The organism is Phaeobacter sp. NW0010-22 (assembly GCF_040365955.1).
Classification (GTDB): domain Bacteria; phylum Pseudomonadota; class Alphaproteobacteria; order Rhodobacterales; family Rhodobacteraceae; genus OMPR01.
Genome location: NZ_BAABWT010000003.1, coordinates 1 through 55,518, shown reverse-complemented (window position 1 = coordinate 55,518; position 55,518 = coordinate 1). Strand labels below are relative to the sequence as shown.

Below are 55,518 nucleotides of genomic sequence, written 5' to 3'. Positions count from 1 at the left end.
CGTGCGCATGATGACCTCGGGTTTTTTAGGCCCGAGGTGAGCGTTTCTTGAGTTTTTTTGGCAGAGTTCAGTGTTCTTCGCAGAATAACCGGTACAGGAGGCCAATCACTTGTTCGGTGTTCCGGTCTAGCAGCGAATAATAGATAGTCTTGCCATCTCGACGCGTTGTAACAAGCCCTTCATCGCGCAGACGCGCCAACATTTGGCTGACCGCAGCTTGGCGAATTTCAAGCAAGTTTTCCAGCTCAGTCACGGACTTCTCACCGGTGCCGAGGTGGCACAGGATCATCAACCGACCTTCATGGGCCAGTGTCTTGAGATATGCGGCCGCTTCGGCGGCGCGCGCTGCCATGTCTGTGGTGGTTTCCGGCGTGAGTGTTGGAGAGGCTTGGATCGTCACATTATTCGTCCTGAATGCGTTATTCCGTCCATAATGCCCTATTTCCCTGTCTACTTCTAGCCCTCCTTGGCGGGCGCACCACCTTGAAACGCATTCCCGTTCACGTAGTCACATGGTGCATCCTGCATTTCGAGGTGAAGCCCACTGTCCAAGTAAGGGTGAGCGCGGGCTAAATCTTCGTCGACTTCTATCCCTAAACCGGGGGCGTCTGGAGGTGTGACATAGCCATCTTCGACTTGAATGGTTCCCTTGATCAGAGCGTCATGGAAAGGTGTTTCGATGGTTTCCAAAAGCAGGATGTTCGGAATGGACGCGGCCAACTGGATGTTTGCCGCCCATTCAACCGGACCCGCATAGAGATGTGGAGCCATCTGTGCATTGAACAGTTCGGCGATGGCCGCCACTTTTTTCATTTCCCATATCCCGCCGGCACGACCCAACGCAGGCTGAAGGATTTCTGCCGCTTCGGCGCGCAGAACGGCTCCGAATTCGGTTTTGGTTGTCATACGCTCGCCAGTGGCAACGGGGATACGGACATTGCGGGCAACGCGCGCCATATCTTCGATGTTGTCTGGCGGGGTGGGTTCTTCGAACCAGAGCGGAGAATAGGGCTCCAAGGCTTGTCCCAACCGGATAGCACCGGCCGTATTGAATTGGCCGTGGGTGCCGAAAAGCAGGTCTGCCTTGTCTCCGACGGCTTCACGAATGGCTTTGCAGAAGGCCACCGACATCGAAATGTCTGACATGGCGGGCATATGGCCGCCTCGCATTGTGTAGGGCCCGGCGGGATCGAACTTCACCGCAGTATACCCACGACGCACCATCTCAGTTGCGCTCTCAGCGGCCAGCTCCGGCGATGTCCAAAAGGTATCTAGATCTTGGTGGGGCAGAGGGTACAGATACGTATAGGCCCGAATACGCTCATTCATCCGGCCGCCGATCAAGGCATGGACTGGGCGATTTCGGTCTTTGCCCAAAATATCCCAGCACGCGATTTCTAACCCGGAAAACGCACCCATGACGGTTAAATCGGGACGCTGAGTAAAGCCGCTGGAATAGGCACGCCGAAACATCAGTTCGATGTTCTCGGGGTTTTCGCCCAACATATGCCGTTCGAACACGTCGCGAATAACATGGGTCATCGTTTGGGGGCCGATGGACGAGGCATAGCATTCACCCCAACCGGTAATCCCTGTATCAGTGGTTACCTTAACGAGGATCCAGTATCGCCCGCCCCAACCGGGGGCTGGGGGAGCGGTGATAATGACATCGAGATCTTGCAGCTTCATCGACTATTCTCCGGGTGGGTAAGGGATGCCTTGGCTCCCATTAGCGATTGAACAGGATCACATTCCGTTTGGCTGAGCCAGTTTTGGTATCTGCGATCGCTTCGTTGATTTGATCCAGCTCCCATCGACCTGAAATCAACTCATCCAGTTTCAACCGCCCCTGTTCATAGAGATCAATCATCCAAGGAATATCGCGTTGAATGACAACGTCACCCATTTTGGAGCCGATCAATCCCTGTCCTACGGCCGCCATGATTACTGGCTCATAACTGGCCGTGGCGCCAGAGTGGGGCATCCCGATCATGATCGCCTTACCCCCAGGTCCTAGGTATCGAGTGGCCTGTTCATAAGCTGGGATCGCACCAACGGTGACTAACACCGCATCCGCACCGCGGCCGCCTAAAGCTTTGTATGCGGCTTTCCACGGGGCATCTAAGCTGGCCAGAACGCCGTGCGTGGCTCCGAACTCTTTGGCAACTTCCAGCTTGTCTTCGATCATGTCGACGGCAACGATGCGCCTTGCGCCCGCAATGCGCGCGCCCTGAATGGCGTTTAGGCCAACACCACCGGCCCCGATGACAACAACATCCTGTCCCGGTCGCAATTGGGCCGCGTTGACAACAGCGCCCACGCCGGTGATCACACCGCACGACAACAAAGAGGCGACATCCTTGGCCATAGTCTTGGGGATTTTGACGATCTGGCGGTGGCTCACGACAACTTTTTCAGCAAAGGCACCGCAGGCCATCCCTTGATCCAGAGGTTCCCCATCAGCAGTGCGCAATGGACCTTTGGCGGTGTTATAGGGGGTTTCGCAGATTGTAGGTGTTCCGCTAGCGCAGGACGGGCAAGATCCACAGGCGCGGATCAGGGTGACCACCACGGGGTCTCCGATTATGAAATCTCCGCTGCCTTTGCCTGTTGCCGTGATCACGCCGGCTGCTTCATGCCCGTAAACAGCCGGCAGATTGCCGCCCCAGGCGCCACCTGCATAGCTGATATCGGAGTGACAGATCGCCACCGCGTCCAGCGTAACTTCGACTTCGCCCATTTTGGGATCGGCCAGTTGAACCTCTTCAATGACCAGAGGGGCGTTGAACTCTCGGCAGACTGCCGCCTTGATGGTTTGCATGGTTTCCTCCCTTGCTTGGTTCCACGGTGGACCGGCATATGGGGAGGGTGCAAGCCGGAAACCGGCAGGATCAGGTCGTTCTTACGTCACGGCAATTCGCGCACGCATAAAGATAACCAAACCGATCGACATGAGAACCAGTGACAAGAGGAACGGGGCTCCCGGTAAATAGATCGCGGTGCCCTCGCGGGTGAAAAACGAAAACACCGAGGCCATCATCAACGGCGAGACAATCATCGACAGGGCATGCACGGCGGTCATGACCCCTTGCAGTTCTCCTTGCTGATCGTCGGCCACTGCTTTGGACATGATCGCCTGCAAAGCCGGGGGGACAACAGCACCAATGGCTGTGATTGGGATTAAGAGAAGCGCGAGCGTGCCTGAAGAGATGAACGCAAGCAGCCCAAAGCCCACGAAATCAAATAATTGACCATAGATGATTGTTCGTCTTTCGCCAAACCAACGGATGGCATAGCGCAGGACACCGCCTTGGACCACAGCCATGAGGAAACCAAAAATGCCCAAAGACAGGCCAATCATTTGCGGGGACCAGCCAAACCGCTCTTGGGTAAAATAGGACCAGATTGCGGGGTAGACGTAGATCGCCACCGAATAAAGGAAATAGGCCCAAAGCAATGGGGCAATTCCTGGGACACGTGCGATAGACCGGAAGGCACCAAATGGGTTAGCGCGTGTCCAGTGAAAGGCGCGTCGGGTCTTGTCGGTGACCGTCTCGCGCATCACAAAATAACCAAGAACGAAATTTAACGAGGCCAAAATCGCAGCGGCATAAAACGGCGCACGAGTCCCCAATTCGCCCAACACGCCTCCGATCAAAGGGCCCAACACAAACCCCATGCCAAAAGCAGCGCCCAACATGCCAAAATTGGCGGCCTTGTCCTCGGGTTTTGAAATGTCGGCAATGTAGGCGCTTGCAGTGCCATGAGTGGCTGCGGTGATGCCGCCGACGATCCGCCCCACCAACAACAGCCACATAGATCCGGCCAACGCCATCACGAGATAGTCCAGCGCCATGACAAACAAGGACACCAACAGGATCGGTCGCCTGCCAACGCTGTCAGAAAGATTGCCGATGACTGGGCTGAACAGGAACTGCATGACGGCGAAAACGGTGCTCATCACGCCGCCCCAAAGGGCCGCATCTGCCAACGTTCCGCCCTGCACCTCTCGGATCAGGTCCGGCATAATGGGCATGATCAGGCCAATGCCCACGGCGTCTAACATCACGGTTATGAGAATGAAAATGGTTGGCAGGCGCATAATGAACGATCCGGTTTAGTTCGTCGCAACCTAGGCTTGGTTGCGACGAAACAGAAGCGGCTCAGCTCGCATTACGTTGCGTTACCATTGCAGCGAATTGACGGGCCTCGGCTGGGGCGTGACCCATTTGGTGCGCCGCATCGAACAGGGTTGTACCATCTAGCTGTGGCCAGTCGCGCGCGACCAAGTCCCTGAGGGGGGTATTGGTGGCAGATGCTTCTTTGCACAGCGCCTTGGTCGCGGTCTGGGCGTCGGGGCGACGCATGTGCTCTGCCAACGCAAAAGACAATGCTTCGGCGTGAATCATATCAAGCTGCTGGTTCAAATTAGATTCCATTGCATCAGGGCAGGGGACTATCCCTTCACACAAGGCGCGCGCGGTTTGGCTTGCGGACCCAGCCCCCAACACAATTTGGGGCAAGCACATCCATTCGGTGAACCATGCGGCCCCGTCCCGCTGATATCGGTGCATCGAAGCCCCTTGCAACGTATTGAGCAGGCCACTGGTTTGATGCGCCAGCGCGACAAGCACCGAAGGTGCAACAGGGTTCTGTTTTTGTGGCATGGTCGATGATGACCCGGCCCCACCCAAACGAACTTCTTCGATACCGGATTGCACCAGCTGGGTCGTATCCTCCCCCAATTTCCCCAGCGCGAGCGTCACGCGGGTGAACCAATCTGCCAATCGCAAGATGGGGGTGCGGTCTGTGTGCCAGCTGCGCTCTGGATCGGTTAGGTTCAAAACCTGTGCAAGGCCTGCGCGCGTATTCGCAGCGAAAGGCCCGAGTGCCGACGATGTCCCGGCAGCTCCTGACAGGGAAACCATCAAACACCTTTTGCGCAAGTTAGGGATTTCTTGCAGCAAATCTAGCAACGGCATGCCCCAGCTTGCGGCCACAGCCCCAAAGCTTGTTGGGGTGGCGTGTTGGCCATAGGTGCGTGCGGGCATCGGCAAGGCAGCGTGCGTTTCTGCCAAGGTAGCTAGGGCAGTTGTGATCTTCACCAAATCTGTTTCGATCAGGGTCAACGCCTGACGCAGACGCAACATCAATGCGGTGTCGATGATGTCCTGAGATGTGGCGCCCCAATGGGCGAACTGGGCGTGTTCAGGAGCTTGCATTTCGTCGCGAAAGGCTGCAACTAGACCGGGTACACTGACGCCGTTTTGGCCCGTTGCCTGTGCCAATGCGCCGGGATCCAATTGGATCTCCATCGAGGCGCGATTGATCGCAGCTGCGCTTTCAGCGGGAATAACCCCTTGATCTCCTTGGACCTTGGCCAGCATCCCTTCGACCAGCAACATGGCGCGGACTTCAGCGCTGTCGGTGAACAAACGGCCCACGTCTCCGGTTGGAAAAAGGCGGGCAAAAAGGGACGAGTCGAAAACAGAACCAGCCATCACAAGTGTCTTTCAATATCGCAAAGCAGTTCGGTCAAGGTTTGCGGGTGGGCGAAAAAGGGTGAATGCGAGCTGTCCATAACGTGGACATGGTCCTGTGGCCAGTCTGCCGTCATGGTTTGCTGGTACTCAGGGGGGATCGTTCGGTCATCTGAACACCGGATATAGTGTTTCGGTACATTGGCAAACCGGTCCGTAACAACAAGCGGTGTGGCTTGTGGGCGGACGGCCTGTGGACGCAAGTGGGCCTTGGCATAGGCAATCGTTTCAGACGTGCAATCGTGATAAAATAGGGGCTCGATTTGATCATCGTCCACGGTATAGCTCAGCTCGTCATCTGACCGCTCAATTGCATGCACAAGGGGTTGGCGTGGCGCGCGCTTGCGCATTTCGACCATGGAAAGACCAGAAATCGGAACGTAGGCACAGAGGTAAATCAACGCACGGACTGTTGATGGGGCGGCTTCGGCTGCTGCGCTGATCGGATACCCACCCCATGAATGGCCGACAAGGATGGTATCTGGTCTTATCGCGTCAAGGATTGCGTCCTGACACCTCTCTAAGGTGACGTTAGCCACAGGAGTTTGGTCATTGCCGCTACCGGGTAAATCAATGGCACGCACGGTATGTGCGCGCGCGCTTAGTGCCGGAATGACATCACGCCAGCACCACGCACCATGGCAGGATCCATGAACAAGGAGAAAATCGGCCATAGATCAAATATGCCCAGTGTCGCGCATAAACTTCGTCAACACTGCTGCGTATTCTTCGGGTTGTTCGACACAGGGCAAATGCCCGGCTTTGCGGATCAGGTGGAATTGTGACCCAGGGATCAGATCAACTGTTTCACGCACCAGGTCGGGTGGTGTCGATCCATCCTCGGACCCGGCGATACCGAGCGTAGGCAAGCGCAGACCGCTGGTCGGGGTATAAAAATCGGTCCCGGAAATGGCGGCGGAACATCCCGCGTACCCCTCGTCGGGTTGCCGCACCAGCATGTTGCGCCATAACTCTAATTCAAGTGTCGAGCGAAACCCTTTGGAAAACCACCGCTCCATGATCCCATCGGCCAGAGCCTCAATCCCGTTGGCTTTAACTTCGGCGATGCGCTGATCCCAGACCTCGGGTGTTCCAATCTTGGCACCGGTGTTGGACAACACCACTGCACGGATCAGATCGAGCCGTTTTACCGCTAGCCCTTGGGCCGTCATTCCACCAATGGACAAGCCAACAAATAGGGCATTCTTGATCTCTAACAAATCCATCAGGCGTTCCACATCCCGTACCAAAGCGCCCATGGAATAAGGCCCGCGTGGCATCGACGACAGACCGTGTCCGCGTTTGTCATAGCGGATCAGTTTCAAGCCCTTGGGAAGGTAGGGCAGGATCGGATCCCAAAGCCGCAAATCGGTGCCGAGTGAATTTGAAAAAACAACAGGCACACCATCAGGATCACCATCGATGCGATAGTGTAATTTTACGTCGCCAAGGTCCGCGATTTGCATGTGTCGTTCTCCTGTCGTGCCCAAAAGGCAAGGTGTTAGATGAATTAGTGTTGTTCACTGATTAACGTGAGTCAGCGGGCGTTCAGCCGAATATGTGCCATGATCTGCCCATGGTCCGACGCCAACTTGTTATATGGGGCTTCGGGGTGGCTGCCATCTGTCAGGTGATCGTTGAAGACGCTGTAATATTCCATCTCACCAATTGCTTTGTCCCAGTTGTTGTCGAAATGGCGCGACATATAGATTTGGTCGATGCTTTCATAAACGCCACCAAAGGCAGAGGTGTAAACCATATCCCGCAACGATTTGCGCACGAACATTTTTTCGCCCGACCGTAGTCTGACACGATCTACAGCCTCGGTGATTTGCTCGTTCTCCACGCGGCTATATCGGTCATTGGGGTGTTTGGCATCGTGGCGCAACATCCATGAATAGTTTTTGAAAGGCTGCTCGCCAGAAATGATTTCAGAACTGACAGCATGTTCGCCGTCATTGAAATCGCCCAAGACCATTACAGGGTGCCCTTTGTCTAGCTCATCCACGATTTCGCGGCGTAAAACCCAAGCCTCGGCCATACGCCTAAGCGCGGCCCGTAGCGCACCCATCGCGCGCCCGACTGGGTCATAGGCGGTCAGTACGGCTTCGCGCGAGAAATCTTCACCTTGTGGGCGGATGAATTCGCCAAGTTTCGATTTCAGATGGCAGTTGAACACGGTTACAACGGTTCCGGCCACAGGAATGCGTGCCTTTAAGATCGGGCGGGAAAGCCGTTTTAGCGTGAAATGTCCGGCGTCTTCATCGCCCCCAAGAGCAGACATCGGGATGTGAATTGGATTTGGGAGATCTTGAATGATTTCGGGCGTCTCACTGAAGCCAAACCGAGACAGGATCGCCAACCCGGGACGTCGTTCACCAGGCCCCCCATCAGAGGTGTTTGGCGCAAAGGCCAACGATGCGGTTTTGTATCCGCCAAAGGCCAATTTCCGGAAAATCGCTTTTTTATGATAGCGTTTTGAGGCGTCAGGCAGGTTGGTTTCATTTGCCAATGCGCCGCGCTTCTCGACCTCTGACAAGACATCGTTTAATGCCTGCTCTTCGAAAACCTCTTGAAAACCGATGATATCGGCGTCCATCGTCAACAGTTGATCAGCCATCCAGTCCTGTTTCCAAGCGTATTCCTCGGGGGTGTATTTTTGGAACTTGTAGAACTCGTTGTCTCCGCCAATCAGGTTTTTGACATTGAATGAGGCGATGGTGAAGCGGGTCATGGTATCCTCCGGTCTGTTGGGGGGAGGGCGATCAACCCCTCTTCGCGGGACATCACGCGAACTGATCCAAGGCTGAGCGAAACACCTCGGCGTCAACATTGCCGCCAGATGCGACCGCGATCACAGCGTCCCCGGCGATATCGGTCTTGCGAAACAGGGCAGCAGCCAAAGCGACAGCCCCCCCAGGTTCCAACACGATTTTGAGGCGGGTGAACGCAAGTGCCATGGCATGTCGGGCTTCGTCTTCGCTGACGCTCAGACCCGGATCGCAAAGACGCTTCATTATGGGAAAGGTGATCTCGCCCGGAGACGGGGTCAGGATCGCATCGCAAATATTTCCCGTCATTGCTGAATTGGTCTGGATTTGGCCCGTTGCAAGCGAGCGTTTCGCGTCATCAAAGCCATCCGGTTCTGCGGGGCGAGCACGCAAACCTGGGGCATGCCCTTCGAGTGCAAGCGCAATGCCCGACGTCAGGCCGCCACCGCCGCAACACACCAGAACATCTGCGGTGGTCACACCCTCTGCTGCCGCTTGTTTTGCGATTTCCAGCCCAGTGGTGCCTTGACCTGCGATCACCTGTGGTTCGTCATAGGGTTTGATTAGCGTTAGCCCTCGTTCCGAGGATAGGCGATCCCCAATCGTTTCACGACTTTCGTTCGCCCGATCGTACAAAACCACCTCGGCCCCAAGGGCGCGGGTGTTCTCAATTTTTAGTTTCGGCGCATCCGATGGCATGATGATGACGGCCGCCACACCATGTTTGGCAGAGGCCAACGCCACGCCTTGCGCATGGTTTCCAGAAGAAAAGGCGAGGATACCGCGTTGGCGCGTTGCTTCGTCTAATGCGGATACTGCCGACCATGCGCCCCGAAACTTGAAGCTCCCCGTGTGTTGGAGGCATTCTGGTTTCACAAACAACTGGCGCCCGGCGAGATCGTTCAAAAACGGTGAACTAAGCAATGGGGTTTCTCTGACATGGCCCTGCAACCGTTGTGCAGCGGCTTCGATCATAGCGAGGGTGCTCATGCTGCTTGCTCCAAAATTGCACGGATAACTTGCAGGGACTGCGGTTCATCCAAAAAGGGGACATGACCCCGATCTGGGACTTCGGCAGAGATAAGGCCCGGGTGACGCTGATGCATTTCTGCAAGTGTCGGAGCATCCAGAATGTCCGAATTCCCACCGCGAATGACGCCGGTCGGTATCTTCTTGAGGGCCTCATAAAACAGCCACATGTCGGGCGTTGCGCCGGTTGCGGCCTGTTCCAGCAACGCCTTGCGCAGCGCCTCGTCATAGCGCAGTTCTAACCCTGCTTCTGTGGCGTGATATTGAATTTCCGCTTGTTTGCGCCAGACGTCGTACGGCACGCCGGGAAATTGCGGTTCCATGAATTGTTGTAAAATGGCGGCGGCTTGTTCGTGCGTTTTTGACACGGGCTTTTTGCCAACATAGTCCATGATGCGGGCTATACCGACGGCCCCGACCACCGGACCGATATCATTTAATACGACCCCGGACAGGCGTTCAGGATGGCTAGCGGCTAGGGCCATCGCGATCAGCCCCCCGCGCGACGTGCCCAAAATAGTGGCGCGATCCAGTTCCAAATGATCCAAAAGCTCGATCACATCATGGGCTTCGCGCAAAACATTATAGTTCATGTAATCGGGGTCATAGTCGGATTGTCCACGCCCACGATAATCCATTGTAATCATGCGTAAGTCGGTGACGTGGGGGGCGAGGAACGAAAAATCCCGACTGCATCGGGTCAAACCAGCCAGACACAACAAAGGTTGCCCGGTGCCAGCGTCTTCAAAATAAAGTCTGCGGTTATCGGAGGTTTGGAAATTTGCCATTAGGCCCCTGCCAACTGTGGAATAGTCGTCAGATCAGAAAGAACATGGGCTGGCTTCCAAGGCAGGCGATCCATTGGCTCGCCTGCACGGTTTACCCAAGCGGTCTGAAACCCATACCCGCTGGCCCCTGCAGCATCCCATCCGTTTGAGCTGACGAACAGAACCTCATCTCGTTGGCAATTGAACCGCTCTTCGACTAAATCATACACACGGGCGTCTGGCTTGAAGATGCCGACGCTTTCGACTGACAGAACATCGTCCAGCACGGCGTGAATGCCAGCAGATTGCACAGCTCCGTCCAGCATTGCAGGCGAGCCGTTCGACAGAATGGCTGTATTCAGACCCGCCGCTTTCAAAGCTTGCAACATCTGGGGCACTTCGGGATACGCTTGCAATTCCCAATAGAGGCTAAGAAGACGAGCGCGCAATTCAGGCTGCCCGTCCAGCCCGGTCGCTTCCAAAGCCCAATCCAACCCCTCTTGAGTGACATCCCAAAAATCCGCATGGGCTTTGGTGATCGCACGAAGCCAGGTGTATTGCAGCTGCTTCAATCGCCAATAGTTGGCCAATTCCGGCCACTTGTCTTTCAGGGCCTCGTTCCCGGGTTCCGCCGCTGCCTGACGCGCCGCAGCTGCGACGTCGAACAGTGTGCCGTATGCATCAAAGACGCAGGTCGTGATTGGCATGGTAATTCTCCTCTGAGGGCAGCCTGTCATATGTTCCGACGAGGGAAAAGAGGGCCAGGGTTTACTTTGACGTGACAAAGTCTAGGGTGGCGCCTCTTTTTAACGACCGATGGATCGGAACATTCATGACCCAAGCGAAATCTGGCGACACTGTGCGCATTCACTACACTGGCACTTTGTTGGATGGCAGTACGTTCGACAGCTCTGAGGGGCGTGATCCTCTGGAATTTGTTGTGGGATCTGGACAGATCATTCCGGGTCTGGATGCAGCTATTCCCGGTCTGGCTGTCGGCGACAAAAAAGAAGTGAATGTGCCCTGCCAAGAAGCTTATGGCCCGATCAACCCGGAAATGCGTCAGGCCATCCCACGCGAAGGTATCCCTGATGAGGTTCCTTTGGAAATCGGCATTCAGTTGCAGATGCAGTCGCCAGATGGGCAGGTTTTGCCAGTAACCGTCGTCGAAATGGATGAGGCAACCGTAACTCTGGATGCCAACCATCCATTGGCCGGCCAAGACTTGATCTTCAATATCGAAGTTACGTCTATCAACTGATTTTCCCGCGTGGGAGAGGCGCAAAGTCCCCCTCGCGCTTTAGTTCCCCGGTTTCGACGCGCCGCGTCGCACAGGGATGCGGCTTTGTGGCATCGCGCTGATAGTTGGAGGCGCTGTTTGCTCAACAGCAGCTTGTTCAGCTTCTGAATCGAGAAAACCAAATAGTTTTCCAATAGAGGTTGAACCTTGATCTTCGTTTAGCGTCACGATTAGCGGTGGGGTGCTTTCCGGGATTTCTTCTTGCGACTTTAACTCTGGGTTTTGATCTACGGGGGGAAGCGGTGTTTTTACTTCCGCACCGTGCATGGCCGTTAAATAACCGCTCACCTTGGGGTGAGACAGTGCGATGACTGCAATAAGAAGGCCGCAAATCGTCATCAATGTCATGTGCATATATCGCAGCGCATGCGGGCGGTGACGGGTGGGGCGCAGTTCTGCGCTAAGAGATACATCTGTCTGTGTCATGGTCTCAAGGTGACAGCCGACTGTGGCCAAGTCTGGGCACCGAGATGACAATCTCACGCAAATTTGAAGCGGGCATTGCAGCCCGCTTCAAACATTCGATTACATCGATTCTGGTTGGGGCATTCCCAAAACGTGGAACCCGCCGTCAACGCGTACAATTTCGCCAGACGTGTAGGCGCCAGCATCTGAAGCAAGATAAACGGCGGTGCCGCCAACGGCTTCGAGTGTTGCGTTTGACCGCATTGGGGCGTTGGTGCCTGCAAACTTGAAGGTTTTGCGCGCACCACCAATTGCGGCACCAGCCAGTGTTTTCATTGGGCCAGGTGAAATCGCGTTAACGCGGATGCCATCAGGGCCAAGATCATTGGCCAAATACCGCGTCGCGGATTCCAAGGCTGCCTTGGCCACACCCATGACGTTGTAGTTTGGAACAACTCGGTTCGATCCCTGATAGGTCAAAGTCAACAAGGTGCCGCCATTGTCCTTCATCATCGGGTAGGCGCGGCGGGCCACTTCGATAAATGAATAGGCCGAGATATCCATCGAGTTCTTGAAGTTCGCTCTTGAGGTGTCAAGGAAGCGACCGGTCAATTCGGTTTTGTCCGAATAGGCGATGGCGTGAACAACAAAATCAATTGTGGGCCAGCGAGCGCCCAGCTGTTCAAACGCCACGTCCAGGGACGCATCGTCTGTCACATCTACATCTACCATGAAATCCGACCCGACCGAAGCGGCCAGTGGCTCAAGGCGTTTGCCAAAGGCTTCACCTTGATAGGTAAAGGCCAGCTCAGCGCCGGCGTCTGCCATCGCTTTGGCGATACCCCATGCGATTGAGCGATCATTGGCGACGCCCATGATCAGACCACGTTTGCCTTTTAAAAGATTCGACATGTTCATCACCCGTTGTACTTGGACAGGATCATTGATCCGTTGGTGCCGCCAAAGCCAAAGCTGTTGGTCATGACACTGTCGAGTCCTGCATTAAATTTCGTTTCCAGCGCGATCTCTTCGGGCTTCAGCGCCGGATCCAGCGTCTCGACGTTGATTGAGCGGGCAATGAAATCATTTTCGAGCATGAGCAAGCTGAAGATCGCCTCGAGTGCACCTGCTGCGCCCTGAGCGTGACCTGTCATCGATTTGGTCGAGCTGATGGGAGGCGTGTTGCCTTCGCCAAAAACACGACGGACGGCTTCGACTTCGCCCACATCGCCGACCGGAGTTGATGTTCCGTGTGCGTTGATATAGCCGACCTTGCGGCCTTCAGGCAGGGTCGACAACGCCAGACGCATTGCGCGTTCTCCGCCTTCGCCTGAGGGGGCCACCATGTCGTGACCGTCCGAGGTCGCGGCATATCCAGTTACTTCGGCATAGATCTTAGCACCGCGTGCTTTGGCGTGCTCTAGCTCCTCGAGGACAAGAATTCCACCGCCACCCGAAATAACAAACCCATCGCGATTAGCGTCAAACGCGCGGCTCGCGGTGCTGGGGTCGTCGTTATACTTGGATGACATTGCACCCATGGCGTCAAACAAGCAGGACAGGGTCCAATCGAGTTCCTCACCGCCACCGGCGAACATCACATCCTGTTTGCCCATCATGATCTGTTCTGCAGCGTTGCCGATACAGTGCAGCGAGGTGGAGCAGGCTGAGGTGATCGAATAGTTGATGCCTTTGATCTTGTAGGCGGTCGCCAGGTTGGCCGAGATTGTCGAGCTCATGCACTTAGGAACTGCGAAAGGTCCAATCCGTTTGGTCGCGCCAGTTTTGGCAACAACCTGATGCGCCGTCAGCATCGCGCTGGTGGATGGGCCACCAGAGCCAGCAACCAGACCTGTGCGTTCGTTGACGATATCGCTTTCTTCCAAACCCGCGTCAGCGATTGCCTGACCCATGGCGATGTGCGCATATGCGGCGCCTGGCCCCATAAAGCGCAGGGTACGCTTGTCCACATGATCGGCTACGCTCAGCTTGAGCGTGCCCGCAACGCGGCTGCGAAAGCCATGCTCGGTCATCTCAGGGCTGGATTCGATACCAGAGGTGCCTGATTTCAAGGAAGCCAGGACCTCTTCTGCATTGTTCCCGATGGAAGAAACGATCCCCAATCCGGTTACGACGACGCGACGCATAAGCGTACTCCTTAGAAACTTTAGGAAGGACAGATATAAGAGATCAGCCGTCTGTTGCCAGACCGACCTTCATATCCTTGACCTGATAGATTTCTTCTCCATCGGCAAACACGCGGCCATTGGCTACGCCCAGCTTCAGACGCCGATCGATAACACGGGTGAAATCTACGTGATAAGTCAGCATTTTGCGATCTGGCTTGACCATGCCTTTGAGTTTGACCTCGCCGACACCCATTGCCATGCCTTTGCCAATCATGCCACGCCAGCCCAAGTTGAACCCGGTCAGCTGCCACAATCCATCCAGACCCAGACAACCAGGCATGATCGGGTTGCCAGGGAAGTGGCATTCAAAGAACCAGAGATCAGGCGTGATATCGAATTCAGCAACGACATGACCTTTGCCGAACTCACCGCCATCTGCCGAAATGTCCGTAATCCGATCCATCATCAACATGGGTGGTTCTGGCAGCTGCGCGTTTCCGGGGCCAAATAGCTCGCCGCGGGCGCATTTCAGCAAGTCCTCTTTGTCAAAACTGCTCGGGAATTGGGCCATTTGCCGCCTCTCCTGCCTAAGAATACTCTGTCTGTTACGCTCCTCTATCATCGCCGCCCGAGGTCCTGCAAGGGTGTGACGGTCGGGAAGTGTGCGGTCAAAGGTTCCAGCTGCGAATGAATTTCATTTGAAATTGGCGCGTGTCGCGCTCTATATAGATACAGTCCCAAGCGAGTCTTATGATTATGACGCCACACAGCCAGGAATATGCAACCGATTGGTTGGTCGACGCGGGTCTGCGCCCAACGCGTCAACGCGTTGCTTTGGCAGAGTTGTTGGTGGGCGATGGCAATCACCGTCACGTCACTGCCGAAAGCTTGTTCGATGCCGCAAAAGGAAGCGGCTCTGCCGTATCCTTGGCCACAGTTTACAACACGCTGCGCGCGTTTTGTGACGCGGGCGTCTTGCAGGAAATCACGGTAGATGGGTCAAAGAGCTACTTTGACACGAACACGCATGATCATCCTCACTTCTTTTGGGAAGACGAAGGCCGCCTGTCAGACGCGCCCTCGGATCAACTGGTTATCCAACGATTGCCGGAAGCCCCGGAAGGGGTGGAAATTGCGTCCGTTGATGTTGTTATTCGGTTGCGGCGCAAAGCCTGATCTAACGCTTTAGAACAGCCGAAATCGTTTTCCGTGCTTCTGTAATTGTCGGGTTTTCGGGCCCTGTCCCATGGCGTGCCAAAACCACTGGTTCGCGAGTTTCAGGTGTGAGTATTGGCAAGCGCACAAGGGGGGACCCATCATAACTGGTATCGGTCGACGGCCCCGAATAGCTGATCCCAACGCCTTCTCCGTGGGCCGCAAGACTGCGCATGATCTCTAGTGACGCAGCGCGATGGGCCACTGTGGGGAAAAGATTGCGGTGTCGAAACAAGCCTAGAATGTGCTGCGCCGACAGACCCTCTTCGGACAGGATAAGCGGAAAATTGGCGAGATCACTTAATTCGATGCGTGGGGATGCAGCCAGCGGATAATCGGGTGCAACCAAGGCGAATGGGCTGGCGTGAAATAGGGTGTGACGATCAAACCCGGCATCCATGCCCAGATCATAGGTTAACGCCAGGTCAATGTGACCTTTGAGCAGGCCAGCGATCAACGACTCAAATCCGTCTGTGCGATAGGTGATCGTGACTTGCGGCAATGCGACCCGAAGGGCGCTGAGGGCAGGGGCCAACAGAACCGGGGCCAAGTCGACAAAGCATCCCAACGTCAAGGTGGTCGCCGCTGGATGTGGATGATTTGGGTCTTCGAGTTGTTTGGCTTGCGCCAGCAGCGCATCTGCACGTGCCACAAAGGCGCGCCCTTGCGGGGTAAGAGTCATGTTTGCGCCGCGTCGACGGACGAACAAAGCATACCCAAGGTGTGCCTCGATCCTGTTTAACGCCACCGACAAGGCGGGTTGCGAAACATTCAATTGATTTGCAGCAGCAGATAGCCCGCCTTCATGGCCGATCGCGACGACATATTCGTAATGGCGCAGAGTGAGATATAGCATTGGGTTATATATGCCTTTTCCAAATATGATTTGAAACGAAAAAAGATGCAGGGCATCAACTAACGAAACAGCCATCTAGGAGACCGCGCCATGACACACCCTCTGGTTACGCAGGACATGATCGACACGTTTCAAAAAGACGGGGTCGTACTGATTAAGGGCCTATTTGCTGAGGAAGTCGAAACCCTGCGGGCTGGCGTTGCGGCCAACATGGCAGAACCCGGCCCCTACGCCTCTGAGAACAAAAAGGATGGGCACACGGGCCGATTCTTTGATGACTATTGCAACTGGACCCGCATCCCCGAATTCCGGGAGGTGATCGAAACGTCACCCGTGGCCGAAGTGGCGGCGGATCTGATGAATTCCCAAACGGTGCAAATGTTTCATGACCACGTGTTGGTCAAAGAGCCAGGCACATCTTTACCCACTCCATGGCATCAGGATGGGCCCTATTACTTTGTCGAGGGTCAGCAGACAGTCAGCTTTTGGTCCCCGCTTGATCCAGTCAAAGAGGCGGCTCTGCGGTGTGTCGCGGGGTCTCACCTGTGGGAGAAAGAAGTGCTGCCGACCCGTTGGGTATCTGAGACGGATTTCTTTCCAGACGAAGGTCAGTACATGGCGGTCCCGGATCCCGAAGCCGAAGGTATGCGGATTGTCGAGTTCGAAATGGAACCCGGTGATGCCGTGGCTTTCAATTACAAGGTGCTGCACGGCGCCCGCGGTAATACCAGCGAAACACGTCGCCGGGCATTTTCGCTGCGATTGGTCGGCGATGACGCGCGCTATGTTGAGCGCCCGGGTCCCACCTCTCCGCCCTATCCCGGTCACGATATGACGCCTGGCCAGCGTTTGCGCGAAGACTGGTTCCCAATGCTGCGTGGCGAATAATCATCTTGGCGCCCCGCTGAAATCATTCGGCGGGGACTAGGTGCATTATACGACGTAGGGGCGCAACAGGCCTTGCCCTTAGAACCACTGTCCCGGTTCCATCAAACCCAGATCCAGCAATTGGCGCGAATGCCAGTCAAACGGCGTCGAATTGTGCCAGCGAAAGCTCTGTATTTCAAAGGTAGAGCCGGGATTGCGCTTGAGCGCCTTGGCCGTGCGGAAGGAACAAATCGCTGCTGTTAGGTTGTGATGCCAGGGACAGGCATAAGTGTTGTATTCCTGATCTTCGAACGTGTGGTTCGGGAGCAGCTTTAGCCCGGGGGCTGATCGAAACAAGGCGATGCGGTCGATTTTGCGGCTGTCCTTTGGGATATGCTCTTCGTATCTCCAACGTACACCACCAAAAAAATCCAATTGGCGTTCGCGCGGATGTCCGGTTACAGGGTCTTTCCGGGATTGTGCATAATAGCCGGATTTATCAAGATGCGCCCGGTCCAACGACACTCCATCGGGATTGAGGTCTAGATTGTCAGCATACAGGTCGATGACATAAGCCAGCATTGCGTCGCGCCGCTCTTCCGCGTGAAAGGTCAGCATCTCGCCAACTGACCGGGTCTCACAAAATGGAAAAAACAGATATTCCGCGTTGTAGCAGTAATACATCCAAATTCCGGGCGCGGCTTCGATGATGCGATTGATCGCATCGGTGACAGCCCCTTCGGGGGCGCAGTCAAAGGGAATGCGGTGGATCTTGTCTTCGACATCATTTGGCAAGGGGAACGCATCGGGGATCAACGCTAGCACCGACTCAAACCCGCACTGGATATGGTGGCGCATCGTTGTGGCCAGCTCAACGTTATCTTCAACAAAAATCATTGCGATCGGCCCTTTGGCCATGATCGCCGTGCCGGTTTTTAAAAAGTGGTCGAGAGATGCGTATTCCATCGGGCGCCTTTGCTCCTGCCATTATGGCATTTTGTCCCAAATTCGGTTAATTGCGCGTGCATTGCAAGCAGTCCCGGAACCGTTTAAAGCAGGCCGCTGAACCCGCGAACGCAAAGGCCTAAATCCATGTCCGAGCCAAAGAAGCTGTATATCAAAACCTATGGCTGCCAGATGAACGTTTACGACAGTGAACGTATGGCCGAAGCTTTGGGTGGAAAAGGCTATGTTGAGACCAAGTCCCCGGATGATGCGGACATGATCTTGCTGAACACCTGTCACATCCGTGAAAAGGCTGCGGAAAAGGTATATTCTGAATTGGGCCGCTTCAAAGGGCTTAAGGCGGGTAAACCGGATCTGAAGATTGGTGTGGCTGGCTGTGTGGCACAGGCCGAAGGTGAAGAAATCATGCGCCGTCAGCCAATGGTTGATTTGGTTGTCGGACCGCAAAGCTACCATCGCCTGCCCGAGATGGAGGTGAAAGTTCGTGAGGGTGAAAAGGCGCTCGATACAGATTTTCCCGAAGAGGATAAGTTTGAGAAGCTAAAAAACCGCCCCAAAGCAAAGCGTGGCCCGTCGGCGTTTTTAACGGTTCAAGAGGGGTGCGATAAATTCTGCGCTTTTTGTGTTGTGCCCTATACCCGAGGTGCCGAAGTCAGCCGTCCGGCAGACCGCATTTTACGCGAAGCACAAGACCTTGTTGAACGAGGTGTGCGTGAAATCACTCTGCTCGGACAGAATGTGAATGCCTATCACGGGGCGGGTGCAAACGGGGATCTGACGCTGGCGCAGTTGATCTGGGAGCTGGACAAGGTTGATGGGCTTGAACGCATTCGGTTTACCACCAGCCATCCCAACGACATGATGGATGATCTGATCGAAGCCCATGGAACGTGCTCTAAGCTGATGCCGTATTTGCATCTGCCGGTGCAGGCCGGTTCCGACAAGATCCTGAAGCGGATGAATCGCAGTCACACCGCCGAAAGCTATTTGCGGTTGGTTGAACGCATTCGCGAAGCGCGTCCTGATATCGTTATGTCCGGTGATTTCATCGTGGGCTTCCCAGAAGAAACCGAAGAAGATTTTCAGGCGACGCTCGATTTGGTTGAGCAAGTTAAATACGGCTATGCCTATTCGTTCAAGTATTCGACCCGTCCTGGGACGCCCGCGGCAGAGCGTGCGCAAGTACCAGCTGCCGAAGCGGACGAGCGGTTGCAACGCCTGCAAAGCATGATCACCCGTCATCAGCGCGAGATCCAAGATTCAATGGTCGGGCGCGAACTGAGTGTTTTGTTCGAAAAGCCGGGCCGCTTTGACGATCAGATGGTGGGCAAGTCCGAGTATTTGCATTCTGTGCATGTCACAGGATCAAAAGCGAATATTGGCGACATTGCGCGTGTGAAAATCGTTTCATCAGGCACGAACTCTTTAGCTGGTGAAGTGATCCGCTGATCGCCTAAAAATTGAATGAAGCGCGACTCAGTCACGTCTTGTTTGGCTTTAAAGTTGAAGTTTCGTGAACAATATTTGCCATTTTCCGGGAATGTTTCAGTAATAACCACAATATGTGGTGGTTTTTACTTCACAAATATCACTTATTTTCTTAACCTTAGCCCAATTAGAGTATTGGGTGCTTTCCTGACGCGTGTCTGCGGCGCCATTTTTCGGGGGAACCAAGGTGAGGGATGTCAGCGGTGTTTGATTTCAAAATTAAGGGTGCCCTAGCGGCACTGACAGCAGTGATTGCACTAGCCGGGGTAGCTGCCACTCCGCTGGCGGCGCAATCGAATACACGCACAGTAATTGGTGAGCGATATGTGCCAACCATCTGGGTTGACCCAGATGGGTGTGAACATTGGGTTATGGATGACGGGGCCGAAGGGTACATGACGCCGCACGTTACTCGGCAAGGTATTCCTGTTTGCCGTCGCGGCAATCTGTGCGGAACGCTACCAGCGGATCAGTTTTTTGCGACCGACAGCTACCGGATTTCGTCCAGTGGCCAGCAGCGTTTGCAAGAGTTCTTTCGGACCGCAGGGGCCAATGGGTACATCGTGACCGGTCATACAGACAGTCGCGCGTCGGATGCCTATAATCTGCGCTTGTCGCAGAACCGGGCCAATTCGGTCGCCCGTGTCGGCAAAAGTGTTGGGGCTCGTATCGTTGATGTGCGCGGATATGGCGAACGCGACCCACGTGTTCCAAACAACGGTGCCGCGAATATGGCCAAAAATCGTCGCGTTGAAATCATCTGCGTAAACTGAGGAGATCTGCTATGAAATTGATCAAAGGTATCGTGCTCCTCGCCGCATTGGGTGGTTTGGCAGCGTGCGAAGCAACAGATAAGACGGTGGACCGAGGTATAGATGCCAAGGATCTGTCCAATTTGAAGGCGGGGATCTGGGTCGACCCTCAGGGTTGTGACCACTGGATCATTGATGATGGTCTCGAAGGGTATCTGTCACAGCGCTTGGACCGCAACGGTAAGCCAGTATGTTCCGGCGCTGCCCCTCCCGGCGTGGCGACAGGTCCCTTTAAGGATGGCTCGGCCATCGTCGATGCGATCTAAATCGGACAGTCAGAGATTTAAGGCCGCCCCTTGGGGCGGTCTTTTTTGTTGGTAATTGGTGAAAATTGCGACTGGTGGCTTGCGACTCTGGCACGGTTTTGGCTACCCTCAAGGTGTAATGCCAAGACAGGAGAGCGGATTGGCCATTGGTGCCCTAACCCCACCGCAAGATGAGAATGCCGCCAACGAGGCATTGATAGAGTTTTCTGATAACCGGTTACTGATAGATCTGTGCGGTGAATATGACCGCAACCTCGCTGTTATTGAACAACAGCTGGGTGTGCAGATCGTGCGCCGCGGCAATCAGTTGTCTGTGCTAGGAGAACCCGACGCACAGACCCAGGCCGTGGACGTGTTGCGTTCGCTGTATGCCCGGCTCGAGGCTGGACGGACAGTTGAGCCGGGAGATATCGATCGAGAATTTCGAATGGGGGGCGGCGACGTGGAAACAGATACGCGTGACGGCAATCAGCTAGAGATGTTCAAGGGCGGCAAAGTCGAAATCAAGACCCGCAAAAAGCTGGTTGAACCGCGTACTGATGCGCAAAAAGCCTATGTACAATCGCTGTTTGAAAATGAATTGGCGTTTGGCATTGGCCCAGCAGGGACCGGCAAAACCTACCTCGCTGTGGCTGTGGGTGTGTCTATGTTCATCGGCGGGCATGTGGACCGAATTATCCTCAGCCGTCCCGCTGTCGAGGCGGGCGAGAAACTGGGGTATCTTCCCGGTGATATGAAGGACAAAGTCGATCCTTACATGCAACCGCTGTATGATGCGTTGAACGATTTCCTGCCGGGCAAGCAATTGGCCAAGTTGATTGAAGAAAAACGGATCGAAATTGCACCGCTGGCCTTTATGCGTGGGCGCACCCTAGCCAATGCATTTGTTGTGTTGGATGAGGCGCAAAACGCAACATCGATGCAAATGAAGATGTTCCTGACCCGGCTTGGCGAAGGATCTCGCATGGTGATAACTGGGGACCGCACCCAAATCGATTTGCCGCGCGGCGTGCCGTCGGGGTTGCAGGATGCCGAGCGTCTGTTGCACACAATTCCTAAGATCAGCTTCAACTATTTCACCTCCAAGGATGTGGTGCGCCATCCGCTTGTCGCTGCGATCATCGAAGCGTATGAGGCGGAAGCCGAACGTGCTGCCATCAAGAAAGCGGCGTCGTCGGCTTGAATATACGACAGGCGCAGGGAAGCCTGCGCCGCGACGGAGCCGAAAATGACCTTGGATATAACCTTAGAAGACCCGCGCTGGGTAAGTCTGCCACCGCTGGCTGAGCGGGCAGTTTCAGTGACGCTGGCCCATATGGGGCTAGATGCGGAAACGTGCGAAGTCAGCGTGCTGGGATGCGATGACGCGCACATAGCTGCGCTGAATGCAGAGTTTCGGGAAAAGCCAACACCCACGAATGTGCTCAGTTGGCCCGCCGAGGAGTTGGGCGCTGAAGTGCCGGGGGGAACCCCTTTACATCCTGAGCCGGATTTCACCGGCGAAATCCCTTTGGGGGATATTGCGATTTCTTACGATACGTGCGCCCGCGAAGCCGAAGCAGCGGACAAGCCGATGGCAGATCATGTGGCGCATTTGATGGTTCATGGGGTTTTACATCTGCTCGGGTATGACCATATCCGTGACCCGGATGCCACTTTGATGGAACGACTTGAGGTCGAGATACTTGGCAAACTGGGGATTGAAGACCCATATAGGGTATAAGACCGGGCCTTTGAGCTCACTTTTGGAATGGGAATAATGGGCGAAACAGACGGCAGTTCTAACGCAGCGCAACGCGCGCAGCCTCAGGACATGAAAAAAAATAGTGCTGAAAAGCTAGGGCTTTTTTCCCGCATCAAAGATGCATTCACCTCACCTGAGAACAGTGAGGTCTTGCCCGAGAACGGACATCCGGCTGTCGTGGCAGAACCCCACGGGATGATCAATTTACGCCGTATGCGGGTCGAAGATGTGGCCATTCCTACCGCTGAAATCGTTTCGGTCTCTAATACGATTGCCAAGGATGAGCTGGTTCAAGTGTTCCGGGACAGCGGGCTGACCCGTATCCCTGTCTATGAGGGAACTTTGGACACGCCTCTCGGGTTTGCACATCTCAAAGATTTTGCGCTGACCCATGGGTTTAACGGGAATTCCACGGATTTTGATTTGACCTCAATGCTGCGTCCATTGCTGTTTGTGCCGCCGTCGATGCCCATCGGGGTGTTGTTGACAAAGATGCAGACCGAACGACGTCACATGGCGCTGGTGATCGATGAATATGGAGGAGTCGATGGTCTTTTGACGATCGAAGACCTTATCGAACAAGTTGTCGGTGAGATCGCAGACGAGCATGACACCGACGAAGACCAGCAATGGATCGAAGAAAAACCGGGATGCTACACGGCGCAGGCCAGAACTCCATTGGATGAATTCGAGGCTGAGATTGGTCGGTCTTTGACCAATCACGAAGATATCGATGACGAAGAAATTGAAACTCTTGGTGGGCTGGTCTTTGTGTTGTCCGGCCGTGTGCCTGCGCGCGGTGAAATGGTGTCGCATCCAGATGGCTTGGAGTTTGAAGTGATTGACGCCGATCCCCGCCGTATCAAACGGTTGCGCGTGATCCTGCCTGACAGAACCGAATGACCCAATCCGAGGGGCGGCCATTTTGGCAGGGCCTATGTGCCGTGTTGGTATTGGGTTTTGTCGCCGCCTTTGGGTTGGCGCCGCTGTACTTTTGGCCCGCCACTGTGGCTGCGTTTTTCCTGCTTCCTAACGTCTTTAGATTTGCGCACTCGCGCAGGCAGATGGCGCTGTTGGGTTGGGCGTTTGGAACTGCCTATTTTGCGCATGGGCTTGTCTGGATCGTCGAGCCCTTTCTGGTTGATCCTGAACGCCATGCGTGGATGGCGCCTTTTGCGTTGCTGTTCATGTCTGCTGGTCTTGCCTTGTTTTGGGCAGCAGCGTTTGGGGCTGCTGCCCGTCTATCCCGCACGCCAGACGGGCGTGCGTGGGCCTTGATCGCAACCCTGGCTCTGGCAGAATTCGCGCGGGCTTATGTTTTGACCGGTTTTCCGTGGGCGGGGTTGGCGCAGGTCTGGGTCGATACCCGTGCCGCGCAGATGCTCGCGTGGGGTGGATCCCACTGGGTTGCGTTGTTGTCGACGGGGGCGGCGTTAGCTGCGGGGCAATTGCTTGTATCACCGTGGTCGATGCGGCGCGCTGTTCTGGGATCTCTGCCCGCTGTTTGTTTCGTTGGGGGCGGCTATGTCGCTGAAAACCTGCAACCAAAGACGTCGGAGACGGGCAAAATTGTGCGTTTGATTCAGCCCAATGCGCCGCAGCACCAGAAGTGGGACCCGGATTATGTCTGGCAGTTCTTTGAACGTCAGTTGGTTTTAACGGCACAAGGGGATCGTCCCGATCTGATTGTCTGGCCTGAAACATCGGTTCCTCAGTGGCTGAACAATGCGGATCCGTTGTTGCGGCAGGTTGTGGTGGCTGCAGGCGGAACGCCTGTCGCATTGGGCATTCGCCGCGCAGACGGCCCTCGGATATTCAATTCGCTATTGTATTTGGATGAGACTGGCGCACAGGCCAGTGTGTACGACAAACACCATCTGGTTCCCTTTGGCGAATACGTTCCGTTTGGGGATGTTCTGGCCAAATTCGGGATCTACGGCTTTGCTGCGAATGCAGGGCAGGGGTTTTCTGCGGGAATTGGCCCTGCATTGGTGTCCATGGGCGCGTTGGGCAAGGCCTTACCCCTCATTTGCTACGAGGCCGTCTTCCCGCAGGATTTGAATAGTGCACCAGAGCGCGCAAATTTCATTTTGCAAATCACCAACGATGCGTGGTTTGGGGCGCGTTCCGGGCCGTATCAGCACCTGGCTCAGGCGCGTATGCGTGCGATAGAACAGGGGATGCCATTGTTGCGGGCTGCCAACACTGGCGTCTCTGCGATGATTGATCCACTTGGTCGGGTTACAGACAGTCTACCTTTAGGTGAATCTGGGGCATTGGACGTGTCTCTTTCAGCACCGTTTCCGCCGACGGTTTATTCTCGTTTCGGCGATTTACCCATTTTTATTCTCATTGTGCTAACGCTGCTGACTGTGACCTTGCTGCAAGGATCGTCACACCGAAACAAATAGCAATTGACCCTTCCTAGCCCGACGCTTATCTCATTCTGGATTCATCACAACGGCTTCCTGGCGTGATGGATGAACCCCAATGGAGCACTTCAATGTCCCGACAGAATTATATTTTTACCTCGGAATCCGTCTCCGAAGGGCATCCCGACAAGGTTTGCGACCGCATTTCAGACGCTGTTCTTGACGCTTTCATCGCAGAAGAGCCCGAAGCGCGCGTGGCCGCGGAAACGTTCGCCACAACCAACCGTGTTGTGATTGGTGGCGAAGTTGGCCTGTCGGACCAAGCCAAACTGCGCGATTACATGGGGCGGATCGACGAGATCGCCCGCGCCTGCATCAAAGACATCGGTTACGAGCAAGATAAATTCCACCACGAAACCGTGGAAATCACCAACCTGCTGCATGAACAATCAGCGCATATCGCGCAAGGCGTGGATGCGGCGGAAGGCAAAGACGAAGGCGCCGGCGATCAAGGCATCATGTTTGGTTATGCCACGACAGAAACCGACGCCCTGATGCCGGCGCCGATTCAATACAGCCACGCGATCCTACGTCGCCTAGCCGAAGTTCGCAAAAATGGCACTGAACCCGCTCTCGGACCAGACGCGAAATCGCAGCTCTCAGTCATTTACGACAATGGGAAGCCAGTTGGTGTCAGCTCGGTTGTTTTGTCTACTCAGCACCTGATCGAAGAACTCACCAGTGCCGACATCCGTGCCATTGTTGAGCCCTATATCACCGAGGTCCTGCCCGAAGGTTGGCTGACCGACGCAACCGAATGGCACGTGAACCCGACTGGTAAATTTGTCATTGGCGGCCCTGATGGGGACGCCGGTCTGACCGGTCGCAAAATTATCGTTGATACTTACGGTGGCGCGGCGCCGCACGGGGGCGGCGCGTTCTCGGGCAAAGATCCAACCAAGGTTGACCGGTCTGCTGCATATGCTGCGCGCTATCTCGCCAAAAACGTTGTAGCGGCTGGCATGGCGGATCGCTGCACCATTCAGCTGAGCTATGCGATTGGGGTTTCCAAGCCATTGTCGATTTACGCTGATACTCATGGCACTGGTGACGTTGACGCCGCGGCCATAGAAAAGGCGATTGACCAAGTGATGGATTTGACCCCGCGTGGGATCCGGTCACATCTTGAGCTGAACAAGCCAATTTACGAGCGCACTGCTGCTTATGGTCACTTTGGTCGCGCACCAGAGGCCGATGGTGGCTTTAGCTGGGAACGCACTGATCTGGTTGAGGCATTGAAAAAAGCAGTCTGACCCTTTGGTTAAGACATTGGTATTCGCGGGCGGCCTTGTGGGTCGCCCGTTTTTTATTTTATCTGTCCGTTTTTTGGGCGCGCGTCGTGGTTGAGCGCAGGTTTTGAGTGTGTTTGATGCAGAGAATAATGGTGATTGGTGGCCCGGGCTCGGGAAAATCTACTTTGGCGCGGGTGTTGGGCGCACGGCTTGATTTGCCCGTCGTTCATATGGATCCGATCTATTGGCTAGGTGACTGGGTCGAGCGCAGCAAAGATGACACCATGCAGATGGCGCGGGCTGCGGCAGATCAACCGGCATGGGTTTTCGAGGGCAATCATTCGTCCAGCATGGAGTATCGCGCTGAACGGGCCGAGATGATTATCTTTTTAGACATGCCGCGACCTTTGCGGCTGTGGCGGGTATTTTGGCGGTCCATTCGATATTGGGGGCAGACGCGACCGGATATGGGACCCAATTGCCCCGAACGGTTTGATGCAGATTTTTTGAAATTCTGTTGGAACTATGACAACGACGGGCGCCTGCGCGCTTTATCTTTTGTCGACGATTGGCGCGCCAAGCGATTGGTGCACGTATTGCGCAGTCGGTCCAAAGTGTCCCTTTTTGTCGATACCCTAAGCGCTAAGAATACCCTTTGAGGAAGGTGGCAAGACCGTTTGGTTACCGCCTCTGGGGCTTTTGAAGTGATTCCAACGCGTAAAACCGCAGATGAGTAAGCGAAACCTTGCGTGCGGGGCATCTAGGGTTTATGGCCCCGGGCCATGAGCATCGATCATCCCCAGCGCCCGCATCGCAACTTTTATGGCCGTTTCAAGGGAAAGCACCTGAAGCAGAGCCAAAAGACCTATCTGGATGAGGACCTTGCGGCCCTCTCACCCGGAGCCGTGGATTGGGAAACCAACCCAGAGCGCACCAATCTGGATTTGGATGGATTGTTTGGGGGGCGTCCTGTCTGGCTTGAAATCGGGTTTGGTGGCGGGGAGCACCTTGTTCATCAGGCGGCCAACAACCCGGACGTCGGTATTATTGGCGCTGAACCCTACATCAACGGTGTTGCGATGCTGTTGGGGAAAATTCGCCGCGCTAACGCTGATAATCTGGCGGTGCATCCCGGCGATGCGCGCGATCTGTTTGACGTTTTGCCAGATCAGAGCATTTCCAAGGCGTTTCTGCTTTACCCTGACCCGTGGCCCAAAACACGTCATCACCGCCGCCGGTTTGTGACGCAAGAACATTTGGTTCCCTTGGCGCGTGTACTTAAGCCCGGCGCGATCTTTCGTGTTGCGACTGATATCGAGGATTACGTGCGCCAAACTTTGGAAGAAGTGCCAAAGGCCGGTTTCCAATGGTTGGCGGAGCGTCCCACCGATTGGCGCGAACCATGGGATGATTGGATCTCGACCCGATACGAGCAAAAGGCATTGCGCGAAGACAGGGTGCCACACTACCTGACATTTCGTCGACAGGGCTGAGTTCTGCGTTAGAGTGTTCTCATTGAGACACTTAACAAGGCGCATTTCATGTCTGACATTCGGATCACAAATTGCCACACGCACCTGTTTCATTCCAAGCATGTGCCAGTGAACTATCCCTATTGGGCTTTGCGTCCGTTTAAAAAAATGCCGCTTCTGATCAAAGGGTTGGAACGCGGGATGGCTTTAATCGGGCAACAGCCTGTCGCTGAAAAGTTAAGCCGTCTTTATCGGTTCCAGCAAGAAACCCAAGAAGGCAGTCAGCGCGCGATCTTGGACAACCTGCGTCAGCACTATCCGTTGAACACCCGTTTCGTGGTACTGCCGATGGAGCTGTCTGCTTTTGGCTATGGAAAGCCCGAGCTTTCGATGCGTGACCAGCATGATGAGCTCGCAGCCTTACGCCGTGATCCTGATGTCGGGGCTTCTGTCATCCCCTTTGCCACGATTGATCCACGCGCAGACCCCCGCGCGACCGAGCTGTGGCGTGCGATTGATGATCTAGGCTTTAAAGGTGTCAAAATTTATCCGCGCCTTGGATTCGCCCCGGATGATCCACGACTGATGGCGCATGTCTATCCCAAGATGGAAGAGCTGGGACTGCCGCTGATGACGCATTGTTCCCGTGGTGGGGTACAGGGCCGGACGCTGTCTGACCATTGGGCGGATCGCTATACCGATCCGGAGGCCTACATCCCGGTTATGAAGGCCTTTCCCAAGTTGCGTATCTGTCTGGCGCATTTCGGCGGTCAAAAAGATTGGGCCGCCTATGTGAACCCGGACAGGGCAACGCCCTTTGCCGATGAATACCGTGACAATTGGCAGATCAAAATCCGTAAGATGATTTGCAGCGGCAAATACCCGGGCCTGTGGACCGATATTTCCTACACCCTGTTTCATTTTGAGGACTACGTTCCGTTCCTTCGCCTGTTTCTGGGCGGCGAAGCGCCGGATCAGGACGTGGATGAGGAAACCAAGCTGCTCCGCAGTCGTGTTTTGTTTGGGTCTGACTTTTATATGACCCGACAAGAAGAGCTGTCAGAACGTGCCGTGTGCTTTCGTTTGCGCAATGCCTTGGGCGAAGATGTCTTTCGCCAGATCGCCGAAGAAAACCCGGTGCAGTGGTTGGGTGAGGTCTGACCCGTGTCTTTGCGGCTGGACGATTTGGGCCCAATTCGCTACTTCGCTAGCTAAGTTAGCGCAAAAGGAAGCTCTCATGTCCGGACACGGTACGCCAATCCCGATGACGTCATCCCCCTGTGGCCCGCTGAGCGGTGTGGCCGAAGTGCCCGGAGATAAATCGATTTCGCATCGGTCCCTGATTTTGGGTGCGATGGCCGTTGGTGAAACCAAGATCACGGGCTTGCTCGAAGGTGAGGACGTGTTGGACACGGCCAAAGCAATGCGGGCACTGGGCGCTGAAGTGATTGACCATGGCAACGGCAGCTGGAGCGTTCACGGTGTGGGTGTCGGGGGCTTTGCCGAACCCGAGAATGTGATTGATTGCGGCAATTCTGGAACCGGGGTTCGCCTGCTCATGGGAGCGGTGGCAACATGCCCGATTTCCGTGACCTTTACTGGAGACGCGAGCCTGAACGGTCGCCCCATGGCGCGAGTCACCGACCCGCTGGCCTTATTTGGCACGCAGGCCGTGGGACGCAAGGGTGGGCGTTTGCCAATGACAATCGTTGGCGCGGATGAGCCTGTGCCTGTGCGTTACGAGGTGCCGATGCCCTCTGCTCAGGTGAAGTCAGCGGTTTTGCTGGCGGGGTTGAATGCGCCGGGTCAGACCGTGGTGATTGAAAAAGAAGCCACCCGTGATCACTCAGAACGCATGTTGGCAGGCTTTGGCGCCGAGATCACAACCGAGCAAACCGCAGACGGGCGCGTGATCACGCTGACAGGTCAGCCAGAATTGAAACCACAAGTGATTGCTGTCCCGCGTGATCCGTCGTCTGCGGCGTTTCCGGTATGTGCCGCTTTGCTGGCACCGGGATCTGACGTGTTGGTGCCGGGCATTGGGTTGAACCCAACACGGGCCGGATTGTTCACAACACTGCGCGAGATGGGTGCTGATCTGACCTATGAAAACGAGCGCCTTGAAGGTGGCGAACCGGTTGCTGATCTACGCGCACGGTACTCGCCCAGCATGGTTGGCGTTGTTGTCCCCCCTGAGCGGGCCGCCAGCATGATTGACGAATACCCTGTTCTCTCAGCTATTGCAGCAAATGCCACCGGCATTACCATGATGGCGGGCGTCAAAGAGTTGCGCGTGAAAGAAAGTGATCGCATTGATGCAATGGCGCGCGGTTTGCGCGCAAATGGCGTCGAAGTCGATGAGGGCGCTGATTGGTGGTCGGTGACCGGAATGGGGATTGGCAATGTTCCCGGTGGTGGTGCGTGCGAGAGCTTTTTGGATCACCGGATCGCCATGTCGTTCATGGTCCTGGGGATGGGGGCGCAAAATCCTGTGTCGGTGGATGATGGCGGCCCGATTGCAACGTCTTTCCCTATCTTTGAACCACTCATGACGCAGTTGGGTGCAAAAGTCAGCCGCGACTAACAAGGCGACAAACGGCATGGGCCAGAGGTGGCCCATGCACGGCGGCGTCAGAGGTAACCCATAGAATAGCCCATGGTTCCGATTCCGATCAGGGACCAAACGGCCAAGGTGAACCAATAAAGGCCCGGATTTTCGTCTCGGGCGACTGGTTCCCACAGATATGTGTATCCCATAAACAGATCTTTGATGGCCCAAAGGATCAAGCCGATCCCCACATAAAACCAGATATCCATGTTTTTCCTCGTTCATGGTGCGTAATGTTTCGAAATTACGTAACAGCAGATGTGTGATCTGGCCTAAGGGATCAAGGGGAATTAGCGAACGATCACTTATTTTTAGATATTTTGCAGCCAGAACCAGCATCAAGAGGCAAGGAGTACACTCTAATCTGATGTCTTGAGCCTGTTGCTTCCTATATGCCGTTCGATCAAAGACAATTGACCTTGGCTTTGGTGTTCGCACTCAGGCTCTGGGCGCTGGCAAGGGGTCCCTCTGCGATATGTGGTGGGTTGGCTGTATCGGCACTTTTTTGGACCAGTCCGAGCAAAAATATGGCGGTTGTCTTTATATTTCAAAACCTAGAGCAACAGGCCCATTACCGTCCTGCATTGCAAAACATGGTGTATGAGGCGCAGACTAATCCGGCGCAATAACATCTGGTTAAGACCTGCGAATGGGGCGGTCTTGTGATCTCTCAGGGATTGCATCCGCTGGCGTGTCAGAGAATAAAGGCCAAGTGATAGGAAAGAGGCACTGATGCGGTTCACCATAGCAATAGACGGCCCTGCAGCGGCGGGTAAAGGCACAATCTCTAAAGGGGTGGCCGCGCATTTCGGCTTTGCTCATCTGGATACGGGCCTGCTGTATCGTGCGGTTGGGCGGCGAACTCTGCTGGGGGAGCAGCCCAAAACAGCTGCGCTGGCTCTTTTACCTGAGGATTTGAACCGGGACGACTTGCGTACGGCTGAGGTTGCTCAAGCGGCAAGCCGGGTTGCCGTTGTGCCCGAGGTGCGCGCCGCATTGTTGGATTTCCAACGGGCGTTTGCCCGACGTGCTGGAGGGGCGGTATTGGATGGTCGCGACATTGGAACCGTGATTTGCCCTAATGCCGAGGCAAAGCTGTTTGTCACTGCCAGTGCAGAGGTCCGGGCAGAACGTCGGTATCTGGAGCTGACTGGAAATGGCAGTCAGGTGACCCGGGATCAGGTTCTTGCGGATGTCAAAGAACGCGACGCTCGGGATATGGAGCGCTCCGAAGCCCCCCTGAAACCAGCGCTGGACGCTGTCACGATCGATACCAGTAGCTTGAGCATCACTGATGCATTGCGTTTGGCCATTGAGCAAATCCAGCTGAAAATTTCAGTAGCTGGCTAAGCCCAAAGCATCAAAAGTTGGGGCACGCAGACGCGCGCCCCAGTTCATTGATCAAAGGTCAGAAACAGCTGTGTGTTTGATCTGGCCCCATTGGGTGTCAGCGGTTTTCGCAGTGCCGATAACATCTTTCATAAAGGCCTCGCGGGTCCCTGCGTTCAGGAAAAGAAACAGTTTTCCGTCGTGGACAAGGAACTGATCCGGGTCACCGTCGAATTTCTTGCCAACTGAAACCCCAAAAGAACAAAACCCACCATGTTGTGGCACGTATTGTGCTGGGTTGGCTTCAAACGTCTTTTGGTTTTCGGCGCTGGCGAAATAGTAAGAAGCACCATCAAAAGTTGCTGAGAACTCCGACGTCCCTTCGACAGATTTTCCGCTACTCAGCAAGGCCACGGGATCAGAGCCGTGCACCGCTAGCGGGGCACCTGCTGCAGAAATTCCGTTAGAAACGTTGATTTCATCCGCAGCAAATGCGGGTGCTGCAATCAAGGGCAAGGTGGCAAGAACGGCAGAGAGAATGAGCTTGTTCATCGTGTATCCTATCGTGTTTGACTGTGTGTTTGACTGTGTGTTTCGGGTCTTGTTTGTCCCGATGAGGTCAACTTAGGCACAAGCAACGATACGTTTAATCGCAGATCCACCTAACAACTTTGCAGATCGTCCAAATGTCCGGGGGAGTGGTCGTAGACCTCACTCACCAATCTGTGTCTCGCTCTATTTCAGTCCCACCTTTAGACTGAGAGCAGTTTCACAGGAGTTCAAAATATGATCCGCCTTGCACTTCTCTTGTATTGTATTGCGACAACCGCATTCGCTCAGGAGGCGGAAGAGTCGATGACCTACGAGCGTCTTGGCAATATCATCTTTACCCTAGACCCCGACGCCATACCCGAGGGGCCGGGATTTCGAATGACCGTGGCCAACGTGCCTTTGATCGTTGTTACGGATGCCAGTGCCGACAGGATGCGTGCAATGATTCCAATCCGGTCGGCGCAGGATCTGACCGCCGCGGACCTGAACCGGATGATGCAAGCGAATTTCGACACGGCATTGGATGCAAGATACGCAATAGCCAACGACACGTTGTGGGCGACGTTCATTCACCCGTTGGCTCCTTTGGAAAAGGATCAGTTTATTTCAGGGCTGGCACAGGCGGTGAACATCGCCAAGACCTATGGAACGTTGTATTCAGGGGGCGCAGCCCAATATGGTGGTGGGGATAGTGGCAACTTGCAACGCGCCCTGATTGATGAGTTGCTGAAAAAGGGGGAAGAGCTTTAGTGGCTCTTTTTACGGTTAGCCTCTGATCTTACGTATGCCGGTCAATCAAGCGCTCTTCGGCTCTTTTTCGGCGTCTTCGTCATAACGTGCGCGCGCGGAATCAATATTCGGCAAGTTTTCCAAGGCCCAAAGACCGATGGCGGTGACGGGCTCCCGAAACGAATCCCCCAAAGGCGTCAAAGCATATTCCACCTTGGGTGGGATTGTTGGGTAATAGGTGCGACTGACCAACCCGTCGCGCTCCATCTCGCGCAATGTCAGACTGAGCATTCGTTGGGAAATGCCCAAATGGCGCTTTAACTCATTGAAACGCAATACGCTGTATTGGGCCAATGAGATAACAATCAAAACGCTCCACCGATCACCAACGCGGCTTAGGACTTCGTTTATGCGTTGGCAGTCCGGGCATCCGTTTGTTTGGGCCATGGTGGTTCCCTCTGTGTAACCGGGTCTCAGTAATGTGCCTTCTTGTGGCGTTTTCTGGTGTCACCTATATCGCCAGTTACATAAGTATACTACCCCGGCCGAATGCCGCGACACAGGACAGAATATATGACCCACAGCACGCTGATCGAGAAACTGAACTGGCGCTACGCAACAAAAAAAATGGACCCGTCCAAAGCGGTTCCTCAGGAAAAGGTTGATCAAATCGTTGAGGCGATCCGCATGGCGCCCACATCAAGTGGCACGCAGCCATTTGAGTTGTTTCTGATCACCAACCCTGAAATTAGGGCTGAAATTCAGCCCCATGCCTGGAATCAGGCACAGATCACCGAAGGCTCGCACCTGCTGGTGTTCGCGGCTTGGGATAACTACTCGGCGGATCGTATCGATGCTGTGACCCAACAAATGACGGATGAACGCGGCGAAATTCCGATGCTGAATCAGTACTACGATAATCTCAAGGCGACCTATTTGCCACGCGAGGAGCAGGTGAACCATGACCACGCAGCGCGTCAGGCCTATATCGCGCTAGGGTTCGCATTGGCAGCGGCGGCTGAATTGGATGTGGACAGCACCCCCATGGAAGGGTTCGACCCTGCCAAGGTCGATGAGATCCTGAACCTGAAAGAACGAGGCCTGCGGTCTGTGTTGTTGTTGCCTTTGGGATATCGCCAGGAAGGGGCTGACTGGTTGCTGCCGATGAAAAAGGTGCGCAAGTCACACAAGTCTTTTGTGACAGAAATCGCCTAACACCAATAAACTCCGAGCCACGGAATTTTCACGTGGCTCGAAGCGTGTCGCTCTAACTTATGTGAGTGGTGGATTTGCCAATGGCAAAGTTAGAGCGACTAACCCTTCTTCTATCAATAGCTTCCTTGCGCATTGTCATGGTTCGTCAGTGTCCGAGGAATGCTTCCTTCGAATTTTGTGATTGCAAGTCGCTACCCGAGTTGTTCTGCAAAGTCGTGGTGAGAACCTAAAGAGTAAAATTAAGGCTCCCAGCACCGCTACCATGCCAATCATGTACCCGATGATATGCTGCACCACGATATCAATGGAGTGTTCGCACAGAAACTCTTGGTCGTGTTGGATGCGGTGTATCAAAAGCGAAGTTACCAACGACGATACGAAACCTCCAAGAATCAGTATTCTCCAAGCTCGGGGGTGCAGCATGTCTTCCCGCCGGTTGCAAAGTGTTGACCAATCCAAAAGGCAAAATATCGCTGGCGCGGTGCAAATATTGACTGCCATGATCCCTATGAGTTTCACGGCAGTTAAAGTGGTATCACAATAGAGAAAGCACCCGGCAATCGTTCCCGGAAGCAGGTAGAGCGGAGCGCGCTTACCTTCAAAGAAACTAACAATGACAATAATTCCAAAAGGTAGGAAAACGATAGACGACGTCGGGGACAGGTTTGTGACAAAATTGATTTGCAGTGGAAGCAACAGCTCTCCAGTAAGCACAATCGAGCCAATCAAAAAAACACTATGGCAGAACATTTTCGAAAGAGGTTCAGAGAATTTTTCGGATAAACGTCCGCTGGTCATTTGACTGACCTCAAGGTTGGGACCCTTATTGAATTTGCAGATCCAATAACTTGAGAGCGCGTGGTTAAAGGCCGGTACTGCCGCTTGCTGGGCGTTTTGGGCCAAAGGCTTTGGGCTGAGGCGTGGGTGAAGCGTCTATTGGTTGGGGAGTTGGTAAAGCCCTGCACCAAGGGCACGGTTCTGGAGGACCAAGCCCTTGTCGACGAGTTTCTTGAGCGTGCGGTGGAACGTTGGCTGGGATATCCGGCGAAGAGTCGGGTGATCACGCACAACATCTGTTGTGCAGACGGATCGGTCTTCTGCATCGTTCCATGCGTTTGCATAGAAGGCGAGCAGCACATCTCGCTCATTCGGGGAAAGCTTATCAAGACCAAGGTCAAGCTCCATCGTATTTAGCAAATCTCGCAGCTGTGCGATTTGGACCAAAATGCCTGAACTCATAAGAACGCCCTGTCTCAGATTGTACAAAGCACAATAAGGGGTCTACTTCAGGCAATCAACTTGTATATCAATATCGGCGTTTCTTGGCCACTTTTTAAAAGTTTTATGTTTTTTTCGGCGCAATGGTGCGGGAAATTGAAGGTCACGATAGTCATTTTGAGGCCAAGCCGCGCGTGCCCGTGTATTGCTGCGAGCCGCCCCAATGGACAATCCGAGCGCCGTTGTTGTTGTTGGCAAACGTAAAGAGCAATCAGCTATCGCTTTTCTCTCAGCGGTAAAATCATTTCGGGCAAAGGTTGATGACAATATAACGATAGTAAGGGCGGGTTCGCATGTGCGAAGTTCGATAAGTTTGTTCACGACATTGTCCATTTCATCGAAAGAATCGATGTCTATGAAGAAAACTGTACTGCTTGCATCAAGCCGACTAACACGCAGCCAAGCCTGTTCCGGGTTTGAGAAATAGGTAAGGGTTCTTGCGTGTTGATTAAGTGTGCTGGCACATGCCCTCAGATCATAATCTCGACAAGTCAATATGACTAAGTCCAAATCTTTGGTCTCCAGCGGTGTAAGATAGCCTTTCTCTTGGGTCCGCTTGGTATACTTCCGCATCAATTTGCGTATTAACTGCCCGTCTTTTTGAGGTTCCTCTCCCGGATTTTTTAGTCTTAGTCTCGGGAAGCGGAGCTTCAACAAGGCTGCTGAAAGCAGTGATCTAGGCTGTCTGAAAATTCGCGAAATTATCATGGCATTCCCCCTCCATGATATAATCATTATGACTATTCACCTTGAATATCAAGGGGGGATTCGCTTGAATTCAACTATCTATTTTCTCGGAGTGGCAATTTTGCAGGCGCATTTTGAGACTTAAATGAGAGCTCCACATAGAGCTACTCTCGCTGATTGTTGTTGCAAACTTAGCTTTTTCTTGCGCTCAAAAGGGAATCCGCCTATACGCGCCTAGTCAATACAAGGGCGGCTAACGCCTGGATGGCATTTCTGAGCAGGGCTGAGGCGATCCTCGGCCCTTTGTGTTTGTTTGGTTCAGAGATACACCGGGCCACGTTCTGTGACGCTAAACCAAGACCGGCGGAGACAACCGCACGGCCAGAAAAATCGTTGTAAAGGAAACCAGAGACCTCATGGCTCAAAACGTATCTATGGAAGACTTCGAAGCCCTGCTGCAGGAAAGCTTCGAAATGGACACCCCCGAAGAGGGTTCCGTTGTTAAAGGCAAGGTAATCGCGATCGAAGCGGGCCAGGCCATCATCGACGTCGGCTACAAAATGGAAGGCCGCGTTGATCTTAAAGAATTCGCAAATCCCGGTGAAGCTCCTGAAATCGCTGTAGGCGACGAAGTAGAAGTCTTCCTGCGCTCGGCTGAAAACGCCCGTGGCGAAGCGGTTATCTCTCGTGAGATGGCGCGCCGCGAAGAAGCATGGGATCGCCTGGAAAAAGCATACGCAGACGAAGAGCGCGTCGAAGGCGCAATCTTTGGTCGCGTCAAAGGCGGCTTTACTGTCGACCTGGGTGGCGCAGTTGCGTTCTTGCCCGGTTCGCAGGTTGACGTACGTCCCGTACGCGACGCTGGCCCTCTGATGGGTCTGAAGCAGCCGTTCCAGGTTCTGAAGATGGACCGTCGTCGTGGCAACATCGTTGTTTCGCGTCGTGCGATCCTCGAAGAATCGCGTGCCGAACAGCGGGCCGAAGTCATTGGCAACCTGTCCGAAGGTCAGGCCGTCGATGGTGTGGTCAAGAACATCACCGAGTACGGTGCGTTTGTTGACCTTGGTGGCGTAGACGGTCTGTTGCACGTGACCGACATGGCATGGCGTCGTGTGAACCACCCGTCCGAGATCCTGTCGATCGGTGAAACCGTTAAGGTTCAGGTCATCAAGATCAACAAAGAGACTCACCGTATTTCCTTGGGCATGAAGCAGCTGCAGGAAGATCCATGGGATCTGGTTGCTGCCAAGTACCCACTGGAAACAACGCACACTGGTCGCGTGACCAACATCACCGATTACGGTGCATTTGTTGAGCTCGAGCCCGGCGTTGAAGGTCTGGTTCACGTGTCCGAAATGTCTTGGACCAAAAAGAACGTACACCCAGGCAAAATCGTGTCCACTTCGCAAGAAGTCGAAGTCATGGTTCTGGAAATCGACGGCGCCAAGCGTCGCGTTTCGCTGGGTCTCAAGCAGACCATGCGCAACCCTTGGGAAGTGTTTGCAGAAACACACCCCGAGAACACAGAAGTCGAAGGCGAAGTCAAAAACATCACCGAATTTGGTCTGTTTATTGGTCTCGAAGGCGACATCGACGGCATGGTTCACCTCTCCGACCTGTCATGGGACGAGCGCGGCGAAGATGCGATCCAGAACTACCGCAAAGGCGACATGGTTTCGGCGGTTGTCTCCGAGGTTGACGTCGACAAAGAGCGTATCTCGCTGTCGATCAAAGCTCTGGGTGGTGACAAGTTCGCAGAAGCGGTTGGCGGCGTGAAGCGCGGTTCGATCGTAACTGTTGAAGTGACTGCCATCGAAGAAGGCGGCATCGAAGTGGTTTATGAAGGCATGAAATCCTTCATCCGTCGCTCTGATCTGTCGCGTGACCGTGCTGAGCAGCGCCCTGAGCGTTTCAATGTTGGCGACAAGGTCGACGTTCGCGTCACTAACGTCGACAGCAAGACACGCCGTCTGGGTTTGTCGGTCAAGGCACGCGAAATTGCGGAAGAAAAAGAAGCAGTGGAACAGTATGGCTCCTCGGACTCCGGCGCATCGCTGGGTGATATCCTTGGCGCAGCACTGAAGTCTGGCGACTAAGCTTTACTCCATCTGAATTTGAAGGCCCTGCAACGCAAGTTGTGGGGCCTTTTTCGTTGTAGGGGTTCTTGAAAGGTGAACTCCCGCCTGCCCTAAATGCATTGAAATGCATCCAGGATCATTTGGGCCGGGCAGGGCGCCTTTGGCACCCTGCGGGTGCATCTAGAAGCAAATGTTGGGCCCAAGCTGGAATGATTAGGTAAGAAGGGAGGTGCCCGGATTTCGCATTTCGCGACGGAAAGGTACCGCAGCGCAGGTGGAACTTGTCCCTAATAGTTAACGAATCATCGCTTCTAAGTGTGCTGTGAGAAGCAAGAGATCGGCGAAACTGAAGAGGTCGAATGGACGTAAAGGGCGGAAATTGAAATTATTCTGGATATTTAGGCCAGATTAGTTTCCCTCATTCCCAATTTTTTCCTATACTCTCAGACCAATAGCACACAGCCACCTTGTTGCCTTGGGAGGGGAACAGCACATGATCCGTTCTGAACTGATCCAGAAAATCGCAGACGAAAACCCACATCTTTATCAGCGTGACGTTGAGCGGATTGTGAATACTGTGTTCGAAGAAGTCACGGATGCTATGGCGCGCGGCGACCGGGTTGAATTGCGCGGCTTCGGCGCATTTTCGGTCAAACAGCGAGACGCGCGGATTGGTCGCAATCCAAGAACCGGCGAAACAGTGCATGTCGAAGAGAAGCATGTGCCATTCTTTAAGACCGGCAAATTGCTACGAGATCGATTGAACGGAAAGTAACATGATGCGCTACATTCGCTACGCGGTCCTGGGATCACTGGGGATCATCTTGATCTCAGTGTCTCTGGCAAACCGTGGTATGGTCACACTGAAACTCATGCCGGATGATCTGGCTGACCTTCTGGGCTTCAACCACGGGATTGCTCTCCCGTTGTTTGTTGTTGTCCTTGGGGGCGTGGTTGTCGGGCTAATCCTCGGCTTCCTGTGGGAGTGGCTGCGCGAGCACAAGCATCGCAAGGATGTCAGCACCAAGAAACGCGAAGTGCGCAAACTGGAACGCGAAGTCGGTAAGTTGAAAGCACAAAAGAACGAAGGCAAAGACGAAGTTCTGGCCATTTTGGACGAGGCAAGCTGAGCCTGCATGTCTGATGATGTGAGCGTCAAAATTTGCGGCCTGACTACAGTTGGGCAGATTCAGGCCGCTGCGACTGCTGGGGCACGATACGTGGGCTTTGTGTTTTTTCCAAAATCCCCGCGTCATCTGGATGTTCCCAAAGCGGCTGAACTGGCTGGGCAAGTACCACTTGGGATTGCCAAGGTTGCTTTGACGGTGAATGCGACAGATGCGGAATTGGACCACATTCTGGCCTCGGTGCCGCTGGACCTGTTGCAGCTTCACGGCAAGGAAAGTCCAGCACGCGTTTCTGAAGTTAAAGAGCGCTATGGTTTGCCCGTGATGAAAGCCATCGGCGTCGCAGATCAAGCGGATTTGGCGCAGATTGATGTGTATTCCCAAGTCGCTGATCAGTTGTTGATTGATGCGAAACCTCCGAAAGAGGCTGTGCTTCCGGGGGGGAATGGGTTGTCCTTTGACTGGCGTCTACTCGCCGGGCGCAAATACTGGCAGTGTCCATGGATGTTGGCCGGTGGGTTGACGCCTGACAATGTGGCTGAGGCGGTCCTGATGACGGGGGCGCAGCAAGTTGATGTCTCCTCGGGCGTGGAAAGCGCACCTGGCATTAAAGATGCTGAAAAGATCCGGGCATTTGTGTCAGCTGTGAGCGGATAAAAGGCCTGACCCATACGATTTAGTTTTGGGGGAACGCGATATCATCACACCATAGGACGTCGAATTTTTTGAGAAGATCGTGAGAGGCTAGATCTGCTCCAGTCACGTGAAACCGGAAAAAAATAAGCGTTTGGTCATTTTGTTGGTGTGTGCGATTGCGCTGATCCTATTGTCCAAGATCATCGTCAGCCGTTACCCCGATGCAGTTGATCAACTAATTTGCGATGTCTTCGTTGATCAACCGTTCAGCTCTCAAACAAACACAGGCAAACATTGAACTGCGACATGAGATTGAGCGCCGCATTGCGGCCCGGCAAGACCGTTCGGGATCGTAGACCTTTTTGCTTCGCAGATCGTACATATTGGACCGCTTTTTGTAGATCTCGCTTGCTATGTGGAAATCCGCGCAGTGTTTCCGTTAAATGCCGTGTGCAAATAGCTGCTAAATGTTTCTCAATCGAAATGGCTTTGCGCCGCGCTATGTACGATGCAAAGGCAATTTGAGGTGTGATGCGTTTAGGCATAGCAAATTTCGCAATCACCTCCTATGAACATCTGGCACGACGACGGAGACTGTTATGGACCACGATCTTTTCAATTCCTTCATGTCCGGCCCTGACGAAAGTGGTCGATTTGGTAAGTTTGGCGGACGGTTTGTCAGCGAAACTCTGATGCCTCTCATCCTGTCATTGGAAGAGGAATACGAGAAGGCCAAGACCGATCCGACGTTTTGGGCGGAAATGGATGATCTGTGGACCAATTATGTTGGTCGCCCATCCCCGCTGTATTTTGCAGAACGCCTGACCGAGCATTTGGGTGGAGCCAAAATCTACCTCAAGCGGGATGAGCTGAACCACACCGGCGCGCACAAAATCAACAACGTTTTGGGGCAGATCATTCTGGCCCGCCGCATGGGCAAGACCCGGATCATTGCTGAAACCGGGGCAGGGCAGCACGGTGTTGCAACCGCAACTGTCTGCGCCAAGTTTGGTTTGAAATGCGTGGTTTACATGGGGGCACACGACGTTCAACGTCAGTCCCCCAACGTGTTCCGTATGCGTTTGCTGGGGGCCGAGGTCATTCCGGTGACATCGGGAAGGGGCACGCTCAAGGATGCGATGAACGATGCGCTGCGCGATTGGGTGACCAACGTGCGCGACACCTTCTATTGCATCGGCACTGTTGCAGGTCCGCACCCTTACCCGGCGATGGTGCGCGATTTCCAATCCATCATCGGCAAAGAAGCCAAAGAGCAGATGCAGGCCGCCGAAGGCCGTCTGCCCGATACTCTGATCGCTGCCATCGGTGGTGGATCAAATGCGATGGGGCTGTTCTTTCCATTCCTCGATGACAAAGAGGTTAATATCATTGGGGTCGAGGCCGGTGGCCGTGGCGTGAATGAAAAAATGGAACATTGTGCATCCCTGACGGGCGGTCGTCCGGGCGTGTTGCACGGCAACCGGACTTACCTGTTGCAAGACGATGATGGTCAGATTTTGGAAGGCTATTCCATTTCAGCGGGTCTGGATTACCCTGGAATTGGCCCTGAACATTCTTGGCTGCACGATGTTGGTCGCGCGCAGTATGTGTCGATCACGGACAAGGAAGCTCTGGAAGCCTTCCAGCTATGTTGTTCAACCGAAGGGATTATCCCGGCGCTCGAGCCCAGTCATGCCTTGGCGCATGTGATGAAAATCGCACCAGAGCTGCCCGCGGATCACCTGATTTGTATGAACATGTGCGGGCGGGGAGACAAAGATATCTTTACCGTGGCCAAGCACCTTGGGTTTGATATGTCAGATACCGAAGGGCGTGCGGCAGATTAAGCCGACCAGAGCACCCAAAGAACAAGAAAAAGACCAGCCCAAGATATTGGGCTGGTCTTTTTTGTCTAAGCGTACCCGATGGTCAGGCCACCGCCAGTAGGACATCTGTCAATCAGGAGCATCAATCGCATGCTGTTTCAGTATCGGTAAGGGCGCGATTTCTAACGCGCGTTGGTGCGTCGCTTGCAAATCAACCTTTGGCGCACACCCCTCATCGTGGGCTTGTAGAAAACGGCTTGCACAAAGACACCATTTATCGCCTGGCTTCAGCCCTGCGAAGCCGAATTCAGGGCGGGGTGTGCTCAGGTCATTTCCGACGTATTTGGAATAGGCTAAGAACTCGGCCGTCATGACAGCGCAAACTGTATGGCTGCCTTGGTCCTGGGCGCAGGTGTTGCAATGGCCATCGCGAAAGAAGCCGGTCAGGGGGGTTGTTGAGCAGGGCGTCAACGGTCCCCCGAGTGCATTGATGCTTGGATCTGGTTTCATACCATACAGCTTACAAGTTTTTTGCGATCAAGCGGAACATTTCGATGTTTGTCTCGCTCACACCTTCGTCCCTGAATTTGCGATCCGCACCGGTTGTGGTGATCAGGACACCGCGCTGCTGATCAAAATAAAGGTATTGCCCGTACACACCACGCCCCAGAAATTCACCTTGGTGGGCGCCAACGGGGATCCACCATTGATATCCATACCCGATCTTTCCGGGCTTGGTCGGGGCGCTTGCATGTGTCGATTCCGCAATCCAGGCCTCGGGCACAATACGCGTGCCACCGTAGGTACCGTTCTGCAAAATCATCTGACCAAACCGGGCAAAGTCACGCGTGGTGAAGTTCAAACCACCCAAGACAAAGGCAACACCCGCACCGTCAGTCACATAGTAGCCGTCCTGTTCCAGCCCCAGTGGTATCAAGATCTTTTCCTCCAACAGCTCTGATACAGATCGACCTGTTGCGCCTCGAACAACCATCCCAACCACATGCGTGTCGATGGACACGTACTGCCAAGTGTCGCCGGGTGTTGCGAAACTCTCGGTGATAGACGCCGCGAAATCATCCAAGGCACCGCCCAAGGCGACGACACGACCCATGCGGTTGATGTCTGAGTCATAGTCCAGATAATCTTCGTCAAAGGTCACACCGCTTGCCATGTTCAACACATTGCGGATTGTGGCGGCCTCATAAGCGCTGCCCTTGAGAAGCGGCGCATATTTGATAACCGGATCATCCAGGGAAGCAATTGCGCCTTCTTCCATCAGAACCCCGAACAGCGCTGAAAGATAGCTCTTGGCGATGGACCAGGATATTCGGCGATCATCGGGACCGGTGCCGAGGAAATATTCTTCATACCGGATCGCGCCGTCTTTCATAACCAACAGGGACGTCACAGACCGGTCCTCGATCCATTGAGCCGTTTCGGCGGGCAATTGGGTCTCTGACCCATAGGGTAATTCAGAGGTTGGCCCGTCGCCACGCGACAACGTTCTGGTCAGAAATGCCGCGTCCATATGGGAAAAATTGTTCACGATCTTCTCCTCCGAGAAGAGCGAATTTACCGCCCATAACCGTTTGATTTCTTCGCGTTTCCAAACACCAACCACTACAGCGGCCAGCACAAGGGCAACAAGAATTCGACCGATCCATTTACCGACTGCGCGCATCACTACTCTCCCTCTTTTGTCGTTATCCTGACAAATGGGTCACCCAATGAGCAATCAAAACGTCGCGGCAAGGTGGACTATTTGAAACGATCCATAAGCTTCTGCATTGAAGAGCGTGTATCCTCAACAGGCGCAGCAGGATCAGGTTCAGAAGTGGCCGCTTTTTTCGCTGTTTTAGCTGAGGTCGAGGAACGCGGCGGAGCCGTGCGCAGGGCCACCGCGTTCATGAACTTTCCGCCATCGCCATCAGCCAGCTGAGGCGCCCCATCTGAGGCCCCCCGCAGCACATTATCCAGCCATTCTTCGTCAGCCTTGGCGAAATCATGCAGCACATAGCTGGCCACCATTTCTTTGCGTCCGGGGTGGCCGATCCCCAGCCGCACCCGATCATACGCGGCGCCGATATGGTCGTGGATGGATCGCAAGCCATTGTGCCCCGCATGCCCACCACCGGCTTTGACACGGACTTTGCCGGGGGCCAGATCCAGTTCATCATGCAGAACGGTAATGTCAGTAGAGTCCAGTTTATAAAATCGCATGGCTTCACCAACGGATTGTCCTGAGCGGTTCATGAAGGTTTCCGGTTTCAGCAACAGAACCTTTTCAGAGCCGAGCCGGCCTTCGCAGATTTTCCCCTGAAATTTGGTCTTCCATGGGCCAAACCCATGGTCACTCGCGATTTGGTCCAAAACCATGAAGCCAATATTGTGACGGTTTCCGGCGTATTTCCCACCTGGATTTCCCAGTCCAACAAAGAGTTTCATGATCTGCTCCGCGCTCTATCAGTCTCTTTGTCTAAATGCACTGAAACGCGACGGGTTTCTAGTGAGGAAGCAGGCCAGTGTTGTCCGACCCCCTTCCTCAAATGCATTAGCCCTTGGGGGTGTACCAGATGGGTGAAGTATAGGCCCGCTCGGTAGTCACCATGGGCACCGTATCGTCCATCGTCACATTGAAACGCTTGGCCTCATAGGCCGTCCAGCGTGGCGTGGGGATTTCGATCACCCTGACATAATAAAACGCGCGAAGCGCCGGATCAAAATCCGGGTCCTGCCAGAAAGAGATCAATTCCGGTGCCCCGATGGTATTGGTCCATGTCGCGTTGGGGATGTCGACGGTGTTGCCAACCAAAGGCAGCTTGCCATCCGCGCCAGGCACCCGGTCATCACTCCACGCGACATCATAGACCTTTTCGCCGCGCGTACCGTCAGCATTCAGCCAGCCCTTGACGATCTGTATGCGGTCCAAATTCCCGCTCATGGGGTCTTTGAGGGCCGCGACGAGAAAGTTGGGGGCGTCGCCAGAGGATTTAGGCAAGTCCGCACCCATGGGTACACCTTTGGCATACCCGATATCCGCGGGCAGGCGATTGTCTGCGTCCGATGGATCAAAGTTCCATCCGCCAAAGAACCGGACCAGCATACGAGACCCGGTCGTGCCGTAGACTTCGCGTCGCTCAAAGGCATCAAAAATTGCTGCGCGGGTGTTTTTGGTCGCCCAAACCCCAGCGTACCCACCTGATGCCTGTTTCCAGCCATAGATCGAAAACTCGGGATTTGGGGCTTCGATGACAAGGTGTTCCCAACGGTTCGGTTCTGGCTCTACGCCGGAATGCTTGCCAAAGAAGTTCTCTTCTTCCACGGCGGCCATGCCGGTATGGGCATCCGTCGATCCGATTTGCCCGACTTTGTAGGGGTTCACTCCCAACTGTTCTTCCAGCAACAACCCGGTTTTGTAGGCTTCCCGAGAATACTCGTATTGCAACATGTCTTGGGTTTTGGCCTGCGTGCCGTTCAGATTCGATGCATCCCACGTGTCAAAATCCGCGAATTCATCATCCGGGCTCAGAAAGGGGTGCGCTTCGCTATCCCCTTTGATCTGGGTCGTTTCGATGACGGGTTCAAATCGTGCCCTAAGGGCTGCATTTTCAGCGCTCAAGGGAGTGCCGTCGAAATTTGAAACCGAGAACAATCGACCGTTTGACAGGTTGCCGTTGTGAGGGATGGCAAGGACATCACCACCAGTGTTCTTTTCGTATTCAGCCAGGTGTGCCCACAAATCTTCGGGGTTTTTGCTATCGAATTGCGAAAAAGGCGTCACGGCATTTGTCATATCGGCCCCGTCCCGGAAAATGACGTTCCGGTGGATGTTGTCTCCCCCTTCCGAGGTCCACTCATAGCCGATCAGTGCGGTGAACGTACCGGGATCGTTATATTGCTCGGCCAGCGCGGTGTAGTGCTGCCAAGCCTTCTTGATTGCTTTGGGGTTATCAATCGGAGGCGTATCCGTCGACAAAGAGGCGACGATCTCCATTGCAGTGTTAAAGACAATATCGTTGTCGCCACTGGTCAGCGCATCATACCAGGATTTCCCCTGCTCCGTAGAGAGGATTTCTTGATCGCCCGCCAACAGCTGGGGCATGAGGCCATACATTTCAGCGTGATCTGAAATCACCAGCCAATCCAACGGTCTGGCCAACTTTGCCTGCAGCCCATGGGTGGTCGTCACCTCTTCGCCGCGTGCGAAACGAAACGCGTCTTCTTGGCTTAGGCGCGTCATGGTACCTGCATCTACCGAAACCTCGGTATGAAGGTGGGTGTCGCCCCATAAAACGCGCGTTGGAAAGGTGCGGCCTGCATAGGGTGAAAAGTGATCGCTGGTGAATCTGATCGCCACATCGTCTTTGGATGGCAACATATCTTGAACTTGCGCAAACGCGAAAATTGGTATGCCGCACATCATGGCGGCACCGGTCAGGGTCGCTGCCAACTTTAATGTTTTGGTCATAATATCTCTCCCGTGGATCGGCACGCAAAGTGCCTGGTGAAACTCTCTCTGAACGTCGATTGGGGATATGATACACAATAAGTTGAATATGTGGGCGATTTTGTATGGGATGCCTATTGGGCACAAAAAAACAGGGCCCGCTGGGGCCCTGTTTTCCAAATTCGTGAAAGAAGAAAAGCTTACGCTTCTGCTTCCTCTACACCATCTTCTGCTTCGTCTTCTTCGTCGTTATCCGAAGAGCGCAGACCCGACGGAGCCGAGATGTTTGCGACAACGAAGTCACGGTCGATGGTCGCCTTGGCGCCAGCAGGCAGATCGATCGCTGAGATGGTGATGGTGTCACCAACGTTCAGACCGGTCAGATCAACAACCAGTTTCTCAGGGATGTCACCGGCGGTTACAACCAGCTCAACCTCAGGACGTACAACAGTCAGAACGCCGCCGCGCTTGATGCCGGGCGCTTCTTCTTCGTTGATGAACTCAACAGGGATGAACAAGCTGACTTTGCTGGTGCGACGTAGGCGCATCAGGTCCAGGTGTGTCGGCAGATCTTTGACAACGTGACGCTGCACGTCGCGGCAGATGACGCGTACATCTTCGTGACCTTCAACCTTGAGGTTGAACAGAGTCGACTTAAAGCGGCCTGCTTTCAGGCGCTTCAGCAGGGCGTTGAACGGGATTTCGATCGCAAGCGGATCTACGTCGCCACCAAATACAACACCAGGAACCATGCCGTTGCGGCGTGATTGACGAGCGGCGCCCTTGCCTGTCCCCGTCCGTTCCAGAGCTACGAGATCAGGAATCTCTCCAGCCATGATAATTCTCCAAAGTTAGGGCAGGGATCCTCCAAGGCTGTATCCCCGCGTGAAGCCGCGCACATAGACCATTTATTGGGTGTTGAAAAGGGGCAATCAACCAGGCCATTGCTCAAGGACAGATCACGTTGATTAATCTCGCATATAAGCCTGCTCAGAAAGCAAAGGGCAAGACTTGATGGGGTCCCTTTGCTTGCTCTTGTTCCGAGGGGCTGTAATCATGGCAGAACCCTATGCGCATTGGTGTTTATATGGAATGCGAAGTGGGACCTCTGGCTCACAGAAATGGACGCATGACGCGCGACACTCAAAAAACAATCCGGCTTTTGCTCTTAGTGACGCCGAATTTCAATATGGCCGCCACGGTGGGTTTCTTAGACCCGTTTCGGGCGGCTAACTATTTGAATGGATGCGCACATTTCCAATGGGAAATTGTCTCGCAATCTGGGGGGCAATGCATGGCGAGCAACGGGCTGAGTCTTGAGACAGTGGCCCTTGCTGATGTTGCGGACAGGGCGACAGACATCGTTGTCCTCTCGGCCAGCTGGACACCAGAGGCCCACAATACAACGCCCCTTCATGCTGCGCTGTGGAAATGGGCGCGGCAAGGCAGCACGATTGGCGCCTTGGATACGGGCGCCTTTATCCTCGCAAAAGCTGGGATGCTTAACGGGCGCAGGGCGACTGTCCATTATGAACACATCGACGCGATGCAGGAACTTTATCCTGAAGTCGAGACAACCGAAGATTTGTTTGTCTTTGATGGCAACCGGATGACCTGTTGCGGCGGCGCAGCGGTTGCAGATTTCGCCCTTCATATCATTCGGGGCACCCACGGAGATGGTTTGGCCAACGCGGCGGCGCGCTATATCCTACACGATCATGTACGGCCGGTGGGCGCGCGTCAGAGTCCGCAGTTGGTTGAGCCGGTAGGACAACGCGCCCCAGATGTTGTTAAGCAAGCCATCGCTTTGATGGAGGCACACCTTGAGGTGCCGCTTGCGATTCCTGCGATTTGTGATGTCATCGGCCTGTCCCAGCGACAACTCAATCGCCAGTTCACCCGATACGTGAACAAGACGCCGGTGCTCTATTATCGTGATATCCGACTGGATCGAGCCCGCGGATTGGTAACCCAGACAGAATTGCCGTTGGCCGAAGTCGCGCTGGCTTCGGGCTTTTCCAGCCATGTGCATTTTAGCCGGGCCTATCGGGATCGTTTTGGATTGTCACCCCGCAGCGATCGAACCGAAGGGCGCGTACCCTTTGAATTCCGGGCTTGGCCCATGCATCGCAAGGCGGAGTAATCTGTGACGAGATTGCAAAAGTGGCGAAAAAAGATAAGAATGCGTCCAGTTAAGCGCAGAAAGCCCAGCTGAAAACCGTAATCCTTTTGGGATGGGACGCTTTGCAGCCTCCGCCACATCTGCCAGAGGACACGAGTCATCATGACTGTATTGCCCAGCTCACAGCAAATTCAGGACATCGCCTCGGGGTATGACGTTGAGGCGGCAAAATCCCTATCGCTCAAGGCGGATGCCTATGTGGACCCGATGTGGCATCAGGCGGACCTGAAGCAGATCATCGCCAAAACATGGCAGTGGGTGTGTCACGTTGAAAAGCTGCGCAAGCCGGGCAGCTATACAACTATCGAAATTGCAGGCGCTCCGATTGCCTTGGTCCGGGATCGCGACGGTGCTTTGCGCGCCTTCTACAACGTCTGCAAACATCGCGCGCACGAGCTGTTGTCAGGCGAGGGGGAAACTTCGCGGATCATGTGCCCCTATCATGCGTGGGTTTATAAGCTAGACGGGCAATTGGTGCGTGCCCCCCACACAGAGACCCTACAGGATTTCGACACCGGTGATATCTGTCTGGACGAGGTTCAGGTCGAAGAGTTCTGCGGCTTTGTCTATGTGAACCTTGACCCACAGGCCGCGCCCTTGTCCGAGATCACAGGCGACCTTGCGACCGAGATCCAGCATTGGGCCCCTGATATCGAGAACCTGACCTTTGCCCATCGGTTGACCTATGATATCAAGTCCAACTGGAAAAACGTCGTCGACAATTTCTTGGAATGCTACCATTGCCCAACGGCCCACAAAGATTTCTGTGATCTGGTGGATATGGATACCTACAAGGTGACCACCCACGGGATCTATTCCAGTCATATGGCCGATGCGGGCAACTCGACCAATAGTGCCTATGACGTGTCAAACGCCACGGTGAAAACCCACGCTGTATGGTGGCTCTGGCCAAACACATGCATCATGCGATATCCGGGGCGGTCGTCGATGATCATTCTCAACATCATCCCGGTTGGACCTGATCGCACGCTGGAAACCTATGATTTCTTTCTCGAAGAAAAGACCGCGAACGAGGCCGAGCTTGATACCATCCGCTACCTCGATGAGGTGCTACAGGTCGAAGACATCAATCTTGTGGAAAGCGTACAGCGCGGCATGAGCACCCCGGCGTTCCAGCAGGGTCGCATTGTAAATGACCCCGAAGGGTCCGGTAAATCCGAACATGCAGTGCATCATTTCCACGGGCTTGTGTTGGAGGCTTACAAACGGGCCGCCGGATGAAAGCCACATGTTTCCCTTGGGCGTTTAGGACCAAGCCGATGACGTATCAGCCACCGCCCTGTGCGGCTAACGTTGTCATTTCGGTCACTTAGGGAGGGAACAATGCCGAAACGCCCGAATATCGTCATCATCATGGCTGATCAGTTGGCCCCGCAGTTTTGTGGGGCCTATGGCCATCCCATCGCCAAGACGCCCCATATGGATGCGCTGGCGGCACGCGGCATGCGCTTTGATGCGGCCTATTGCAATTCACCGTTATGCGCCCCGTCGCGGTTCGCCTTTATGTCTGGTCAGTTGATCAGCCGCATTGCAGCCTATGACAACGCCAGTGAGTTCCGCGCCACGGTTCCCACATTCGCGCACTATCTTCAGGCGCTGGGCTATCGCACATGTCTGTCGGGCAAAATGCATTTCGTCGGTCCGGACCAAAAACACGGTTTTCAGGATCGTGTGACCACAGATATCTACCCCTCTGATTTCGCATGGACCCCAGATTGGGAGGCCCACGACGAGCGGATCGACAAGTGGTATCACAACATGCAGACGGTCAAGGAAAGCGGGGTCGCGGTTGCTACGTTTCAGACCGATTATGACGACGAAGTCGGATTTGCCGCCCGACGCTGGTTGATTGATCGGGGGCGTGACAAAGCACACGGCTCGGACGCGCCATTTGCGATAGTGGCCAGCTTTATTCACCCGCATGATCCCTATGTGGCAAAACCGGAATGGTGGGATCTCTATTCCGAAGACGACATTGACCTGCCCGAATTCACACTCGCGGCTTCAGAACAAGATCCGTTCTCGCGACGTTTGATGGATGGGATCGAAGCCAGCTATGTCCCGCTGAGCAACGAAGAGGTGCGGCGCGCGCGCCACGCATATTTGGCCAACGTCAGTTATTTCGACAGTAAAGTTGGCGAGATGGTGCAAACGCTCAATGATATCGGGGAATTGGACAACACCATCGTGATCGTAACGGCTGACCATGGCGACATGCTGGGCGAACGCGGCTTGTGGTACAAGATGAATTTCTTTGAAAACTCTGCGCGGGTTCCGCTGATCATAGCGGGGCCAGACGTGGTGCCAGGCATCGCCTCAAACGCCTGCTCTCTGGTGGATATCCTGCCGACGCTTGTTGATATTGCCGGGGGTGATGAAACCGTGTTGGGGGAACCCGTGGATGGGCGCAGCCTGATGCCCTTGGCGCGGGGCGAAGCGGACCCCAAGGACGAAGCCATCGGCGAATACTGCGCAGAAATGACCCCCTATCCGGTGTTCATGATCCGGCGTGGGGCACTGAAATACATCCATTGTGACGCTGATCCCCCACAGTTGTATGATCTGGTCGCGGATCCTCAGGAGCGGGTGAATGTCGCATCCGATCCCACCTATGCAGCCGAGGCCAAGGCCTTCGCAACAGAGGTCCACGCGCGGTGGGACAGCCGTCAACTGCGCGAGGATATCATTTCAACCCAAAAATCCCGTCGTGCGCTGCATGCCGCGATGGAATCCGGTGCGGGTGAGGCTTGGGATTACAATCCGCCAAGTGATGCCAGCCAGCAATATGTACGCAACCACATGGATTGGACGGTAGCGGCTGCGCGCTATCGGTTTCCACCCCTGAAAGAAGGTGAGCCAGAATGAAACTAGAGGGAAAAATAGCACTTGTTACAGGTGGGCGGGGCGGCATTGGCCGCGCCATCGTGGCCCGGTTTCTGCGCGAAGGCGCAACTGTGTATGCCGCTGACCTAAGCCCTGAGGGATCGCTTGCCCAACACGACGCTGATGGCAGTCGGTTTGTTGAAATGGATGTGGCGGACGAGGGCGCTGTACAGGCCGCAATGTCCCAGGTGCAGGCCGAATTTGGTAAGCTGGATATATTGGTAAACGCCGCTGGTATCGAAATCGAAAAAACCATCGAAGAGACCTCTCTCGAGGAATGGAACCGCTCCTTTGCAGTGAATTGCACCGGAACATTCCTGACCTCGAAATATGCACTGCCGTTGATGCGGGCCGCGGCTAAATCCGGCACGTCAGCCAGCCTGATCAACTTTGGCAGCTATGATGGCTTCATCGCGGATCCCGGTTTGGCTGCCTATTGCGCAACCAAGGGCGCGGTGCATGCGCTGACGCGCGCGATGGCCTGTGATCATGGCCCCGAAGGCATCCGGGTCAACGCCATTTGTCCGGGTTACATCGACACCCCCATGTTGCAGAGCTTCTTCACTGGCGACGGTTCAGGTGGGGACGGGGGCAATATCGACACTTTGCAGCAGGCAGTGCGCGATGTGCATCCGATGCGCACCTATGGCACGCCCGAAGATATTGCAAACTTGGTCAATTGGCTCGCCTCAGACGAGGCCCGGTATGCCAGTGGTCAATTGTGGGTTCTGGATGGTGGTCTGTCCGCCCAAGTCCAGCAGATGAAACTCTGAGCAGGGAAACGCATCATGGCAGCACAAAAATCAGTCATTATTACATGCGCGCCAACCGGTGGGATTCACACGCCAACCATGTCGGAACATCTGCCAATCACACCCAGCGAAATCGCAACGGCCAGTATAGAGGCGGCCCAGGCAGGAGCTTCGATCATCCACCTGCATGCACGGGACCCTGAAACCGGAAAGCCAGATCCCAACCCGGACCTGTTCATGGAATTTTTGCCGCGCATCAAACAGGCGACCGATGCTGTCATGAATGTCTCTACTGGTGGGGGATTGGGGATGAGCCGCGAAGAGCGGTTGCGCGCAGCCACTGTCGCCAGCCCCGAAATGGCGAGTATGAACATCGGGTCGATGAACTTTGGCATCTTTCCGATGAAAGACAAGTATTCGAACTGGAAACATGACTGGGAACCGCAATTCCTCGACATGACGCGCGATTTCATCTTTCGCAATACGTTTGCAGATATTGAATACACCCTGAAAGAGTTGGGCGAGGGCCACGGCACGCGGTTCGAATTTGAATGCTATGACCTTGGGCATCTCTATAACCTTGCGTGGATCATTGATCAGGGTTGGATCAAGGGGCCGATTTTTGTGCAAATGGTATTTGGCATTCTTGGCGGTGTTGGCGCGGATCTTGATAACCTGATGCACATGCACACCATCGCAAACAAGTTGTTTGGGGATGACTATGAATGGTCGGTTCTTGCCGCTGGCCGCCATCAGATGCCCTTTACCACCCAAAGTGCGTTGTTGGGCGGCAATGTCCGCGTCGGTATGGAAGACAGCCTGTACATAGGGCCGGGGGAAAAAGCCGTTTCCAGCGCGCAACAGGTCACGAAAATCCGCTCGATCATCGAAAGCCTTGGGCTGCAGGTCGCAACTCCGGCCGAGGCCCGGGAACGGCTGGCGCTCAAGGGCGGTGATCAGGTGGCATTCTGAGGGTGCTTTTGAAACTTGATAGAGTCAGCTGCGTTTGCGGCGCAGTCGTTGAATAGAAAAGGGATACGCATGGAAAAGCAGACTGCTATTGTAACCGGTGGAAACCGTGGAATCGGCCGCGCCATTGTGGATCGCTTGCTGGCTGACGGTCATAACGTGGTCACATGCGGACGCGGGGAACGGCCCAAGGATCTATCAGATGCCGCGGTTTGGGTTCAGGCGGATGTGTCGAAAACTGATGACGCCGCAGCGCTGGTCAAGACGGCAAACACCACCTTTGGTCAAATCACCTTACTGGTTAACAACGCGGGGGTTCAGGTCGAAAAAACGGTTGCTGACAGCGATGATGACGATTGGGATCTGGTGATGAATGTTAACTGCAAAGGCGTGTTTAACATGTGCCGGGCTGCTTTGGTGGATATGGCAGAACAGGGCGGCAACATCATCAACATCGGGTCGATCTCGGGTGTGGTCGCGGACCCCTCAATGGCGCTTTATAATGCGTCCAAGGCCTTTGTGCACGGGCTGACCCGCTCAATCGCGGTGGATCATGGACCCAAGGTGCGCTGCAACGCAATCCGACCGGGCTGGATCATGACTGAAATGGCCGAAGACGGGTTTGCTTTGGCAAGGGACCCTGAACAGGCCATGGCCGATGCCTTGGCGCGCCATCCCGTGGGCCGGTTCGGTGAACCCAAAGATATCGCCAATATGGTGGCGTGGCTCGCATCAGATCAATCAACCTATGTGTCGGGCGAATGTTTCACTGTTGATGGCGGCATGACGGCTGCTTCCCCCCTAAATCCCGGACTGTTTTAATGATTGAGTTTTCACATACCGCATCTTTGGGTGGCGGCGTCATCGGGGCCAGTTGGACGGCTTTGTTTCTTGCATCCGGACGGTCGGTTGCGGTGTTCGACCCGGCCCCCACCGCAGAAAAGCAGGTGCGTGATTACGTCGAAATGGCGTGGCCCACGATGACCGATCTGGGGCTGACGGAAAACGGTACGCCCGATGCCCTCACATTTCACAACTCCGCCCCCGAAGCCGTAGATGGCGCTGATTTTATTCAAGAAAGCGTTCCCGAACGATTGGCCATCAAGCATGCGCTGTATGCCGAAATTGAATCGGGGTTGTCCAAAAATGCGGTTCTGGCAAGCTCGGCCTCCGGCTTGACCCTTGGGCAAATGCAGGGCGGATGGGCTGACCCCTCGCGCATGATTTTGGGCCACCCATTCAATCCCCCCCACCTGATCCCCTTGGTCGAAGTGATGGGCAATGACAAGACTGCCGCAGGCGTTGTCGAGGCCGCTGAGCGATTTTACAAAAGCGTGGGCAAAACAACGATCCGAGTGAACAAAGAGGTGCCCGGCCATGTGGCCAATCGTTTGCAGGCCGCCGTCTGGCGTGAAGCGATCAGCCTTGTAACTTCGGGCGTTGCCAGCGTCGAAGACGTGGACAAAGCCATGTGGGCAGGGCCGGGGTTGCGCTGGGCGGCCATGGGGCCGACGATGTTGTTCAACCTTGGGGCGGGGGACGGTGGCCTCGCCGCATTCTGCGATCACTTCAGTGATACGTTCAATGGATGGTGGGATGATCTGGGTCAGGTCCATCTGAATGACGAGGTGGCGCAAACACTCATTCAGGGCGTTCAATCCGAGGCACGCGGTCAAACGCCGGCTGAACTGTCGGCCAAACGTGACGCGCTGATCACCGCGATGCAAAAGGCAACGCAAGGGTTACGATAGGGCTTTGGCCCTCAGGTCTGGGTCATGAGCCATTCGTGAAATTTGATCCGCGGATAGTTCGTGGCCTGTTTCTCTGGCCAAACCAGAAAATACTCGCCCAGCGACACGGCGGGACCTTGTAGGGCAAGACACAGGCGCCCTTGGGCGATCTCATCTTCGGCAAGAAAGGTGGGGAGCAGGGCAATGCCCAAACCGTGCAGCGCCGCCTGTGTCATGGTCGATGACTGATCAAACAACATCCCTTCCAATTTTGACGTCTCAACCCCGTGCAAGCCAAACCATTGTTCCCAGGAATCCGGGTGCGTTTCTAAGTGCAAAAGCGGGTGCTGCAACAGATCCTTGGCGTGGTGCGCGGGGGTGTCGATCAAGGCTGGCGCGCAGACTGGCAGCACGTGCTTGGGCATCAGCGGCAGGTAATTCACATCGAGCCAGTCCCGGCGCCCATAGTGGATCGCTGCTTGGGCCTGGCTGGCCTCAAAGTTGAAGGGCAGGTTGTGCGTTTGCAAGTTCACCGTAATTTCGGGATGCGCACGGACGAAATCCTTGAGCCGGGGCGCGAGCCAGTTCAGCCCAAACGACGGCAAAATCGACAGGTTCAGGGATCCGCCCGTTGGATTGGCGCGCAACTTGACTGACGCGCGTCCCAAACGTTCCAGCAAATACCGTGCTTCTTGGGCGAATTCCGCGCCGGCTGGCGTTAGCTGGAGCCGCATCTGATCCCGCGAGATCAGATCAACACCCATTTGGGCCTCTAGCTGTTTCAATTGGTGGCTGACAGCACTTTGCGTCAATGCAAGGTCATTCGCAGCCGCCGACGCACTGCCAAGGCGATCAACCGCTTCAAGCGCAAGCAGGGATGGGATGGTGGGCAAGAAGCGGCGGGAAACTAACATACAAGTTTTTCTCATATATTCGGGATATTGTTTCAATATCATTCGTCAAAGAACAGTGAAAATATACAGAATAAATTGGAAACAGTCAGCAAGGCATCAATTCATGTTGTGCCTTGTTGCTTTTGATCGGACGACGCATGACAAAGATGGATGCCATAATAGGCGGTGAACTTCCCCACTCCTCAATTCTCCATTCTGCTGGTTTCAGCGACGCTGAGCTGGATTCTGGCCCGCTTGAGGTGCGCACGCCGGTGGATGGGT

59 protein-coding genes and 1 riboswitch are annotated in these 55,518 nt (G+C 54.6%); of the genes, 30 read left to right on the top strand and 29 right to left on the bottom strand.

The genetic code is table 11. The annotated features are described in order from the left end of the window. Positions 1-67: 67 nt before the first annotated feature. The 11 genes from ABWV33_RS07190 to ABWV33_RS07140 form a co-directional block, all read right to left on the bottom strand. Entirely contained in the window at positions 68-352 is a 285-nt protein-coding gene (locus ABWV33_RS07190) for an ArsR/SmtB family transcription factor (protein ID WP_353330291.1), read from the bottom strand. 104 nt (positions 353-456) lie between these two features. Next, on the bottom strand, positions 457-1,689 hold the full coding sequence (locus tag ABWV33_RS07185) for a mandelate racemase/muconate lactonizing enzyme family protein (RefSeq protein ID WP_353329713.1): 1,233 nt from the start codon (positions 1,687-1,689) through the stop codon (positions 457-459). A gap of 40 nt (positions 1,690-1,729) precedes the next feature. Beyond that, positions 1,730-2,821 (bottom strand): Zn-dependent alcohol dehydrogenase, encoded by a 1,092-nt coding sequence (locus tag ABWV33_RS07180; RefSeq protein WP_353329711.1) that lies wholly within the window; start codon positions 2,819-2,821, stop codon positions 1,730-1,732. Positions 2,822-2,902: 81 nt separating this feature from the next. Continuing rightward, on the bottom strand, positions 2,903-4,102 hold the full coding sequence (locus ABWV33_RS07175) for a TCR/Tet family MFS transporter (protein WP_121998491.1): 1,200 nt from the start codon (positions 4,100-4,102) through the stop codon (positions 2,903-2,905). A gap of 61 nt (positions 4,103-4,163) precedes the next feature. Continuing rightward, positions 4,164-5,501 (bottom strand): class-II fumarase/aspartase family protein, encoded by a 1,338-nt coding sequence (locus ABWV33_RS07170; protein ID WP_353329709.1) that lies wholly within the window; start codon positions 5,499-5,501, stop codon positions 4,164-4,166. Beyond that, positions 5,501-6,214: an alpha/beta fold hydrolase gene (locus tag ABWV33_RS07165; RefSeq protein WP_353329707.1), complete on the bottom strand. Its 714-nt coding sequence runs from the start codon at positions 6,212-6,214 to the stop codon at positions 5,501-5,503. Before ABWV33_RS07165 ends, ABWV33_RS07170 begins: the two co-directional genes overlap by 1 nt. Positions 6,215-6,217: 3 nt before the next feature. Further along, positions 6,218-7,006 (bottom strand): 3-oxoadipate enol-lactonase, encoded by a 789-nt coding sequence (gene pcaD / locus ABWV33_RS07160; protein WP_353329705.1) that lies wholly within the window; start codon positions 7,004-7,006, stop codon positions 6,218-6,220. Between the two features lie 71 nt (positions 7,007-7,077). Further along, positions 7,078-8,274: an endonuclease/exonuclease/phosphatase family protein gene (locus ABWV33_RS07155; protein WP_353329703.1), complete on the bottom strand. Its 1,197-nt coding sequence runs from the start codon at positions 8,272-8,274 to the stop codon at positions 7,078-7,080. Positions 8,275-8,326: 52 nt separating this feature from the next. After that, entirely contained in the window at positions 8,327-9,301 is a 975-nt protein-coding gene (locus ABWV33_RS07150; RefSeq protein ID WP_353329701.1) for a threonine ammonia-lyase, read from the bottom strand. Next, positions 9,298-10,128 (bottom strand): alpha/beta fold hydrolase, encoded by an 831-nt coding sequence (locus ABWV33_RS07145; RefSeq protein WP_353329699.1) that lies wholly within the window; start codon positions 10,126-10,128, stop codon positions 9,298-9,300. The genes ABWV33_RS07150 and ABWV33_RS07145 overlap by 4 nt, the downstream gene beginning before the upstream one ends. Beyond that, positions 10,128-10,814, bottom strand: a complete 687-nt coding sequence (locus ABWV33_RS07140) for a haloacid dehalogenase type II (protein ID WP_113825178.1) — start codon at positions 10,812-10,814, stop codon at positions 10,128-10,130. The genes ABWV33_RS07145 and ABWV33_RS07140 overlap by 1 nt, the downstream gene beginning before the upstream one ends. 125 nt (positions 10,815-10,939) lie before the next feature. Between ABWV33_RS07140 and ABWV33_RS07135 the strand changes: the two genes are divergently transcribed. After that, complete coding sequence (locus tag ABWV33_RS07135; RefSeq protein ID WP_164618014.1) at positions 10,940-11,368, top strand: FKBP-type peptidyl-prolyl cis-trans isomerase; 429 nt, start codon at positions 10,940-10,942, stop codon at positions 11,366-11,368. A 39-nt stretch (positions 11,369-11,407) separates the two neighbouring features. Here ABWV33_RS07135 and ABWV33_RS07130 read toward each other — a convergent pair whose 3' ends face one another. From ABWV33_RS07130 to fabA, 4 genes are all read right to left on the bottom strand, one after another. Beyond that, positions 11,408-11,755 carry a hypothetical protein gene (locus tag ABWV33_RS07130; RefSeq protein ID WP_353329696.1) on the bottom strand — a complete coding sequence of 116 codons (348 nt, stop codon included), beginning with the start codon at positions 11,753-11,755 and terminating at the stop codon, positions 11,408-11,410. A gap of 177 nt (positions 11,756-11,932) precedes the next feature. Beyond that, the gene (locus ABWV33_RS07125; protein WP_121998786.1) at positions 11,933-12,724 is read right to left on the bottom strand and encodes an enoyl-ACP reductase FabI; all 792 of its coding nucleotides are present in this window, start codon (positions 12,722-12,724) and stop codon (positions 11,933-11,935) included. Positions 12,725-12,729: 5 nt separating this feature from the next. Next, positions 12,730-13,959 (bottom strand): beta-ketoacyl-ACP synthase I, encoded by a 1,230-nt coding sequence (gene fabB / locus ABWV33_RS07120; RefSeq protein WP_353329694.1) that lies wholly within the window; start codon positions 13,957-13,959, stop codon positions 12,730-12,732. 43 nt (positions 13,960-14,002) lie between these two features. Continuing rightward, positions 14,003-14,512 carry a bifunctional 3-hydroxydecanoyl-ACP dehydratase/trans-2-decenoyl-ACP isomerase gene (gene fabA / locus ABWV33_RS07115; protein WP_113825169.1) on the bottom strand — a complete coding sequence of 170 codons (510 nt, stop codon included), beginning with the start codon at positions 14,510-14,512 and terminating at the stop codon, positions 14,003-14,005. A 185-nt stretch (positions 14,513-14,697) separates the two neighbouring features. Between fabA and irrA the strand changes: the two genes are divergently transcribed. Next, positions 14,698-15,117 carry an iron response transcriptional regulator IrrA gene (irrA, locus tag ABWV33_RS07110; RefSeq protein ID WP_113825538.1) on the top strand — a complete coding sequence of 140 codons (420 nt, stop codon included), beginning with the start codon at positions 14,698-14,700 and terminating at the stop codon, positions 15,115-15,117. A gap of 1 nt (position 15,118) precedes the next feature. Here irrA and ABWV33_RS07105 read toward each other — a convergent pair whose 3' ends face one another. Then, positions 15,119-16,012 (bottom strand): LysR family transcriptional regulator, encoded by an 894-nt coding sequence (locus tag ABWV33_RS07105; RefSeq protein ID WP_353329692.1) that lies wholly within the window; start codon positions 16,010-16,012, stop codon positions 15,119-15,121. A 90-nt stretch (positions 16,013-16,102) separates the two neighbouring features. Between ABWV33_RS07105 and ABWV33_RS07100 the strand changes: the two genes are divergently transcribed. Then, positions 16,103-16,900, top strand: a complete 798-nt coding sequence (locus ABWV33_RS07100; RefSeq protein ID WP_353329690.1) for a phytanoyl-CoA dioxygenase family protein — start codon at positions 16,103-16,105, stop codon at positions 16,898-16,900. Between the two features lie 78 nt (positions 16,901-16,978). Here ABWV33_RS07100 and ABWV33_RS07095 read toward each other — a convergent pair whose 3' ends face one another. Then, the gene (locus tag ABWV33_RS07095; RefSeq protein WP_353329688.1) at positions 16,979-17,845 is read right to left on the bottom strand and encodes a hypothetical protein; all 867 of its coding nucleotides are present in this window, start codon (positions 17,843-17,845) and stop codon (positions 16,979-16,981) included. Positions 17,846-17,971: 126 nt separating this feature from the next. Between ABWV33_RS07095 and miaB the strand changes: the two genes are divergently transcribed. From miaB to aroA, 12 genes are all read left to right on the top strand, one after another. Next, positions 17,972-19,294 (top strand): tRNA (N6-isopentenyl adenosine(37)-C2)-methylthiotransferase MiaB, encoded by a 1,323-nt coding sequence (gene miaB, locus ABWV33_RS07090; protein WP_353329686.1) that lies wholly within the window; start codon positions 17,972-17,974, stop codon positions 19,292-19,294. 242 nt (positions 19,295-19,536) lie between these two features. Then, positions 19,537-20,106 carry an OmpA family protein gene (locus ABWV33_RS07085; RefSeq protein ID WP_404932701.1) on the top strand — a complete coding sequence of 190 codons (570 nt, stop codon included), beginning with the start codon at positions 19,537-19,539 and terminating at the stop codon, positions 20,104-20,106. An 11-nt stretch (positions 20,107-20,117) separates the two neighbouring features. Beyond that, complete coding sequence (locus ABWV33_RS07080) at positions 20,118-20,411, top strand: hypothetical protein (RefSeq protein WP_113825159.1); 294 nt, start codon at positions 20,118-20,120, stop codon at positions 20,409-20,411. Between the two features lie 139 nt (positions 20,412-20,550). Next, entirely contained in the window at positions 20,551-21,594 is a 1,044-nt protein-coding gene (locus tag ABWV33_RS07075; protein ID WP_121998503.1) for a PhoH family protein, read from the top strand. 45 nt (positions 21,595-21,639) lie between these two features. After that, positions 21,640-22,134 (top strand): rRNA maturation RNase YbeY, encoded by a 495-nt coding sequence (gene ybeY, locus ABWV33_RS07070; protein ID WP_113825155.1) that lies wholly within the window; start codon positions 21,640-21,642, stop codon positions 22,132-22,134. Between the two features lie 36 nt (positions 22,135-22,170). Beyond that, positions 22,171-23,058, top strand: coding sequence for a hemolysin family protein (locus ABWV33_RS07065; protein WP_353329683.1), 888 nt, complete (start codon positions 22,171-22,173; stop codon positions 23,056-23,058). Continuing rightward, positions 23,055-24,566 (top strand): apolipoprotein N-acyltransferase, encoded by a 1,512-nt coding sequence (gene lnt, locus ABWV33_RS07060; protein WP_353329681.1) that lies wholly within the window; start codon positions 23,055-23,057, stop codon positions 24,564-24,566. Before ABWV33_RS07065 ends, lnt begins: the two co-directional genes overlap by 4 nt. Positions 24,567-24,604: 38 nt before the next feature. Continuing rightward, positions 24,605-24,653: riboswitch (SAM-SAH riboswitch) on the top strand. A 5-nt stretch (positions 24,654-24,658) separates the two neighbouring features. Then, positions 24,659-25,840, top strand: coding sequence for a methionine adenosyltransferase (metK, locus tag ABWV33_RS07055; protein ID WP_353329679.1), 1,182 nt, complete (start codon positions 24,659-24,661; stop codon positions 25,838-25,840). A gap of 116 nt (positions 25,841-25,956) precedes the next feature. Beyond that, a complete protein-coding gene (locus ABWV33_RS07050; protein WP_353329677.1) occupies positions 25,957-26,478 on the top strand; it encodes an AAA family ATPase in 522 nt (173 codons plus the stop codon). Between the two features lie 123 nt (positions 26,479-26,601). Continuing rightward, a complete protein-coding gene (trmB, locus tag ABWV33_RS07045) occupies positions 26,602-27,312 on the top strand; it encodes a tRNA (guanine(46)-N(7))-methyltransferase TrmB (RefSeq protein ID WP_113825145.1) in 711 nt (236 codons plus the stop codon). Between the two features lie 48 nt (positions 27,313-27,360). Beyond that, a complete protein-coding gene (locus ABWV33_RS07040; protein ID WP_353329675.1) occupies positions 27,361-28,452 on the top strand; it encodes an amidohydrolase family protein in 1,092 nt (363 codons plus the stop codon). Positions 28,453-28,528: 76 nt separating this feature from the next. Next, positions 28,529-29,875 (top strand): 3-phosphoshikimate 1-carboxyvinyltransferase, encoded by a 1,347-nt coding sequence (gene aroA, locus ABWV33_RS07035; RefSeq protein WP_353329673.1) that lies wholly within the window; start codon positions 28,529-28,531, stop codon positions 29,873-29,875. Between the two features lie 47 nt (positions 29,876-29,922). Here aroA and ABWV33_RS07030 read toward each other — a convergent pair whose 3' ends face one another. Then, entirely contained in the window at positions 29,923-30,108 is a 186-nt protein-coding gene (locus ABWV33_RS07030; protein WP_121998512.1) for a hypothetical protein, read from the bottom strand. 523 nt (positions 30,109-30,631) lie between these two features. On the opposite strand from ABWV33_RS07030, the gene cmk reads away from it, so the two are divergent. Further along, positions 30,632-31,249 (top strand): (d)CMP kinase, encoded by a 618-nt coding sequence (gene cmk / locus ABWV33_RS07025; RefSeq protein WP_353329671.1) that lies wholly within the window; start codon positions 30,632-30,634, stop codon positions 31,247-31,249. Between the two features lie 51 nt (positions 31,250-31,300). Here cmk and ABWV33_RS07020 read toward each other — a convergent pair whose 3' ends face one another. Beyond that, complete coding sequence (locus tag ABWV33_RS07020) at positions 31,301-31,780, bottom strand: YHS domain-containing (seleno)protein (protein ID WP_353329669.1); 480 nt, start codon at positions 31,778-31,780, stop codon at positions 31,301-31,303. Between the two features lie 234 nt (positions 31,781-32,014). Here ABWV33_RS07020 and ABWV33_RS07015 point away from each other — a divergent pair, with 234 nt between their 5' ends. Further along, on the top strand, positions 32,015-32,530 hold the full coding sequence (locus ABWV33_RS07015) for a hypothetical protein (protein ID WP_113825136.1): 516 nt from the start codon (positions 32,015-32,017) through the stop codon (positions 32,528-32,530). A 45-nt stretch (positions 32,531-32,575) separates the two neighbouring features. On the opposite strand, the gene ABWV33_RS07010 is transcribed toward ABWV33_RS07015, so the two are convergent. Further along, complete coding sequence (locus tag ABWV33_RS07010; protein WP_353329667.1) at positions 32,576-32,956, bottom strand: winged helix-turn-helix transcriptional regulator; 381 nt, start codon at positions 32,954-32,956, stop codon at positions 32,576-32,578. A 126-nt stretch (positions 32,957-33,082) separates the two neighbouring features. On the opposite strand from ABWV33_RS07010, the gene ABWV33_RS07005 reads away from it, so the two are divergent. Next, a complete protein-coding gene (locus tag ABWV33_RS07005) occupies positions 33,083-33,724 on the top strand; it encodes an NAD(P)H-dependent oxidoreductase (RefSeq protein WP_353329665.1) in 642 nt (213 codons plus the stop codon). Positions 33,725-33,859: 135 nt separating this feature from the next. On the opposite strand, the gene ABWV33_RS07000 is transcribed toward ABWV33_RS07005, so the two are convergent. From ABWV33_RS07000 to ABWV33_RS06990, 3 genes are all read right to left on the bottom strand, one after another. Then, positions 33,860-34,522 (bottom strand): hypothetical protein, encoded by a 663-nt coding sequence (locus ABWV33_RS07000; RefSeq protein WP_353329663.1) that lies wholly within the window; start codon positions 34,520-34,522, stop codon positions 33,860-33,862. 135 nt (positions 34,523-34,657) lie between these two features. Then, the gene (locus ABWV33_RS06995; protein WP_113825129.1) at positions 34,658-34,963 is read right to left on the bottom strand and encodes a helix-turn-helix domain-containing protein; all 306 of its coding nucleotides are present in this window, start codon (positions 34,961-34,963) and stop codon (positions 34,658-34,660) included. Positions 34,964-35,005: 42 nt separating this feature from the next. Further along, entirely contained in the window at positions 35,006-35,710 is a 705-nt protein-coding gene (locus ABWV33_RS06990; protein WP_353329661.1) for a hypothetical protein, read from the bottom strand. A 368-nt stretch (positions 35,711-36,078) separates the two neighbouring features. Here ABWV33_RS06990 and rpsA point away from each other — a divergent pair, with 368 nt between their 5' ends. From rpsA to trpB, 5 genes are all read left to right on the top strand, one after another. Beyond that, positions 36,079-37,785 (top strand): 30S ribosomal protein S1, encoded by a 1,707-nt coding sequence (rpsA, locus tag ABWV33_RS06985; protein ID WP_258547104.1) that lies wholly within the window; start codon positions 36,079-36,081, stop codon positions 37,783-37,785. 475 nt (positions 37,786-38,260) lie between these two features. Beyond that, on the top strand, positions 38,261-38,542 hold the full coding sequence (ihfB, locus tag ABWV33_RS06980; protein WP_113825123.1) for an integration host factor subunit beta: 282 nt from the start codon (positions 38,261-38,263) through the stop codon (positions 38,540-38,542). Between the two features lie 4 nt (positions 38,543-38,546). Then, complete coding sequence (locus ABWV33_RS06975) at positions 38,547-38,897, top strand: lipopolysaccharide assembly protein LapA domain-containing protein (RefSeq protein ID WP_113825536.1); 351 nt, start codon at positions 38,547-38,549, stop codon at positions 38,895-38,897. A gap of 6 nt (positions 38,898-38,903) precedes the next feature. Then, positions 38,904-39,551 (top strand): phosphoribosylanthranilate isomerase, encoded by a 648-nt coding sequence (locus ABWV33_RS06970; RefSeq protein ID WP_353329659.1) that lies wholly within the window; start codon positions 38,904-38,906, stop codon positions 39,549-39,551. A gap of 578 nt (positions 39,552-40,129) precedes the next feature. Then, positions 40,130-41,377, top strand: a complete 1,248-nt coding sequence (trpB, locus tag ABWV33_RS06965; protein ID WP_164617971.1) for a tryptophan synthase subunit beta — start codon at positions 40,130-40,132, stop codon at positions 41,375-41,377. A gap of 108 nt (positions 41,378-41,485) precedes the next feature. Here trpB and ABWV33_RS06960 read toward each other — a convergent pair whose 3' ends face one another. From ABWV33_RS06960 to ABWV33_RS06940, 5 genes are all read right to left on the bottom strand, one after another. Continuing rightward, positions 41,486-41,866, bottom strand: coding sequence for a DUF2237 family protein (locus ABWV33_RS06960; protein ID WP_353329657.1), 381 nt, complete (start codon positions 41,864-41,866; stop codon positions 41,486-41,488). A gap of 10 nt (positions 41,867-41,876) precedes the next feature. Beyond that, positions 41,877-43,040: a serine hydrolase domain-containing protein gene (locus ABWV33_RS06955; RefSeq protein ID WP_353329655.1), complete on the bottom strand. Its 1,164-nt coding sequence runs from the start codon at positions 43,038-43,040 to the stop codon at positions 41,877-41,879. A gap of 77 nt (positions 43,041-43,117) precedes the next feature. Continuing rightward, entirely contained in the window at positions 43,118-43,804 is a 687-nt protein-coding gene (pth, locus tag ABWV33_RS06950) for an aminoacyl-tRNA hydrolase (protein WP_353329653.1), read from the bottom strand. 106 nt (positions 43,805-43,910) lie between these two features. Next, complete coding sequence (locus ABWV33_RS06945; protein ID WP_353329651.1) at positions 43,911-45,827, bottom strand: DUF3604 domain-containing protein; 1,917 nt, start codon at positions 45,825-45,827, stop codon at positions 43,911-43,913. A gap of 179 nt (positions 45,828-46,006) precedes the next feature. Further along, a complete protein-coding gene (locus ABWV33_RS06940; RefSeq protein ID WP_353329649.1) occupies positions 46,007-46,642 on the bottom strand; it encodes a 50S ribosomal protein L25/general stress protein Ctc in 636 nt (211 codons plus the stop codon). A gap of 293 nt (positions 46,643-46,935) precedes the next feature. On the opposite strand from ABWV33_RS06940, the gene ABWV33_RS06935 reads away from it, so the two are divergent. The 7 genes from ABWV33_RS06935 to ABWV33_RS06905 all read left to right on the top strand — a co-directional run bounded on the left by ABWV33_RS06935 (position 46,936) and on the right by ABWV33_RS06905 (position 54,364). Then, positions 46,936-47,949, top strand: coding sequence for a GlxA family transcriptional regulator (locus ABWV33_RS06935; protein WP_353329647.1), 1,014 nt, complete (start codon positions 46,936-46,938; stop codon positions 47,947-47,949). Between the two features lie 141 nt (positions 47,950-48,090). After that, positions 48,091-49,230 (top strand): aromatic ring-hydroxylating oxygenase subunit alpha, encoded by a 1,140-nt coding sequence (locus tag ABWV33_RS06930; protein ID WP_353329645.1) that lies wholly within the window; start codon positions 48,091-48,093, stop codon positions 49,228-49,230. Between the two features lie 102 nt (positions 49,231-49,332). After that, entirely contained in the window at positions 49,333-50,874 is a 1,542-nt protein-coding gene (gene betC, locus ABWV33_RS06925; RefSeq protein ID WP_353329643.1) for a choline-sulfatase, read from the top strand. Then, positions 50,871-51,665: an SDR family NAD(P)-dependent oxidoreductase gene (locus ABWV33_RS06920; RefSeq protein WP_113825103.1), complete on the top strand. Its 795-nt coding sequence runs from the start codon at positions 50,871-50,873 to the stop codon at positions 51,663-51,665. The genes betC and ABWV33_RS06920 overlap by 4 nt, the downstream gene beginning before the upstream one ends. 15 nt (positions 51,666-51,680) lie before the next feature. Next, positions 51,681-52,616, top strand: a complete 936-nt coding sequence (kce, locus tag ABWV33_RS06915) for a 3,5-dioxohexanoate:acetyl-CoA acetone transferase (RefSeq protein ID WP_353329641.1) — start codon at positions 51,681-51,683, stop codon at positions 52,614-52,616. A gap of 69 nt (positions 52,617-52,685) precedes the next feature. Next, positions 52,686-53,435 carry an SDR family NAD(P)-dependent oxidoreductase gene (locus tag ABWV33_RS06910; RefSeq protein WP_353329639.1) on the top strand — a complete coding sequence of 250 codons (750 nt, stop codon included), beginning with the start codon at positions 52,686-52,688 and terminating at the stop codon, positions 53,433-53,435. Then, positions 53,435-54,364: a 3-hydroxyacyl-CoA dehydrogenase NAD-binding domain-containing protein gene (locus ABWV33_RS06905; protein WP_353329637.1), complete on the top strand. Its 930-nt coding sequence runs from the start codon at positions 53,435-53,437 to the stop codon at positions 54,362-54,364. The genes ABWV33_RS06910 and ABWV33_RS06905 overlap by 1 nt, the downstream gene beginning before the upstream one ends. Before the next feature lie 11 nt (positions 54,365-54,375). On the opposite strand, the gene ABWV33_RS06900 is transcribed toward ABWV33_RS06905, so the two are convergent. Beyond that, the gene (locus tag ABWV33_RS06900; protein WP_113825095.1) at positions 54,376-55,257 is read right to left on the bottom strand and encodes a LysR substrate-binding domain-containing protein; all 882 of its coding nucleotides are present in this window, start codon (positions 55,255-55,257) and stop codon (positions 54,376-54,378) included. Positions 55,258-55,518: the final 261 nt, after the last annotated feature.

Excerpts from the sequence above, each read along its gene's own strand:
- metK (WP_353329679.1), top strand. The coding sequence starts at position 24,659 with ATGTCCCGACAGAATTATATTTTTACCTCGGAATCCGTCTCCGAAGGG.
- ABWV33_RS07170 (WP_353329709.1), bottom strand. The coding sequence starts at position 5,501 with ATGGCTGGTTCTGTTTTCGACTCGTCCCTTTTTGCCCGCCTTTTTCCA.
- ABWV33_RS06940 (WP_353329649.1), bottom strand. The coding sequence starts at position 46,642 with ATGGCTGGAGAGATTCCTGATCTCGTAGCTCTGGAACGGACGGGGACA.
- ABWV33_RS06995 (WP_113825129.1), bottom strand. The coding sequence starts at position 34,963 with ATGAGTTCAGGCATTTTGGTCCAAATCGCACAGCTGCGAGATTTGCTA.
- ABWV33_RS06990 (WP_353329661.1), bottom strand. The coding sequence starts at position 35,710 with ATGATAATTTCGCGAATTTTCAGACAGCCTAGATCACTGCTTTCAGCA.
- ABWV33_RS07015 (WP_113825136.1), top strand. The coding sequence starts at position 32,015 with ATGATCCGCCTTGCACTTCTCTTGTATTGTATTGCGACAACCGCATTC.
- ABWV33_RS06920 (WP_113825103.1), top strand. The coding sequence starts at position 50,871 with ATGAAACTAGAGGGAAAAATAGCACTTGTTACAGGTGGGCGGGGCGGC.
- ABWV33_RS06945 (WP_353329651.1), bottom strand. The coding sequence starts at position 45,827 with ATGACCAAAACATTAAAGTTGGCAGCGACCCTGACCGGTGCCGCCATG.
- lnt (WP_353329681.1), top strand. The coding sequence starts at position 23,055 with ATGACCCAATCCGAGGGGCGGCCATTTTGGCAGGGCCTATGTGCCGTG.
- pcaD (WP_353329705.1), bottom strand. The coding sequence starts at position 7,006 with ATGCAAATCGCGGACCTTGGCGACGTAAAATTACACTATCGCATCGAT.
- irrA (WP_113825538.1), top strand. The coding sequence starts at position 14,698 with ATGACGCCACACAGCCAGGAATATGCAACCGATTGGTTGGTCGACGCG.
- ABWV33_RS07165 (WP_353329707.1), bottom strand. The coding sequence starts at position 6,214 with ATGGCCGATTTTCTCCTTGTTCATGGATCCTGCCATGGTGCGTGGTGC.
- ABWV33_RS07135 (WP_164618014.1), top strand. The coding sequence starts at position 10,940 with ATGACCCAAGCGAAATCTGGCGACACTGTGCGCATTCACTACACTGGC.
- trmB (WP_113825145.1), top strand. The coding sequence starts at position 26,602 with ATGAGCATCGATCATCCCCAGCGCCCGCATCGCAACTTTTATGGCCGT.
- ABWV33_RS07140 (WP_113825178.1), bottom strand. The coding sequence starts at position 10,814 with ATGCCAATCACGACCTGCGTCTTTGATGCATACGGCACACTGTTCGAC.
- ABWV33_RS07105 (WP_353329692.1), bottom strand. The coding sequence starts at position 16,012 with ATGCTATATCTCACTCTGCGCCATTACGAATATGTCGTCGCGATCGGC.
- cmk (WP_353329671.1), top strand. The coding sequence starts at position 30,632 with ATGCGGTTCACCATAGCAATAGACGGCCCTGCAGCGGCGGGTAAAGGC.
- pth (WP_353329653.1), bottom strand. The coding sequence starts at position 43,804 with ATGAAACTCTTTGTTGGACTGGGAAATCCAGGTGGGAAATACGCCGGA.
- ABWV33_RS07185 (WP_353329713.1), bottom strand. The coding sequence starts at position 1,689 with ATGAAGCTGCAAGATCTCGATGTCATTATCACCGCTCCCCCAGCCCCC.
- ABWV33_RS07030 (WP_121998512.1), bottom strand. The coding sequence starts at position 30,108 with ATGGATATCTGGTTTTATGTGGGGATCGGCTTGATCCTTTGGGCCATC.
- ABWV33_RS07150 (WP_353329701.1), bottom strand. The coding sequence starts at position 9,301 with ATGAGCACCCTCGCTATGATCGAAGCCGCTGCACAACGGTTGCAGGGC.
- miaB (WP_353329686.1), top strand. The coding sequence starts at position 17,972 with ATGTCCGAGCCAAAGAAGCTGTATATCAAAACCTATGGCTGCCAGATG.
- ABWV33_RS06900 (WP_113825095.1), bottom strand. The coding sequence starts at position 55,257 with ATGTTAGTTTCCCGCCGCTTCTTGCCCACCATCCCATCCCTGCTTGCG.
- fabB (WP_353329694.1), bottom strand. The coding sequence starts at position 13,959 with ATGCGTCGCGTCGTCGTAACCGGATTGGGGATCGTTTCTTCCATCGGG.
- ABWV33_RS07005 (WP_353329665.1), top strand. The coding sequence starts at position 33,083 with ATGACCCACAGCACGCTGATCGAGAAACTGAACTGGCGCTACGCAACA.
- ABWV33_RS07080 (WP_113825159.1), top strand. The coding sequence starts at position 20,118 with ATGAAATTGATCAAAGGTATCGTGCTCCTCGCCGCATTGGGTGGTTTG.
- ABWV33_RS07125 (WP_121998786.1), bottom strand. The coding sequence starts at position 12,724 with ATGTCGAATCTTTTAAAAGGCAAACGTGGTCTGATCATGGGCGTCGCC.
- ABWV33_RS07000 (WP_353329663.1), bottom strand. The coding sequence starts at position 34,522 with ATGACCAGCGGACGTTTATCCGAAAAATTCTCTGAACCTCTTTCGAAA.
- ABWV33_RS07010 (WP_353329667.1), bottom strand. The coding sequence starts at position 32,956 with ATGGCCCAAACAAACGGATGCCCGGACTGCCAACGCATAAACGAAGTC.
- ABWV33_RS06910 (WP_353329639.1), top strand. The coding sequence starts at position 52,686 with ATGGAAAAGCAGACTGCTATTGTAACCGGTGGAAACCGTGGAATCGGC.
- ABWV33_RS07155 (WP_353329703.1), bottom strand. The coding sequence starts at position 8,274 with ATGACCCGCTTCACCATCGCCTCATTCAATGTCAAAAACCTGATTGGC.
- ABWV33_RS06960 (WP_353329657.1), bottom strand. The coding sequence starts at position 41,866 with ATGAAACCAGATCCAAGCATCAATGCACTCGGGGGACCGTTGACGCCC.
- ABWV33_RS07175 (WP_121998491.1), bottom strand. The coding sequence starts at position 4,102 with ATGCGCCTGCCAACCATTTTCATTCTCATAACCGTGATGTTAGACGCC.
- ABWV33_RS07050 (WP_353329677.1), top strand. The coding sequence starts at position 25,957 with ATGCAGAGAATAATGGTGATTGGTGGCCCGGGCTCGGGAAAATCTACT.
- ABWV33_RS06930 (WP_353329645.1), top strand. The coding sequence starts at position 48,091 with ATGACTGTATTGCCCAGCTCACAGCAAATTCAGGACATCGCCTCGGGG.
- ABWV33_RS06975 (WP_113825536.1), top strand. The coding sequence starts at position 38,547 with ATGCGCTACATTCGCTACGCGGTCCTGGGATCACTGGGGATCATCTTG.
- ABWV33_RS06935 (WP_353329647.1), top strand. The coding sequence starts at position 46,936 with ATGACGCGCGACACTCAAAAAACAATCCGGCTTTTGCTCTTAGTGACG.
- ABWV33_RS07020 (WP_353329669.1), bottom strand. The coding sequence starts at position 31,780 with ATGAACAAGCTCATTCTCTCTGCCGTTCTTGCCACCTTGCCCTTGATT.
- ABWV33_RS06955 (WP_353329655.1), bottom strand. The coding sequence starts at position 43,040 with ATGCGCGCAGTCGGTAAATGGATCGGTCGAATTCTTGTTGCCCTTGTG.
- betC (WP_353329643.1), top strand. The coding sequence starts at position 49,333 with ATGCCGAAACGCCCGAATATCGTCATCATCATGGCTGATCAGTTGGCC.
- fabA (WP_113825169.1), bottom strand. The coding sequence starts at position 14,512 with ATGGCCCAATTCCCGAGCAGTTTTGACAAAGAGGACTTGCTGAAATGC.
- ABWV33_RS07190 (WP_353330291.1), bottom strand. The coding sequence starts at position 352 with ATGGCAGCGCGCGCCGCCGAAGCGGCCGCATATCTCAAGACACTGGCC.
- ABWV33_RS07095 (WP_353329688.1), bottom strand. The coding sequence starts at position 17,845 with ATGGAATACGCATCTCTCGACCACTTTTTAAAAACCGGCACGGCGATC.
- ABWV33_RS07180 (WP_353329711.1), bottom strand. The coding sequence starts at position 2,821 with ATGCAAACCATCAAGGCGGCAGTCTGCCGAGAGTTCAACGCCCCTCTG.
- ABWV33_RS07040 (WP_353329675.1), top strand. The coding sequence starts at position 27,361 with ATGTCTGACATTCGGATCACAAATTGCCACACGCACCTGTTTCATTCC.
- ABWV33_RS07130 (WP_353329696.1), bottom strand. The coding sequence starts at position 11,755 with ATGACATTGATGACGATTTGCGGCCTTCTTATTGCAGTCATCGCACTG.
- ihfB (WP_113825123.1), top strand. The coding sequence starts at position 38,261 with ATGATCCGTTCTGAACTGATCCAGAAAATCGCAGACGAAAACCCACAT.
- aroA (WP_353329673.1), top strand. The coding sequence starts at position 28,529 with ATGTCCGGACACGGTACGCCAATCCCGATGACGTCATCCCCCTGTGGC.
- ABWV33_RS07145 (WP_353329699.1), bottom strand. The coding sequence starts at position 10,128 with ATGGCAAATTTCCAAACCTCCGATAACCGCAGACTTTATTTTGAAGAC.
- ABWV33_RS06970 (WP_353329659.1), top strand. The coding sequence starts at position 38,904 with ATGTCTGATGATGTGAGCGTCAAAATTTGCGGCCTGACTACAGTTGGG.
- ABWV33_RS07100 (WP_353329690.1), top strand. The coding sequence starts at position 16,103 with ATGACACACCCTCTGGTTACGCAGGACATGATCGACACGTTTCAAAAA.
- kce (WP_353329641.1), top strand. The coding sequence starts at position 51,681 with ATGGCAGCACAAAAATCAGTCATTATTACATGCGCGCCAACCGGTGGG.
- ybeY (WP_113825155.1), top strand. The coding sequence starts at position 21,640 with ATGACCTTGGATATAACCTTAGAAGACCCGCGCTGGGTAAGTCTGCCA.
- ABWV33_RS06905 (WP_353329637.1), top strand. The coding sequence starts at position 53,435 with ATGATTGAGTTTTCACATACCGCATCTTTGGGTGGCGGCGTCATCGGG.
- trpB (WP_164617971.1), top strand. The coding sequence starts at position 40,130 with ATGGACCACGATCTTTTCAATTCCTTCATGTCCGGCCCTGACGAAAGT.
- ABWV33_RS07065 (WP_353329683.1), top strand. The coding sequence starts at position 22,171 with ATGGGCGAAACAGACGGCAGTTCTAACGCAGCGCAACGCGCGCAGCCT.